50 protein-coding genes, 1 tRNA gene and 1 other RNA gene (1 of these 52 running past the window's edge) are annotated in these 57,161 nt (G+C 71.9%); 12 read left to right on the plus strand and 40 right to left on the minus strand.

Annotated elements, in window-relative coordinates; all coding sequences use genetic code 11:
* Positions 1-125: 125 nt before the first annotated feature.
* The gene (locus ACZ7LV_RS30915) at positions 126-536 is read left to right on the plus strand and encodes an SsgA family sporulation/cell division regulator (protein WP_471944152.1); all 411 of its coding nucleotides are present in this window, start codon (positions 126-128) and stop codon (positions 534-536) included.
* Between the two features lie 13 nt (positions 537-549).
* Here ACZ7LV_RS30915 and ACZ7LV_RS30920 read toward each other — a convergent pair whose 3' ends face one another.
* Positions 550-1,956 carry an FAD-binding oxidoreductase gene (locus ACZ7LV_RS30920; protein ID WP_471944154.1) on the minus strand — a complete coding sequence of 469 codons (1,407 nt, stop codon included), beginning with the start codon at positions 1,954-1,956 and terminating at the stop codon, positions 550-552.
* 92 nt (positions 1,957-2,048) lie between these two features.
* Here ACZ7LV_RS30920 and ACZ7LV_RS30925 point away from each other — a divergent pair, with 92 nt between their 5' ends.
* The gene (locus tag ACZ7LV_RS30925; protein ID WP_471944156.1) at positions 2,049-3,512 is read left to right on the plus strand and encodes a tetratricopeptide repeat protein; all 1,464 of its coding nucleotides are present in this window, start codon (positions 2,049-2,051) and stop codon (positions 3,510-3,512) included.
* 10 nt (positions 3,513-3,522) lie between these two features.
* Here the strand turns inward: ACZ7LV_RS30925 and hppD are convergent, their stop codons facing one another.
* On the minus strand, positions 3,523-4,668 hold the full coding sequence (gene hppD / locus ACZ7LV_RS30930; RefSeq protein ID WP_471944157.1) for a 4-hydroxyphenylpyruvate dioxygenase: 1,146 nt from the start codon (positions 4,666-4,668) through the stop codon (positions 3,523-3,525).
* A 124-nt stretch (positions 4,669-4,792) separates the two neighbouring features.
* Between hppD and ACZ7LV_RS30935 the strand changes: the two genes are divergently transcribed.
* Genes ACZ7LV_RS30935 through ACZ7LV_RS30955 form a run of 5 tightly spaced genes read left to right on the plus strand, consistent with a single transcriptional unit; the run spans position 4,793 to position 9,013 of the window.
* Complete coding sequence (locus tag ACZ7LV_RS30935) at positions 4,793-5,263, plus strand: Lrp/AsnC family transcriptional regulator (RefSeq protein WP_401681036.1); 471 nt, start codon at positions 4,793-4,795, stop codon at positions 5,261-5,263.
* 58 nt (positions 5,264-5,321) lie between these two features.
* Positions 5,322-5,969, plus strand: a complete 648-nt coding sequence (locus tag ACZ7LV_RS30940; RefSeq protein WP_401681039.1) for an ABC transporter permease — start codon at positions 5,322-5,324, stop codon at positions 5,967-5,969.
* Entirely contained in the window at positions 5,962-7,200 is a 1,239-nt protein-coding gene (locus ACZ7LV_RS30945; RefSeq protein ID WP_401681042.1) for a betaine/proline/choline family ABC transporter ATP-binding protein, read from the plus strand. The genes ACZ7LV_RS30940 and ACZ7LV_RS30945 overlap by 8 nt, the downstream gene beginning before the upstream one ends.
* Complete coding sequence (locus ACZ7LV_RS30950; RefSeq protein ID WP_471944160.1) at positions 7,197-8,057, plus strand: ABC transporter permease; 861 nt, start codon at positions 7,197-7,199, stop codon at positions 8,055-8,057. Before ACZ7LV_RS30945 ends, ACZ7LV_RS30950 begins: the two co-directional genes overlap by 4 nt.
* Positions 8,054-9,013, plus strand: coding sequence for a glycine betaine ABC transporter substrate-binding protein (locus tag ACZ7LV_RS30955; protein WP_471944162.1), 960 nt, complete (start codon positions 8,054-8,056; stop codon positions 9,011-9,013). The genes ACZ7LV_RS30950 and ACZ7LV_RS30955 overlap by 4 nt, the downstream gene beginning before the upstream one ends.
* Before the next feature lie 23 nt (positions 9,014-9,036).
* Here the strand turns inward: ACZ7LV_RS30955 and ACZ7LV_RS30960 are convergent, their stop codons facing one another.
* The 6 genes from ACZ7LV_RS30960 to ACZ7LV_RS30985 form a co-directional block, all read right to left on the minus strand.
* Entirely contained in the window at positions 9,037-9,828 is a 792-nt protein-coding gene (locus ACZ7LV_RS30960; RefSeq protein WP_471944164.1) for a S16 family serine protease, read from the minus strand.
* Positions 9,829-9,886: 58 nt separating this feature from the next.
* A complete protein-coding gene (locus tag ACZ7LV_RS30965; protein WP_471944166.1) occupies positions 9,887-10,528 on the minus strand; it encodes an IclR family transcriptional regulator in 642 nt (213 codons plus the stop codon).
* 417 nt (positions 10,529-10,945) lie between these two features.
* The gene (locus ACZ7LV_RS30970; protein ID WP_471944279.1) at positions 10,946-12,736 is read right to left on the minus strand and encodes a DEAD/DEAH box helicase; all 1,791 of its coding nucleotides are present in this window, start codon (positions 12,734-12,736) and stop codon (positions 10,946-10,948) included.
* A gap of 177 nt (positions 12,737-12,913) precedes the next feature.
* On the minus strand, positions 12,914-13,288 hold the full coding sequence (locus ACZ7LV_RS30975; protein ID WP_471944168.1) for a type II toxin-antitoxin system death-on-curing family toxin: 375 nt from the start codon (positions 13,286-13,288) through the stop codon (positions 12,914-12,916).
* Positions 13,285-13,509, minus strand: coding sequence for a hypothetical protein (locus tag ACZ7LV_RS30980; RefSeq protein WP_471944170.1), 225 nt, complete (start codon positions 13,507-13,509; stop codon positions 13,285-13,287). The genes ACZ7LV_RS30975 and ACZ7LV_RS30980 overlap by 4 nt, the downstream gene beginning before the upstream one ends.
* Before the next feature lie 22 nt (positions 13,510-13,531).
* Positions 13,532-14,983, minus strand: a complete 1,452-nt coding sequence (locus tag ACZ7LV_RS30985; protein WP_471944172.1) for an MFS transporter — start codon at positions 14,981-14,983, stop codon at positions 13,532-13,534.
* Between the two features lie 179 nt (positions 14,984-15,162).
* Between ACZ7LV_RS30985 and ACZ7LV_RS30990 the strand changes: the two genes are divergently transcribed.
* Positions 15,163-15,234: transfer RNA gene (locus ACZ7LV_RS30990), tRNA-Cys, on the plus strand.
* Positions 15,235-15,363: 129 nt separating this feature from the next.
* On the opposite strand, the gene ACZ7LV_RS30995 is transcribed toward ACZ7LV_RS30990, so the two are convergent.
* The 12 genes from ACZ7LV_RS30995 to ACZ7LV_RS31050 all read right to left on the minus strand — a co-directional run bounded on the left by ACZ7LV_RS30995 (position 15,364) and on the right by ACZ7LV_RS31050 (position 29,637).
* Positions 15,364-15,858, minus strand: coding sequence for a cupin domain-containing protein (locus ACZ7LV_RS30995; RefSeq protein WP_471944174.1), 495 nt, complete (start codon positions 15,856-15,858; stop codon positions 15,364-15,366).
* A gap of 48 nt (positions 15,859-15,906) precedes the next feature.
* Positions 15,907-16,311 (minus strand): RidA family protein, encoded by a 405-nt coding sequence (locus ACZ7LV_RS31000; protein ID WP_471944175.1) that lies wholly within the window; start codon positions 16,309-16,311, stop codon positions 15,907-15,909.
* A 232-nt stretch (positions 16,312-16,543) separates the two neighbouring features.
* Positions 16,544-17,722, minus strand: coding sequence for an SUKH-4 family immunity protein (locus tag ACZ7LV_RS31005; RefSeq protein WP_471944177.1), 1,179 nt, complete (start codon positions 17,720-17,722; stop codon positions 16,544-16,546).
* An 868-nt stretch (positions 17,723-18,590) separates the two neighbouring features.
* Positions 18,591-20,900, minus strand: coding sequence for a xanthine dehydrogenase family protein molybdopterin-binding subunit (locus tag ACZ7LV_RS31010; RefSeq protein WP_471944179.1), 2,310 nt, complete (start codon positions 20,898-20,900; stop codon positions 18,591-18,593).
* Positions 20,897-22,585: a 2Fe-2S iron-sulfur cluster-binding protein gene (locus ACZ7LV_RS31015; protein WP_471944181.1), complete on the minus strand. Its 1,689-nt coding sequence runs from the start codon at positions 22,583-22,585 to the stop codon at positions 20,897-20,899. The genes ACZ7LV_RS31010 and ACZ7LV_RS31015 overlap by 4 nt, the downstream gene beginning before the upstream one ends.
* Positions 22,582-23,475: an FAD binding domain-containing protein gene (locus tag ACZ7LV_RS31020; protein ID WP_401681077.1), complete on the minus strand. Its 894-nt coding sequence runs from the start codon at positions 23,473-23,475 to the stop codon at positions 22,582-22,584. The genes ACZ7LV_RS31015 and ACZ7LV_RS31020 overlap by 4 nt, the downstream gene beginning before the upstream one ends.
* A 273-nt stretch (positions 23,476-23,748) precedes the next feature.
* Positions 23,749-25,371: a beta-N-acetylhexosaminidase gene (locus tag ACZ7LV_RS31025; RefSeq protein WP_471944183.1), complete on the minus strand. Its 1,623-nt coding sequence runs from the start codon at positions 25,369-25,371 to the stop codon at positions 23,749-23,751.
* A 1-nt stretch (position 25,372) separates the two neighbouring features.
* Positions 25,373-26,218: a carbohydrate ABC transporter permease gene (locus tag ACZ7LV_RS31030; RefSeq protein ID WP_471944185.1), complete on the minus strand. Its 846-nt coding sequence runs from the start codon at positions 26,216-26,218 to the stop codon at positions 25,373-25,375.
* Positions 26,215-27,198 (minus strand): carbohydrate ABC transporter permease, encoded by a 984-nt coding sequence (locus tag ACZ7LV_RS31035; protein WP_471944187.1) that lies wholly within the window; start codon positions 27,196-27,198, stop codon positions 26,215-26,217. The genes ACZ7LV_RS31030 and ACZ7LV_RS31035 overlap by 4 nt, the downstream gene beginning before the upstream one ends.
* Positions 27,195-28,487 carry an extracellular solute-binding protein gene (locus ACZ7LV_RS31040; RefSeq protein ID WP_471944189.1) on the minus strand — a complete coding sequence of 431 codons (1,293 nt, stop codon included), beginning with the start codon at positions 28,485-28,487 and terminating at the stop codon, positions 27,195-27,197. The genes ACZ7LV_RS31035 and ACZ7LV_RS31040 overlap by 4 nt, the downstream gene beginning before the upstream one ends.
* Positions 28,488-28,719: 232 nt before the next feature.
* Positions 28,720-29,013 (minus strand): DUF3039 domain-containing protein, encoded by a 294-nt coding sequence (locus ACZ7LV_RS31045; protein WP_365454059.1) that lies wholly within the window; start codon positions 29,011-29,013, stop codon positions 28,720-28,722.
* 51 nt (positions 29,014-29,064) lie between these two features.
* Complete coding sequence (locus ACZ7LV_RS31050; protein WP_471944191.1) at positions 29,065-29,637, minus strand: YqgE/AlgH family protein; 573 nt, start codon at positions 29,635-29,637, stop codon at positions 29,065-29,067.
* A 263-nt stretch (positions 29,638-29,900) separates the two neighbouring features.
* On the opposite strand from ACZ7LV_RS31050, the gene murA reads away from it, so the two are divergent.
* A complete protein-coding gene (gene murA / locus ACZ7LV_RS31055) occupies positions 29,901-31,241 on the plus strand; it encodes a UDP-N-acetylglucosamine 1-carboxyvinyltransferase (RefSeq protein ID WP_471944193.1) in 1,341 nt (446 codons plus the stop codon).
* A gap of 97 nt (positions 31,242-31,338) precedes the next feature.
* On the opposite strand, the gene ACZ7LV_RS31060 is transcribed toward murA, so the two are convergent.
* The 10 genes from ACZ7LV_RS31060 to ACZ7LV_RS31105 form a co-directional block, all read right to left on the minus strand.
* Positions 31,339-31,620 carry an HU family DNA-binding protein gene (locus ACZ7LV_RS31060; protein ID WP_365454050.1) on the minus strand — a complete coding sequence of 94 codons (282 nt, stop codon included), beginning with the start codon at positions 31,618-31,620 and terminating at the stop codon, positions 31,339-31,341.
* 391 nt (positions 31,621-32,011) lie between these two features.
* Positions 32,012-33,445: an NAD-dependent malic enzyme gene (locus ACZ7LV_RS31065; RefSeq protein WP_471944195.1), complete on the minus strand. Its 1,434-nt coding sequence runs from the start codon at positions 33,443-33,445 to the stop codon at positions 32,012-32,014.
* 377 nt (positions 33,446-33,822) lie between these two features.
* Entirely contained in the window at positions 33,823-36,120 is a 2,298-nt protein-coding gene (locus ACZ7LV_RS31070) for a HelD family protein (protein WP_471944197.1), read from the minus strand.
* Between the two features lie 141 nt (positions 36,121-36,261).
* A complete protein-coding gene (locus ACZ7LV_RS31075) occupies positions 36,262-37,029 on the minus strand; it encodes an anti-sigma factor family protein (protein WP_471944199.1) in 768 nt (255 codons plus the stop codon).
* Between the two features lie 50 nt (positions 37,030-37,079).
* On the minus strand, positions 37,080-37,664 hold the full coding sequence (locus tag ACZ7LV_RS31080) for a sigma-70 family RNA polymerase sigma factor (RefSeq protein ID WP_196462372.1): 585 nt from the start codon (positions 37,662-37,664) through the stop codon (positions 37,080-37,082).
* Between the two features lie 269 nt (positions 37,665-37,933).
* Positions 37,934-38,527, minus strand: a complete 594-nt coding sequence (locus tag ACZ7LV_RS31085) for a CGNR zinc finger domain-containing protein (protein ID WP_471944201.1) — start codon at positions 38,525-38,527, stop codon at positions 37,934-37,936.
* A gap of 526 nt (positions 38,528-39,053) precedes the next feature.
* Positions 39,054-40,226 (minus strand): uroporphyrinogen-III synthase, encoded by a 1,173-nt coding sequence (locus tag ACZ7LV_RS31090; protein WP_471944203.1) that lies wholly within the window; start codon positions 40,224-40,226, stop codon positions 39,054-39,056.
* 119 nt (positions 40,227-40,345) lie between these two features.
* Positions 40,346-41,731 carry a nitrate/nitrite transporter gene (locus tag ACZ7LV_RS31095; RefSeq protein WP_471944205.1) on the minus strand — a complete coding sequence of 462 codons (1,386 nt, stop codon included), beginning with the start codon at positions 41,729-41,731 and terminating at the stop codon, positions 40,346-40,348.
* Positions 41,732-41,885: 154 nt separating this feature from the next.
* Positions 41,886-42,602 (minus strand): hypothetical protein, encoded by a 717-nt coding sequence (locus tag ACZ7LV_RS31100; RefSeq protein ID WP_471944207.1) that lies wholly within the window; start codon positions 42,600-42,602, stop codon positions 41,886-41,888.
* A gap of 86 nt (positions 42,603-42,688) precedes the next feature.
* Positions 42,689-43,654, minus strand: a complete 966-nt coding sequence (locus ACZ7LV_RS31105; RefSeq protein ID WP_471944209.1) for a LysR family transcriptional regulator — start codon at positions 43,652-43,654, stop codon at positions 42,689-42,691.
* 83 nt (positions 43,655-43,737) lie between these two features.
* On the opposite strand from ACZ7LV_RS31105, the gene ACZ7LV_RS31110 reads away from it, so the two are divergent.
* Positions 43,738-44,997 (plus strand): MFS transporter, encoded by a 1,260-nt coding sequence (locus tag ACZ7LV_RS31110; protein WP_471944211.1) that lies wholly within the window; start codon positions 43,738-43,740, stop codon positions 44,995-44,997.
* Here the strand turns inward: ACZ7LV_RS31110 and ACZ7LV_RS31115 are convergent.
* The 6 genes from ACZ7LV_RS31115 to ftsE form a co-directional block, all read right to left on the minus strand.
* Positions 44,964-45,947: an extracellular catalytic domain type 1 short-chain-length polyhydroxyalkanoate depolymerase gene (locus tag ACZ7LV_RS31115; RefSeq protein WP_471944213.1), complete on the minus strand. Its 984-nt coding sequence runs from the start codon at positions 45,945-45,947 to the stop codon at positions 44,964-44,966. The two genes, ACZ7LV_RS31110 and ACZ7LV_RS31115, sit on opposite strands and share 34 nt — an antisense overlap.
* A gap of 107 nt (positions 45,948-46,054) precedes the next feature.
* Positions 46,055-46,423: a transfer-messenger RNA gene (gene ssrA, locus ACZ7LV_RS31120) on the minus strand.
* 144 nt (positions 46,424-46,567) lie between these two features.
* Entirely contained in the window at positions 46,568-47,047 is a 480-nt protein-coding gene (gene smpB / locus ACZ7LV_RS31125) for an SsrA-binding protein SmpB (protein ID WP_471944215.1), read from the minus strand.
* Positions 47,048-47,109: 62 nt separating this feature from the next.
* Positions 47,110-48,270 (minus strand): S41 family peptidase, encoded by a 1,161-nt coding sequence (locus ACZ7LV_RS31130; protein WP_471944217.1) that lies wholly within the window; start codon positions 48,268-48,270, stop codon positions 47,110-47,112.
* A gap of 67 nt (positions 48,271-48,337) precedes the next feature.
* Positions 48,338-49,255, minus strand: a complete 918-nt coding sequence (gene ftsX / locus ACZ7LV_RS31135) for a permease-like cell division protein FtsX (protein WP_401681131.1) — start codon at positions 49,253-49,255, stop codon at positions 48,338-48,340.
* A gap of 40 nt (positions 49,256-49,295) precedes the next feature.
* Entirely contained in the window at positions 49,296-49,985 is a 690-nt protein-coding gene (ftsE, locus tag ACZ7LV_RS31140; protein ID WP_365454009.1) for a cell division ATP-binding protein FtsE, read from the minus strand.
* Between the two features lie 228 nt (positions 49,986-50,213).
* Here ftsE and ACZ7LV_RS31145 point away from each other — a divergent pair, with 228 nt between their 5' ends.
* The gene (locus ACZ7LV_RS31145) at positions 50,214-50,405 is read left to right on the plus strand and encodes a hypothetical protein (protein ID WP_401681134.1); all 192 of its coding nucleotides are present in this window, start codon (positions 50,214-50,216) and stop codon (positions 50,403-50,405) included.
* A 73-nt stretch (positions 50,406-50,478) separates the two neighbouring features.
* Here the strand turns inward: ACZ7LV_RS31145 and ACZ7LV_RS31150 are convergent, their stop codons facing one another.
* The 4 genes from ACZ7LV_RS31150 to ACZ7LV_RS31165 all read right to left on the minus strand — a co-directional run bounded on the left by ACZ7LV_RS31150 (position 50,479) and on the right by ACZ7LV_RS31165 (position 55,683).
* Positions 50,479-51,099 carry an LPXTG cell wall anchor domain-containing protein gene (locus ACZ7LV_RS31150; protein ID WP_471944219.1) on the minus strand — a complete coding sequence of 207 codons (621 nt, stop codon included), beginning with the start codon at positions 51,097-51,099 and terminating at the stop codon, positions 50,479-50,481.
* A gap of 299 nt (positions 51,100-51,398) precedes the next feature.
* Entirely contained in the window at positions 51,399-52,505 is a 1,107-nt protein-coding gene (gene prfB, locus ACZ7LV_RS31155) for a peptide chain release factor 2 (RefSeq protein WP_401681140.1), read from the minus strand.
* A 139-nt stretch (positions 52,506-52,644) separates the two neighbouring features.
* Entirely contained in the window at positions 52,645-53,877 is a 1,233-nt protein-coding gene (locus ACZ7LV_RS31160; protein ID WP_471944221.1) for a serine/threonine-protein kinase, read from the minus strand.
* A 108-nt stretch (positions 53,878-53,985) separates the two neighbouring features.
* On the minus strand, positions 53,986-55,683 hold the full coding sequence (locus ACZ7LV_RS31165) for a serine/threonine-protein kinase (RefSeq protein ID WP_471944223.1): 1,698 nt from the start codon (positions 55,681-55,683) through the stop codon (positions 53,986-53,988).
* Between the two features lie 354 nt (positions 55,684-56,037).
* On the opposite strand from ACZ7LV_RS31165, the gene ACZ7LV_RS31170 reads away from it, so the two are divergent.
* Positions 56,038-57,161 carry the 5' portion of an FHA domain-containing protein gene (locus ACZ7LV_RS31170; protein WP_471944281.1) on the plus strand. It continues 2,494 nt past the right edge of the window, so only the first 1,124 of its 3,618 coding nucleotides appear in the window; the start codon lies at positions 56,038-56,040; its stop codon lies off the right edge, out of view.

A 57,161-nucleotide genomic window follows, 5' to 3' on the forward strand; every position in this document is an offset into this window, starting at 1 on the left:
GGGCCCGGGCGTCCCCTCGTCACCCCGCGAAAGAACTCCGCGGGACCCGCGTAATGCTCGCGCCCCTGCCCGCTCTTGTCGGGTACGGGCCCGCCCGGGGCCCCGACCGAGGGGAGAGGGACACCATGCACACCGTGGTGGAGCGCGAACTGGAGCTGAGGCTCATCCTGTCGCCGGAGCGCGACATCCCGGTGCCGGCCCGCCTGGCCTACCGCACCGACGACCCGTACGCCGTGCACGTCAGCTTCCACATCCACTCCGAACACCCCGTCAACTGGACGTTCGCCCGGGACCTGCTGGTGGAGGGGGTGTTCCGGCCGTGCGGGCACGGGGACGTGCGGGTGTGGCCGTCGAAGACGGGCGGGCGCTGCGCCGTACTGATGGCGCTGACCTCACCCGACGGGGACGCCCTGCTGGAGGCGCCGGCGGCACAGGTGTCGGCCTGGCTGGAGCGCACCCTGCGCGTGGTGCCGCCGGGAAGCGAGGGCGAGCAGCTGGGCATCGACGACGGTCTGGCCCAGCTGCTGGCCCAGTGAGGCCGGTACGGCCTCAGAACAGCTTGCCGGGATTGAGGATGCCCAGCGGGTCGAACACCTGCTTGACCGCCCGTTGCATCTCCACCCCGACGGGGCCGATCTCGCGCGCCAGCCACTCCTTCTTCAGCACGCCCACGCCGTGTTCGCCGGTGATCGTGCCGCCGAGCTCCAGGCCGAGGGCCATGATCTCGTCGAAGGACTCACGCGCGCGGGCGCACTCGTCGGGGTCCTGGGCGTCGAAGCACACGGTGGGGTGCGTGTTGCCGTCGCCCGCGTGGGCGACCACCCCGATGGTGAGCCGGTACTTCTCGGCGATGCGCTCGACGCCTTCGATCAGGTCGCCGAGCCGGGAGCGGGGCACGCACACGTCGTCGATCATCGTGGTGCCCCGGACCGCCTCCAGCGCGGTGAGCGACAGCCGCCGCGCCTGCAGGAGCAGTTCGGACTCGGCCAGGTCGTCCGCCGGGACGACCTGGGTGGCGCCGGCGGCCTCGCACAGCGCCCCGAGCGCCGCGAGGTCGGCGGCCGGGTCCGGGGTGTCGAAGGCCGCGAGCAGCAGCGCCTCGGTGGTCTCCGGCAGCCCCATGGCGGCCATGTCGTTGACGGCCGTGACCGTCGTACGGTCCATCAGTTCGAGGAGCGAGGGCACGTGCCCGCCGGCCATGATCGCGCACACGGCGTCGCAGGCGGCCGCCGCCGAGGCGAACTCGGCGGCCAGCACCAACTGGGGCGGCGGCTTGGGCCGCAGGCCGAGGACGGCCCGCACGACGATGCCGAGCGAGCCCTCGGAGCCCACGAACAGACGGGTGAGGTCGTAACCGGCGACGCCCTTGGCGGTACGGCGGCCGGTGGACAGCAGACGGCCGTCGGCGAGGACGACGTCCAGGCCGAGGACGTACTCGGCGGTCACCCCGTACTTCACGCAGCACAGGCCGCCCGAGGCGGTGCCGATGTTCCCGCCGATGGTGCACATCTCCCAGCTGGAGGGGTCCGGCGGGTAATAGAGGCCGTGTTCGCCGACGGCGCGGGAGAGGGCGGCGTTGACGACGCCGGGCTCGACCACGGCGATGCGGTCGACCGGGCTGATCTCCAGGATCCGGTCCATCTTCGTGAGCGACAGCACGACGCAGCCCTCGGTGGCGTTGGCCCCGCCGGACAGGCCGGTGCGGGCGCCCTGCGGGACCACGGGGACACGCAGCTCGGAGGCGACGCGCATGACGTGCTGGACCTGCTCGACGGTGCGGGGCAGCACGACCACGGCCGGGGTGCCGGCCGGGCAGAAGCTCGCCATGTCGTTGGCGTAGGAGACGGTGATGTCGGGGTCGGTCAGGACGGCCTCGGCCGGCAGGCCCGCGAGCAGCCGGTCCGTGAGGTTGCCCTGCGCTTCGTCGGGAGGGGCTTGGATACGGCTCATGATCACAGCGTGTCACCCGGGGCCATCGGTGTGAACCCCGCCAGCGGCACCGTCTGCGTGCCGGGACCCGGTCGTCGTACTGGCGCACAGTGTGCGCCATGAAGACCGGTGTGAAGACCGCCGTCAGGACCGGCACGGAGACCGGGAAGGGTGATCCCCTTCGCGGGGGACGGGGTACCGGCCGACGGCGTACCCGGCTGGTCGTGGGCGTGCTGCTCGGCCTGCTCGTGGGCGCCCTCGCCGTGGGCGGGCTGCTGTGGCTGGAGCGCCCGCAGCCGCGGCCCGTCCCGCCCCCCGAGCCGGGCCCGGCCGAACTGGCGCTGGCCGCGGTCGGTGCCGGGGTGCCGCCCGCGCTGCGCGATCTGGCCGTGTTGATCGGCGAACGCGAGCGGTACCTGCGGGCGCATCCCCGCGACGCGCGCGCGTGGGCGGTGCTCGGCACGGCGTACGTGGAGCAGGGGCGGCGGACCGCCGACACCGCCTCCTACCCGGCCGCCGAGAAGGCGCTGCGCACCTCGCTGAAGGTACGGCCGGGCAACGCCGTGGCGCTGGAGGGCATGACGGCGCTGGCGAACGCGCGCCGGGACTTCCGGGCCGCCCGGACCTGGGGCGAGGCCGCGCTGAAGGCGGACGGCCGGCGCTGGACGGCGCTCCCCCCGCTGATCGAGGCGTACACCGGCGTCGGCGACTACAAGGCCGCCCGCAGCACCCTCGAACGGCTCCAGAAACTGAACTCCGGCCGGGCCGTCATGGCCACGTCGGCCGCCGTCTACTGGGACCGGGGCTGGCGGGAGGACGCGGTGGCGACCCTGTCCGACGCGGCGGCGGGCGCCCAGGCGCCGGCCGAGCGGGGGGCCTGGCTGGAGCGGGCCGGGCAGCTCGCCTGGGAGCGCGGGGAGCGGGAGGTCGCCCTGCGGCACTTCGAGGAGGCGGTGCGCGTCGACCCCGACCGGCGGACCGCGAAGGCGGGGCAGGCGCGCGCGCTGGCGGCGCTGGGGCGGACGACGGAGGCGCTGAGCGCCTACCGGCTGGCGCTCGCCGAGCGGCCCTCGCCGCAGTACGCGCTGGAGCTGGGCGAGCTGTACGAGTCGATGGGACTGGAGCAGGCCGCCCGCCCGCAGTACGACCTGCTGCAGGACCAGGTCCGCGCCGCCGCCGCCGGCGGGGTGGACGAGGATCTGGTGCTGGGCCGTTTCGAGGCGGACCACGGCGATCCCGAGGAGGCCGTGCAGATCCTGCGGGCCGAGTGGCGCAGGCAGCCCGGGATCGCCGTGGCCGACGCCCTCGGATGGGCGCTGCACCGCACCGGGGAGAACGAGGAGGCGCTGGAGTACGCCCTGCGGGCGACCGACAAGGAGCACGGGGGCGGCGTGCGCAGCGCGCTGTACGCCTACCACCGGGGGATGATCGAGAACAGTCTCGGCCTCGCCGGGCCCGCGCGGCGGCACCTGGAGGAGGCGCTGCGGATCAACCCGTACTTCTCACCGCTGTTCGCGCCGCTGGCGCGGGAGAAGCTGAAGGCGCTGGGCGAGCCGCCGGAGGTGCCGGTTCCGGCGGCCTGACCCGCGTCCGTCAGAGGTTGCCGCGCTTTTCCTGCTCGCGCTCGATGGCCTCGAACAGGGCCTTGAAGTTGCCCTTGCCGAAGCCCATCGAGCCGTGCCGCTCGATGATCTCGAAGAAGACGGTCGGACGGTCCTGGACCGGCTTGGTGAAGATCTGCAGCAGATAGCCGTCCTCGTCGCGGTCGGCGAGGATCTTCAGCTCGCGCAGGGTGTCGATCGGCACCCGGGTCTCACCGACCCACTCCCCCAGCGTGTCGTAGTACGAGTCGGGGGTGTCCAGGAACCGCACGCCGGCCGCGCGCATCGTGCGCACCGTCTGCACGATGTCGTTGGTGTTCAGCGCGATGTGCTGGACGCCGGCGCCGCCGTAGAACTCCAGGTACTCGTCGATCTGGGACTTCTTCTTGGCGAGGGCGGGCTCGTTGATCGGGAACTTCACCTTGAGCGTGCCGTCGGCCACCACCTTGGACATCAGCGCGCTGTACTCGGTCGCGATGTCGTCGCCCACGAACTCCTTCATGTTCGTGAAGCCCATGACCTTGTTGTAGAAGCCGACCCACTCGTTCATCCGGCCGAGCTCGACGTTGCCCACGCAGTGGTCGATCGCCTGGAACGTGCGCTGGGCGGGCGGCTCGACCATCGGCTCGGCGGCGACGTAGCCGGGCAGGTACGGGCCGTCGTAGCCGGTCCGCTCGACCAGGGTGTGCCGGGTCTCGCCGTACGTGGCGATCGCGGCGAGGACCACCGTGCCGTGCTCGTCCTTGAGCTCGTACGGCTCGGCGACCGGGCGGGCGCCCTGCTCCACGGCGTAGGCGAACGCGGCCCGCGCGTCCGGCACCTCGATCGCGAGGTCGACGACACCGTCGCCGTGCGCCGCCACGTGCTCGGTGAGGAAGTGGCCCCAGGTGGTGGCGGGCTTGATCACCGAGGTGAACACGAACCGGGCGGAGCCGTTCTCCAGCACGTACGAGGCGGTCTCGCGGCTGCCGTTCTCCGGTCCGGAGTAGGCGACCAGCTTCATGCCGAACGCGGTGGAGTAGTAGTGCGCGGCCTGCTTGGCGTTGCCCACGGCGAACACGACCGCGTCCATTCCCTTGACCGGGAAGGGGTCGGCCTGCCGTGCGGTGTCCGGGGTGTGGTCTGTGGTCTGCGTCATGGCCGCAGCGTCTCCCCGACAACGCAAGGTGCGCAATAGTTTGCGTCTTCACTGGGCAAAGTGAACAGTGGATTCCCCGATTCGGCGGACGCTCTGTACAGGATGACCACTCAGGGAGGCAGCGATGACGATCGACGGGCTGGACGGGCGGATCATCGTGCTGCTCGCGCGGGAGCCGCGGATCGGCGTGCTGGAGATGTCCCGCCGGCTCGGGGTGGCGCGGGGCACCGTGCAGGCCCGGCTGGACCGGCTTCAGTCGAATGGCGTCATCCGCGGGTTCGGCCCGCAGGTGGACCCGGCGGCCCTCGGCTATCCGGTCACCGCCTTCGCCACGCTCCAGATCCGGCAGGGGCAAGGGCCCGACGTCCGGGCGCACTTGGCGACCGTGCCGGAGGTGCTGGAGCTGCACACGACGACGGGCAGCGGGGACATGCTGTGCCGGCTGGTGGCCCGCTCCAACGCCGATCTTCAGCGTGTGATCGACCGGGTCGTCGGTTTTGATGGCATCGTGCGGGCCGCCACGGCGATCGTGATGGAGAACCCCGTTCCGCTGCGGATCATCCCGCTCGTGGAGCAGGCGGCGCTTCATGAGTGAACCAACGATCACCGGGAAGGCGACGGTCGGACGTGACCTAGCAGCGGGGTGATGGTGTGTGAACTTCTGGGAGTATCTCGGCAACCGCCATCAACAGATCCTCACCGACGCCTACCAGCACGCCAGCGTCGTCTTCCAGTGCATGGTCGTGGCGACCGCGATCGGCGTGCTGATCGGCGTGGCCACCTACCGCTCCGAGTGGGCCGGCAACCTGGCGACCCTCGCCACCTCGACCATCCTCACCATTCCGTCGCTGGCCATGATCGGTCTGCTGATCCCCCTGGTGGGGCTCGGTGTGCCGCCCACCGTGATCGCCCTGACCCTGTACGGACTGCTGCCGATCGTCCGCAACGCCATCGTGGGCCTGCGGGGCGTCGATCCCACCCTGGTCGACGCGGCCACCGGCATCGGGATGTCCCGGGCGAAGCGGCTGATGCGGATCGAGCTGCCGCTGGCCTGGCCGCCGATCCTGACCGGCATCCGGGTCTCCACCCAGATGCTGATGGGCATCGCGGCCATCGCCGCCTACGCCTCGGGCCCCGGTCTGGGCAATCTGATCTTCCGCGGTCTCGCCTCCCTGGGCAGCAAGAACGCGCTGAACCAGGTGCTCGCGGGCACCGTCGGCATCATCATCCTGGCCCTGCTGTTCGACGCCGCGTACGTGCTGATCGGGCGGCTGACCATTTCTAAGGGGATCCGTGCCTGAGTCCGAGTCCCATGGGGCGACCATCGAGCTGGAGAACCTCAGCAAGCGGTACGCCGGCAATCCCCAACCCGCCGTCGACAACGTCAGCATGGAGATCAAGGCGGGCGAGACCGTCATCTTCGTCGGCCCGTCCGGGTGCGGCAAGTCGACCACCCTCAAGATGATCAACAGGTTGATCGAGCCGTCGGGCGGGCGCATCCGGATCGACGGTGAGGACGTGACCCACATCGATCCGGTCAAGCTGCGCCGCAAGGTCGGCTACGCGATCCAGTCCTCCGGCCTCTTCCCGCACATGACGGTCGCCCAGAACATCGCCCTGGTGCCGCGGATGATCGGCTGGTCCAAGACGCGCATCCGTGACCGGGTCGAGGAGATGCTCGATCTCGTCGGTCTCGACCCCGCCGAGTTCCACGGCCGCTATCCGCGTCAGCTCTCCGGCGGGCAGCAGCAGCGCGTGGGCGTGGCGCGGGCGCTGGCCGCCGATCCGCCGGTGCTGCTGATGGACGAGCCGTTCGGCGCGGTGGACCCGATCACGCGGGACCACCTCCAGGACGAGCTGATCCGCCTCCAGCGCGAGCTGCACAAGACGATCGTGTTCGTCACCCACGACTTCGACGAGGCGATCAAGCTCGGTGACCGGATCGCGGTGCTGCGCGAGCGGTCGCACATCGCGCAGTTCGACACCCCGGAGGCGATCCTCACCAACCCGGCGGACGACTTCGTCTCCGGCTTCGTGGGTGCCGGCGCGGCGCTGAAGCGGCTGAACCTCACCCGGGTCCGGGACGTGGAGATCACCGACTACCCGACGGTGACCGTGGACGACCCGCTCCAGAGCATCTTCAACCGGCTCCGCTCCAGCGGCACGAACGAGATCCTGCTGCTCGACAAGCGGGGCCGCCCCTACAAGTGGCTCCGCCGGGGCGACCTGATGCGGGCCAAGGGCTCCCTCGCCCGCGCCGGGACCCTGGTCCACGACACGGTGACCCGGGACGCGACCCTGCGGGACGCGTTGGAGGCCGTTCTCACGGACAACACCGGCCGGGTCGCGGTGACCGGGCGGCGCGGCGAGTACACCGGCGTGGTCGACATGGAGACGCTGATGAACTCGGTGCACGAACTGTTGGAGGCCGACCGGCTCGACGCCCTGGAGCACCAGCACGACCTGGAGGGGACGCGGGCCGGGCAGACGCACGCGGAACAGGAAGGTCACGGAGGGGAGCCCAAGGCGTGACCACCTCTTCGGAACAGAACCGTCCGCCCGGCGAGCACGACGTCCGCGGGCATGTCTACCGGGACGAGGGCGAGGTGCCCGCCGACCAGGAGCCGCCTCCGCCGCCGGCCCGGACGGCGCCGCGCATCACCTGGCAGAAGCTGACGTTCCTGCCGGCCTTCGTGGTGGCCCTGCTGCTGGCGACCTGGCTGTGGTTCCGGCAGGCCGACCTGGACACCATCTCCGAGAACGCGCTGTCCGGGGGGCAGGTGTCCGAGGCGCTGTGGCAGCACATCCAGCTGACCGCGATCTCCACCTTCTTCGTGCTGATCATCGCGATCCCGCTGGGCATCCTGCTGACCCGCAGGACCTTCCAGAAGGTCACCCCGGTGGCCATGACGTTCGCCAACATGGGCCAGGCGACCCCGGCGATCGGTCTGCTCGCCCTGTTGGTGATCTGGCTGGGTATCGGCCGCCGGGCGGCCCTGATCGGCATCATCGTCTACGCCATCCTGCCGGTGCTGTCGAACACCATCGCCGGCCTCAAGGCGAACGACCCGATGCTGCTGGAGGCGGCCCGGGGCATCGGCATGTCGCCGACGGGGGTGCTGAGCCGCGTCGAGCTGCCCCTCGCGGTCCCGCTGATCCTGGCGGGCGTCCGTACGGCGCTGGTGCTGAACGTCGGTACGGCGACGCTGGCCACCTTCGGCGGCGGAGGGGGTCTGGGTACGCTGATCACGACCGGTATCACCAGTCAGCGGATGCCCGTGCTGATCCTGGGATCCATCCTCACCGTCTCGCTGGCCCTGCTGGTGGACTGGCTGGCCTCACTCGCCGAAGTGACGCTGCGGCCCCGCGGACTGGAGGTGGGCCGATGAGGCGCTTGCTGTATCTCGCCACGGCGCTGGTGCTGGCCTCCGGCTGCGGGCTGACCAGCGGCTCCCCCATGGTCGACGACGTGCGGCCCGGGTCGATCGGGCAGGGCGAGCCGCTGAAGGGCGCCGATCTGACGGTCACCTCGAAGGAGTTCACCGAGCAGCTGATCCTGGGCGCGATCATGGGGATCGCCTTCGAGGCGGCGGGCGCGGAGGTCCTCGACCGGACCGGCATCCAGGGGTCCGTGGGGTCGCGCGAGGCGGTCAAGAGCGGCGAGGCGGACGCCGGGTACGAGTACACGGGCACGGCCTGGATCACGTACCTGGGCAACAGCAAGCCGATCACCGATCCCCGGCAGCAGTGGGAGGCGGTGCGCGAGGCGGACCGTAAGAACGGGGTGACCTGGCTGGAGCCGTCGGCCCTGAACAACACCTACGCCCTGGCGATGAACCAGGCCAACGCCAAGAAGTACGGCACACGGACCCTCTCGGAGGTGGCCGCGCTCTCCAAGTCCGACCCCCCGGCCGTGACGCTGTGCGTGGAGGGCGAGTTCGCCAACCGCGCGGACGGCCTGCCGGGCATGGAGAAGGCGTACGGCATGGACATCCCGCCGTCCCGGGTCACGCAGATGGACACCGGGATCATCTACACCCAGACGGCGAAGGGCGGCTGCACCTACGGGGAGGTCTTCACCACCGACGGCCGCATCAAGTCCATGAACCTGGTGGTGATGGAGGACGACAAGAAGTTCTTCCCCAACTACAACGCCGCCCCCGTGATCAACACGAAGACCCTGGAGAAGTGGCCGGCGATCGCGGGGATCCTCGACCCGATCACGAAGAAACTGAACAACTCGGTGGCCCAGACCCTCAACGCGAAGGTCGACGTCGACGGCGAGGACCCCCACCAGGTGGCCCTGGACTGGCTGGTACAGGAGGGCTTCGTACAAGAGGGCTGACCGTCGGCGAAGCGGGGCGCCGGTCAGCAGCTCGGGAGTCGGCCCGTGTCCTTTTGCAGGGTGGTCAGGGACTGGACGGCGTCCTTCAGGGTCTTGACCGGGATCAGGCGCAGGCCCTTGGGGAGTTCCGACTTGGCGTCGGCGCACTCGGCGCTCGGGACGAGGAAGACGGTCGCGCCGTCGCGGTGGGCGGCCTGGGTCTTCAGGGCGACGCCGCCGACCGCGCCCACGGAGCCGTCGGCCTCGATGGTGCCCGTGCCGGCGATGTTGCGGCCGCCGGTGAGGCCGCCGCCGTTGCCGTCGCCCTCCAGCTTGTCGATGATGCCGAGGGAGAAGAGCAGGCCGGCGCTGGGGCCGCCGACGTCGGCGAGTTCCAGGTCGACCTCGATGTCCTTGTCCTGGAGGCCCAGGTAGGTGAGCGCGGCCTCGCTCGCCGCGTTCTGGGACTCCCGCATCTGGGCCTCGTTGTGCTGCTCGATCTCCTTGACGTCGTCGCCGCTCGGGTAGACCGCGTCACGAGGCATGACGGCCTTGTCGGTGCTCCACCAGCTGCCCAGCACGTCACCGAGCCACACGCGGGTGTCCGGGCTGGTCGCCTCGATGGTCGTCATCCGCAGCTGCCCGTCGGTCTCGCGGGTCGGCGCCCCGGAGATCGTGATCACCGGCGTGCCCTGGTCCTCCCCGAGCACGTTCGCCGTCATTCCCGGCTGCGCCACCACGAAGGGCAGCGGCGCCGTCGCGGCGGCGGCGATCAGACCGGCGACGGGCAGCGCGCAGACGGCGAGGGCCTTGGAACGCGTGAGACGAGAGAGCACGAGGTCAATCTAACGCGCGGGGCTGTTCGAGGGGGCGGCCGGTAGCCGGGGGCCGGCGTCAGCGCAGGGCCTCCGCCACCTCTCTCGCCGCGTCCACCACTCTCACGCCGACGCGTTCCGGGACCGCGTCCGCGAGCATGACCACGCCCACGCTGCCCTCGACCCCGGTCACGCCGACCAGGGGAGCGGCGGCTCCGCAGGCGCCTGCCTCCAGTTCGCCCTGGGTGAGGGTGTAGCCGGGGTCGTTGTGCGGGCGTTGGCGGGCGGCCAGGATCGCCTTGCCGGCGGCGCCCCGGTCCAGGGGGTGGCGAAAGCCCGCCCGGTAGGCCACGTGATAGTCCGTCCAGGTCGGCTCGACCACCGCGACCGCCAGCGCCTCCGCCCCGTCCACCAGTGTCAGATGCGCCGTCGCCCCGATGTCCTCGGCCAGCGACCGCAACGCCGGCAGCGCGGCCTCCCGTACCAGCGGATGCACCTGCCGTCCGAGCCCCAGCACACCCAGTCCGACCCGGGCGCGCCCGCCGAGGTCGCGCCGTACCAGCGCGTGCTGCTCCAGCGTGGCGAGGAGGCGGTAGACGACGGTGCGGTTCACGCCCAGCTTGGTGGACAGTTCGGTGACGGTCAGCCCGTGATCCGTGTCGGCCAGCAACTTGAGGACGCGCAGTCCCCGGTCGAGCGTCTGAGAGGTCTCCGCGGTCACGACGCCCACTCCTTCAGTGGTGAGGTCGGCAGCGCTCTCGCGGCGGATGCGTCACCGAGTCCCGTCAGCGACGCGCTACAGAGGCTGCCGATCGGCCAACGGCCCGGCCGGTGGTCCGGGCCCAGTCGCTTCACGGCTGCGCTCCGCGGCGGCGCTGCCACGGGGCGTGTGCGTAGCGGGACATTAGCGAGCCGGTTCGCTCAGCGGAAGTCTCCGTCCAGAATCCGGTCAGGGACCGGTACGGGGTACTCGGGTTTGCCCTGATACGTACGGCGCGCGGCGCCCGGGACGGAGCGCGCGGGAGCGTCGCGAGCAACCACTCGCCGATCGGTCCGCGGCCGAACACGGAGCTGCCTCCCGGCCGGAGACGGCGCTGTCGTCACCGCACCCGGTTCCCGGCCGGATGCGGCACCGCCGTCACCGCATCCGCGTGGCCCACTCCTGCACCTTGGCGATCCGCTGCCGCAGCTGACCCGCCGTCGCCTCCGCGCTCGCCGGCCCGCCGCACACCCGGCGCAGCTCGGTGTGGACGACGCCGTGCGGCTTGCCGCTCTGGTGGACGTAGGCGCCCACCATGGTGTTGAGCTGCCGCCGCAGCTCCATCAGCTCCTTGTGGCTGACCACCGGCCGCCGCTCGGCGGGCATTTCGAGCAGGTCGGCCTCGGCGTCCGGCTTCTTGCGGCTGTGCGCGATCTGCCGTGCCTGCCGCTTCTGGAGCAGGAGTTGCACCTGATCGGGTTCGAGCAGCCCCGGAATACCGAGGTAGTCCTGTTCCTCCTCGCTCCCCGGGTGGGCCTGCATCCCGAACTCGGCGCCGTTGTACATGACCCGGTCGAAGACGGCGTCGGATTCGAGGGCCTCGAAGGGGAGCATGTCCTGCTCGCCGGTGTCCTCGTCCTTCTGCTGCTCCGCCTCCTGGAGGAGCTTGTCCTCCTCGGCGTACGGGTCCTCCTCGCCCTCCTTCTTCGGCTTGTCGAGCACGTGGTCGCGCTCGCGCTCCATCTCGTTCGCGAAGGAGAGCAGGTCCGGCACGGTCGGCAGGAACACGGAGGCGGTCTCGCCGCGCCGCCGCGACCGTACGAAACGGCCGACGGCCTGCGCGAAGAAGAGCGGCGTCGAGATGGTCGTCGCGTACACCCCCACCGCCAGCCGCGGTACGTCGACGCCCTCGGACACCATCCGCACCGCGACCATCCACCGGTCGTCGTTGTGGCTGAACTCGTCGATCCGGTCGGACGCGCCGGCGTCGTCGGACAGCACGAGGGTGGCCTTGTCGCCGGTGATGTCCCTGATGAGCTTGGCGTACGCCCGTGCCGAGTCCTGGTCGGAGGCGATCACCAGGGCGCCGGCGTCCGGGATCGCCTTCCTCACCTCGGTCAGCCGCTGGTCGGCGGCGCGCAGCACGGACGGCATCCACTCGCCCCGCGGGTCGAGCGCGGTGCGCCAGGCCTGGCTGATCGCGTCCTTCGTCATCGGCTCGCCGAGCCGTGCCTCGATCTCGTCGCCGGCCTTGGTCCGCCAGCGCATGTTGCCGCTGTAGGAAAGGAAGATGACGGGCCGCACGACGTTGTCCGCGAGGGCGGAGCCGTATCCGTAGGTGTAGTCGGCGGCGGACCGCCGGATCCCGTCGGCCCCTTCCTCGTACGCCACGAAGGGGATGGGGTTGGTGTCGGACCGGAACGGCGTACCCGTCAGGGCCAGCCGCCGGGTCGCGGGCTCGAAGGCCTCCAGGCAGGCCTCGCCCCAGGACTTGGAGTCACCGGCGTGGTGGATCTCGTCGAGGATCACGAGGGTCTTGCGCTGCTCGACGCGGTTGCGGTGCAGCATGGGGCGCACGCCCACACCCGCGTACGTCACCGCGACCCCGTGGTACTCCTTGCTGAGCGGCCCCGCGCTGTACTCGGGATCCAGCCTGATCCCTATCCGCGCGGCGGCCTCCGCCCACTGCTTCTTCAGATGCTCGGTGGGCGCGACCACGGTCACCTGCTGCACGACGTGGTGGTGCAGCAGCCAGGACGCCAGCGTCAGCGCGAAGGTCGTCTTGCCGGCGCCGGGGGTGGCGACCGCCAGGAAGTCACGCGGCTGCTCCTGGAGGTACTTCTCCATCGCGCCCTGCTGCCAGGCACGCAGCTTGCTGGCCGTACCCCAGGGGGCGCGGCCGGGGAAGGCGGGTGAGAGGTGATGGGAGGACGAGGAGGAAGCAGACATGGGCGTGGGCCCGGAGGGCCCTCCGTTGAAGGTGGTGGCGGGCGACTGGCGGGCGGTAGTCACGGTCTCCGTGGGGGTAGAGCGGCCGGGCTGGGTACGACAACCGGGCCACCCTACCGGCGCCCCCCACCCGTCGAGCAGGGAACTCCCCCGCCTCCCCCACGGGTGGGACCGACGTCACAACCCCCTCAACCGCCCCGCGATGCGCCCCACGTCCCCCTCCACTCCCGACGCCACGTCGACGACCAGGTCGTACGCCACGTCCTGGTCGCACGCCGCGAGATCCACCCCGTTGACCGCCAGGAACGTCGCCGCCGCCAGCCAGGCCGTGCGCTTGTTCCCGTCGACGAGGGGATGGTTGGTCGCGAGCGCGTGCAGCAGCGCGGCGGCCTGCTCGTACAGGTCGTCGTAGGCCGCCGTGCCGAACATCCGGGCCCGCGGCCGGTGCACGGCCGAGGCCAGCAGCCCGGGGTCCCGGGCCTCGGGCGCCCGCCCGCCGAAGGCGATCTCGGCGAGTCCTGTCACGTCCGCGACGGTGAGGTGGCGCGTCATTGCCCGAGCCTGCGCAGCAGATCGGCATGGGCGACGGCGAGCCGCTCCGCCGAGGCGCGCACCCTCGCGCCCTCGTCCCGCAGATACGCGCGTACGGCGTCCCGCGCGACGTCCTCCGGCCGGCGTCCGCTCGCGTCCGCGAGGTCCTCGACGGCCTGCCGGAGGTCGGCGGTCAGGGGGAGTGAGCTCGTGCATGCCGTGAGGCTACGGCGCCAGATCACCACGGGGCGATCGCTTTACGGCTCACCGCTCACGCAGCCGGGTCGTGACCCAGGCTCCCAGCAACGCCACCGCCGCCATCGGCAGGAACACCGCCGCGAACGCCGCCGGGTGGGAGGCCGTGCCCGTCGTCGCCGCGTGGGTGACCGCGCCGCCGCCGAGGGCGGCGAAGGCCGCGCCGCCCGCGGCCAGGAGGAGGATGTTGGAGAGGCCGTCGGAGATCTGGAGGGCGGCGGAGTTGCTGCCGGCCTGGTCGGGGGCGGACAGCTGGAGGAGCAGCACGCTGGTGGAGGAGATCACCAGACCCATCCCGAGACAGCCGAAGGCCCAGGCGACGGCGACGATCCACACGGGGACGGAAGCCAGCAGGACGCTCGGGGCGGTGGTGATGGCGGCCGCGACCAGCAGCATGCCCAGCGTCATCAGGCGGTCGCGGTACGGCTCCAGGCGGGGCCGCGCCTGGAGCCACGAGCCCAGCGCCCAGGTCGCCCCGCCCGCCGCCAGCGAGAAACCGGCCAGCGTCGGGCTGAGACCCCGCTGGGTGACCAGCATCAGGGGCACGAAGGACTCCGCGGCGATGAACGCCCCCGCCGCGACGCCGCGCAGCAGCACGACCGAGGGCAGTCCGCGCGCCGCGCGGTAGGTGCCGGGCGGCAGCAGCCCCAGCACCGCCGGGACCAGCAGCGCGACGCCCGCCAGCCCGGGCAGCACGGAGAGGGGGCGCAGGTCCTGGGCCGCGTATTGGAGCAGCCCCGCGCCGAAGGAGATGCCGAGCGCGAGGCGGATCCGGCGGCGGTCGAAGGAACCCGGCTGGCGCCCGGCCCCGTCCTTCACCCCGCCCGCGGCGCGCAGCCGTATCTGCGGCAGGGCGAGCGCCAGCGGGAGCAGCACCAGCACGGGTATCCCGAGGAACACCCAGCGCCAGCCGAGCTGTTCGGTCACCGCGCCCGCCGCCAGCGGCCCGACCACCGACGGCACCACCCAGCTCGCCGCGAACGCCGCCATGATCGCCGGCCGCAGCCGCTCCGGGTAGGCCCGCCCGACCACCACGTACAGCGCCACGATCACCATCCCGCCGCCGAGCCCCTGCACCGCCCGGCCGAGGATGAACAGCCACATCGCCCCCGCCGTCCCGGACAGCAGCAGCCCCGCGGCGAAGGCGCCGATCCCGGTGGTCAGGGCGCCCAGCGGGCCCCGCCGGTCCGACCACTGCCCCGCGAGCACCATCGCGAACAGGCTCGTCGTGAAGTACCCCGAGAAGGCGAACGCGTACAGCGAGACGCCGTCCAGCTCCCGCGCCGCCACCGGCATCGCCGTGCCCACGGCCGTCGCCTCGAAGGCGATCAGCAGCACGACCGAGACGATGCCCACGCTCAGCGCCCGGTACGACCGGCCGAGCACACCCTCGCTGTCGGGTCGCGGCGTGACGAGCGGGGCGTCTGCGACCTCGGTGTCGCGGGGGTTCAGGGCAGCCATGTACGTCAGCGTAAGGGGCACAACTGGATGTGGCCCCTGTCGGGAGTCGGTGATGACCTCGGTCCTTGGTCGTAGACCCGGCCGTTCGTGAACGGCGTATGGCAGTCCCGTTGCGGCCCCCGGCCTTTCCTTGAGGCCGCACCGCCCCGCCCCTACGGTCGAAGCACGTCACCGCACACGGCCGTGTGCCCGAGTGGTTCAGGGGCTCGCCTGCAAAGCGAGTTACGTGGGTTCGAATCCCGCCACGGCCTCCGACGCCTGATCAGGCAAGGCGAGTCGGGCCGACCATTCCGGCCCGACTCGAGCACCACGACTCGAGCACCACCCCACCGCGCCCCCACGCCCGTCAGCCCGCGGCAGCGGAGACGGCCGGCTGGTGTTCAGCGGCGTGCGGCCCATGCCTGGCTGTTCAGGAAGTGGTTGTCGTAGAGGTCCTGGACCTCCAGCAGACTTTCCCGGCCGACCTCGCCCAGGCGGACGCGCTGGATGTGACGGAAGTACTCGAAGCGCTCGACGCCCGGGGTGATCACGATGAGGATGTCGGCGCCGGCACCGGGGGTGGCGGCGAAGGCGTGCGGCTCGCCCGGCGGCACGATGAGGAGATCGCCGCGTTCCGCGGTGACGATGTCGGCGCCGGAGAGGATCTCGGCTGCACCGTCCAGCAGGAAGAACATCTCCGCGGAGTGCCGGTGCAGATGCGGTGACGCGCCGTCGGTGCCCGCCGTCAGGGTGACCCGCACGGTGGACAGCGCCCCACCAGAAGCGCTGCTGTCGGCCAGCAGCGTGAAAACGCCGTCGGGATCGTCATCGATCCTCTCGGCCTCCGCCGCACGGACGATCACGGACGAGTCGAACTTCGGAACGAAAAGTGACATTTCCGCACCTCCCTGTGATCGCCACAAGCAAGCTTGGGACGCCCTCCGTCAGGGCGTCACGTCAAGGCGGGCGACCGCGCCGATCTCGACGAGCTGGTCGGGCAGCGCGAGGTCGGCCACGCCCATGACGGTGCTGGTGGGCCGGTGGTCTCCGCAGTACGCGGCGTGCAGTCTGGCGAGGGTGTCGAAGTTCTCCCGCAGGTCCATGGCCAGGACGGTGGTCTCGACGATCTGGTCGCGGGTGGCGCCGAAGTGCTCCAGCACCCGGTCGAGGTTTTCGAAAGTCGTCCTCACCTGGAGCTCGAAGTCCCCCACCCCGACGAAGGCCCCGGTGCTGTCGTGCGACACCTGCCCGGAGACATAGAGCGTGTCGCCGACTTGAACGGCCTGGCTGTACCCGTACTGGGCTTCCCACGGCATACCGAAGCCGAGCGCCCTGGATCGAACAGTCACGGTTCTCTCCCGAATAGTCGACCCACTCAATTCCGGTCTCACACGCCTTGCTTCGCGGCGAAAACGGACGTCGGCCGGATCAGTGCCCTGCCGTACGACGTGCGCCTCGCGCAGAGCAGCGCCCCCGACCAGGGTCTCTCCTGCCCCCGACCTCCGCATCCGGGGCCGCCGCGTCAGGACCGGCGAGGCCGACCGCTCCCACAAGTCCCGGACCACCGGAGGCTCAGGACGATCACAGGACGCCGCCGGCCTCGTCCTGGAACAGTTCCGTCCAGTAGTGCCAGCCGGAACGGTCGACCGAGCCCGTCGGGTCGATTCTGCGCAGGACGCCGATCATCGTCGCCGCCAGCTGGTCGTAGGCGTCCGTCGTCAGCTCGTGGTCCGTCGCCGCGTCGATCGCCTTCTCACGGTGCAACAGCCACAGGGTGAAGGCCAGCGTCGAGATGTCCGTGTTGAGCGGGTACAGCCTCGCCTCGGGCTCGCTCCAGTTCAGGACCTCGCCCGTGGCGCCGTCGACGACCAGGCTGTTGTCCTCGATGAGGTGGCCGAGGCGTATCAGGTGGTCCGCGCGGGCCGGGAGGCGATCGGTGGGGAAGTCGCCCGGGCGCTCGTCGGTGTAGTACTCGACGAGGGTCGGCAGCGGGACGTCCGTGTCCAGGCGGAAGAGGAAGCCGTCCTCGGGCAGGCCCGTCTCGCGCAGGAAGCGGCGGGTGGGCTCGTGGGTGAGGGGCGCGGGGAAGTCGACCTCCTCGAAGCGGGCGATCCGGCCGGGGCCGAACTCCTGGTCCATCAGGCGCGGCGGCAGGTCCAGGGTGAGTCCGGACTCCGTGCCCGGGCCCGCCATCAGGGCGAGCGGGCGGATCAGCGCCGCCATCCGCCAGTACGGCGGCATCTCGCCCTCCGGGCTGGCGCCCTCCTCGAACACCGCGAGCAGCTGCCGTGTCGCCTCCGCCACGGCCTTGGGTCCGGAGCGGCCGGCGTACGAGGCGAACTGGCCGCGCACCTCGGCCAGTTCCTCCGTCGCCGCGGCGAACCGCACCAGCGTGCGCAGCGAGGGCGCCAGCGGGCGGCTGTCCATCAGGTCGGGGCGGTCGTGGAAGAAGTACGCCGTCGAGACCTCGCCGGTCGCGCCGTCGAGCAGCACCGACTCCGACTCCATGCCGCCGGGCGCCAGGAGCCCGCCTATCACCAGCTGCTCGCGCAGCCGGGCCATCAGACGGTCGGGGTCGCCCGTCGAGTCGGCGACCGTCCGCAGCCCGTCCCTGCGCAGGGCGTCGAACGTCAACAGGGCGCTGTCCGCGGGCAGTCCGGGGCCTGTCAGCCAGCGGCGCGTCGGCGCATGGGTGACGTGCGGGTCGAGTTGGTCCTCGGTCAGGGTGATCACCGCGGCGGCGGCTTCGATCGTGCTCATGGTTCCCCCGTGCGTGGTTGTCCACGGGGTACGCCCGCCGTCCGTGCCCCGAGCGGCCGTCCCCACTGCCCAGAACACTACGCGCCACCACTGACAATCGCCCCCGACCTGCACAAACGCCGAGCGCACGGCACCTGGCGAACGACGCCCGCGAGGACGCCCCCTCACCCCCGGGAGCTGCGGAGGGAGCCGCCGCGGGGGCGAGGCCCGCCGGAAGGCAGCGCCTCAGCGATCGGCCCCGGGCATCCCGGACGTCGTCCGCGCCCCAGACCTCCTCGGCACGCTCGACGACCTCAACGCCCTGGACGTCCCCGGCCTGCCCGGCGTGCCATGCGCGCCCGGCAGTTTCCGCCCCCGGACGTCCCTGGCGTGCCCGGCGTGCCCGGCAGGCTCCGCCCCCGGACGTCACCCGCGCCCCGACAACAGCCAGGCCCCGGACCTCCCCGGCGCACCCGCCGACCTCCGAGCCCCAGACGTCCCCGGCGTGCCCGACGTCCCCGGCATGCCCCGCGTCCCCGCGTCCCCGGCATGCCCCACGTCCCCGGCGTGCCCGGCGTGCCCGGCAGGCTCCGCCCCCGGACGTCACCCGCGCCCCGACAACAGCCAGGCCCCGGACCTCCCCGGCGCACCCGCCGACCTCCGAGCCCCAAACGTCCCCGGCGTGCCCGACGTCCCCGGCAGGCCCCACGTCCCCCGCGTCCCCGGCATGCCCCGCGTCCCCTGCGCGCCCGGCAGTCTCCGCCCCCGGACGTCACCCGCGCCCCGACAGCAGCGAGGCCCCGGACCTCCCCGGCGCACCCCACACAGCCTCGGAGCCCCGGACGTCATCCCCGCCCCGACACCCGCCGAGCCCCGGACATCCGCGCGCTCACTGACCGGTGACGACCGCCGCCTGGGGTCGGATCGGCAGTCGGTTGACCGGGCGCCCCGTCGCCGCCCGTACCGCCGACGCGATCGCCGACGGTGACGCCACCACCGGCGCCGCGCTGACGGCCTTCGCGCCGAACGGCGCGACCACGTCCCGCTCCTCGACCAGCTTCACGATCCGGATGTCGGGCGCGTCCAGCGCCGTCGGCAAGGCGTACCCGGTGAGGTCGGGGTGCCGTATCACGCCACGCGGCGTGCGCAGGTTCTCCGTGAGGGCGATGCCCACCCCCTGGGTGACGCCGGCCTCGATCCGCGCCGTCAGCTGCGCGGGGTTCAGCACCCGGCCGACGTCCTGCGCGACCGCCAGCTCCACCACCCGTACCGAGCCGATCTCGATGTCGACGTCCACCACCGCGCGGATCGCGCAGAAGGCGAGCCCCACGAAGGCGTCGCCCTGCCCGGACGCGTCCAGCGGCTCCGTGGGGTGCGGGCGGCACTGCGCGGTCGCCCACAGCTCCTTGCCGTCCAGCGCCTCGGTGACGGTCGTCGACAGCACGCCGTCGTACGACGTGATCTTGCCGTCGGTGATCTGGAGCAGCTCGGTGGACATGCCGAACTTGTGCGCCAGCGGCTGCAGCAGCTGGGTGCGGACCATCTTCGCCGCGCGCTCCACCGCACCGCCCGACACCCAGGTGTGCCGGCCGCGGCAGCCGGGTCCGGCGGGCGGCTGGTCGGTGTCGACCGGGGCCACGTGCACCTCGTCGATGCCGAGCGTCTCCTGGACGATCTGCCGGGCGAGCGTGGCGAACCCCTGCCCGGTCTCGACGGCCGCGCACAGCACGGTCGCCACACCGTCCTGCACCTTCACGGTCGCCGTGGAGACCTCGTCGGCGCCCTCCGCGCCGAGCATGTGGACCATGCCCAGCCCGTAGCCCACGCCCCGGCGCACCGCGCCCGGTTCGCCCGCGCCCTCGGGGCCGCCGGGCAGCAGCCACTCGTCGGCGGGCGAGTCCTTGGGAAGCGCGGGGAGCGGGAAGTCGCGCACCGCCTGGAGGAGTTCGGCGACCGGCGCGGGGCAGGTGACCGTCTGGCCGGTGGGCAGGACGTCCCCCGTGGACAGGACGTTGCGCAGGCGCAGTTCGGCCGGATCGATGCCGAGCTTCTTCGCCAGCTTGTCCATCTGCGCCTCGTAGGCGGCGCAGACCTGCATCGCGCCCTCGCCCCGCACATGGCCGGAGGGCGGGTTGTTGGTGCGGACCGCCCAGCCCTCTATGAAGGCGTTCGGGACGACGTAGGGGCCGCAGGCGAAGGCGACCGCCGCGGCCAGCGCCTCCGCCGAGGTGTCGGCGTACGCGCCGGCGTCGAGCAGGATCTGCGCCTCGACCTTCACCAGCTTGCCCTCGGCGTCGGCGTGGTGGCGGTAGCGCAGCAGCGTGGGGTGGCGGTGCGTGTGGCCCAGGAAGGACTCCTCGCGCGTCGCCGTCAGTTTCACGGGGCAGCCGGTCCTGAGTGCCAGCAGGCCGAGCGGCAGCTGGAAGCCCGGGTCCTCGCGGTCCGCGGTGGCGCCGGGCACGCCGGTGACGACGACCTTGACGCGCTCGGGCTCCAGCCCGTAGCAGGCGGCCGCCCGGTCGCGGTCGGCGTGCGGGTCGGTGGAGGCGAGGTACAGCTCCACGCCGCCGTCGGGACGCGGCACCGCGAGGCCCGCCTCGGCCCCGATGGGGGCGGGGTCCTGGCGGCCGATGCGGTAGAGGCCCTCGACGACGATCTCGCCCTGCGCCTCGGGGTCGCCGTGCAGCAGCGGGATGTGCCGGATCAGGTTGCCGTCCGGGTGCAACGGCTCGGCCTCGAAGGCCTGCTCGGGGTCGGTCACCGGGTCGAGCACCTCGTACTCGACGATGACGGCGGCGGCGGCCATGCGCGCGGTGTCCGGGTGGTCGGCGGCGACGGCGGCGATGGGCTCGCCGTGGTGGCGCACGACCTCGGAGGCGAACACCGGACGGTCCGCCTTGCCGCGTCCGTGCGACATCTCGCCGGGCACGTCCTCGTGGGTGACGACGGCCCGTACACCGGGCATCTCGCGCGCGTGGGTCGTGTCGATGGACACGATGCGCGCGTGCGGGTGCGGTGAGCGCAGTACGGCCGCCCAGAGCAGGCCCTCGGCCCACAGGTCGGCCGCGTACGGGAAGGTGCCCTCGGTCTTCGCGCGCGAGTCCGCGGCGGCCAGGGAGGCGCCCAGGCCGTGCGGGAGCGGCTCCGCGGGCGGTACGGCCTCCGCGGTGGTGGTCGCGGTGGCGGCTTCGTTGCTCACGCCTGGCCTCCGTCCTGGCCCGGTCCGTAGGACTGGTCACGCGGTCCGGGCGGTCCCCCGGGGGACTCGAAGGCCGACCGGTTGACACCGCCGGCGCCGGGGCCCGCCTGATGAGGGATGCGCGGCTCGTCGGCGTCGGGTGCGGACGCGTCGCCCGCGGAGTGCGCGTCGCGCTCGGCGACCACGTCCTTGACGGCTTCGAGCACGGCCCGGTAGCCCGAGCAGCGGCAGAGGTTGCCGCACAGTGCCTGGCGGGTCTCCAGCTCGGTCGGCGCCGGGTTGCCCTCCAGCAGGTCGTGCACGGTCATCGCCATGCCGGGCACGCAGAAACCGCACTGCACGGCACCGCACTTGGCGAGCGCCCGCTGCACGTCCGACGGCTGCCCGTCGACCGCGAGGCCCTCCACGGTGCGCACCTCGCTGCCGGCCGCGGTGACGGCGGGCACCAGACAGGAGGCGACGAGCCGCCCGTCCACCTGGACGTTGCAGGCCCCGCACTCGCCCTGCGAGCAGCCGTCCTTGGCGCCCGCGAGCCCGAGCCGCTCGCGCAGCACGTAGAGCAGTGACTCGCCGATCCACGCGTCGGTGACGGGACGGTCGGCGCCGTTGACGCGCAGCACGTAGGAGGCGAGGGGGTGGTCCTCGTGCGAGGCGGCGCCGGACGGCTCGGCCGAGAGGCCCGGATCGCCTTCGAGGCCCGCGTGTTCGGGCCCGGCGTCCGCGTCACCGGCCGACGCGGCGGCGGGCGCGGTGCGCGAGGAACCCGCGGCGCGCTCGGCAGCGCTCTCATCAGAGCCCTCGGAGGGGCCCTCAGCGGCCTCGGCACCCCCCGGCGCACCCGGCATGCCCCGCGGCCTCTCGGCGGCCCTCTCAGCCGCCTCCACGCCCTCCCGGGCCCCCGGCGCCTCAGGAGCGCCGTCGTGGCCCTCGTCGTGCGGGGAAACGCCGTCCGCCGGGTGCTCCGCGGGGGCGTCGGCGTACAGCCCGCCGGCGTGCTGCGCGCCGGGGTGCCCGGGTCCGGCCTCGTGCGGCTGACCGGTGCCGTGCCGCTGCGCGCCGTCGGGTGCCTGCGCACCCTCGTGCCCCCAGGACTGCCCGCCGGTCTCGCCGGCCCATGGCGCGGACGCGCCGCCGGGCAGCGTGGCGGGCGGCGTGCCGCCCCACTGCTCCACGAGGGCGGACGTGGTGAACTCGCCCGACTCGTCCGGAAGGTCACCGTTCGCGACGGGGATCGACCACTGTCCGGTCACGTCGTGGCCGGGTGCGGGGGCGGCCTGCGCGTGACCCGCGTGCGGATGCCCGGCCTGCGGGTGCCCGGGCTCCGCGGGGGCGGTCTCCTCGTAGCTCCACTGCCCGGTCGCCGCGGGGTCGTAGCCGAACCGGTCCTGCGCGGCGCCCTGGGACATCGCGTTCGGTTCGGGCCACTGCGCGCCCTCGGAGGGCACCCCCCAGGCGCCGGTGGCCGCGGGGTCGGTGCCGCCGGCCGGCGTGACCGTTATCGGCGGCGGCACATAGCCGTGGCCGGGCGCGGCGAGCGGGCTGTCGGCGGCGGCCAGGAGCGCGTCGATGCCGCCCTCGGGGAGCTTCACGAAGGCGGTGGCGCCGTCGTCGTAGTCACCCTGGGGCAGCGGGTCCCAGCGTCCTCCGCCCTGGGGCGTGCCCTCTCCGTGCTGGTCGTCGGTCACGACAGCGCCCTCCCCAGTGCTCGTCGGGCCAGCGCGGCGACGGTGCGCCGCAGGTGCAGTACGGCAGGCGGAAGCTGCGGCACCGAACCGTCCTCGGCCGGTGGCGCGTCGGGGATGCAGGCCGCGGCGACGTACTCGCCGAAGGCGGAGAGCGCCTCGGGGACGATCGCGCGGTTGTTGTCCCAGTCGATGAGCTGCGCGACCCACTGCTCGGCCTCCAGGGGCCGCAGCGGCATCGGCGCTATGGCGCCCACGGCGCACCGCACCCCGCGCCGGGCGGGGTCGAGGACCAGCGCCACGGAGGCGACCGCCCGCCCGGGGCCGGTCCGTCCGGTCGCCTTCAGGAAGACCTGCGGGGCGTGCAGCAGGGGCACGCGCACGTACCCGATGAGTTCACCGGCGCGGAGCATCTCCACCCCGGCCAGCAGGTGCGACACCGGGATCTCCCGGCGGGCTCCTCCCGGACCCGCGATGACCAGCGTCGCCTCCAGGGCGGCCAGCACGGGCAGCGCGTCGCCCGTCGGGGCGGCGGTGGCGATGTTGCCGCCCAGCGTGCCGGCGTTGCGGATGTGCGGCGGGCCCGCGGCGCGCGCGGCGGCGGCGAGGGCCGGGATGAGGGCGGCGAAGTCGGGGCGGCCCATCCGCGCGTGGGTGAGGCCGGCGCCGAGCAGGGCGTGGCCGTCCTGGTACTGCCAGCCGCGGATCTCGCTGATGCGGCCGAGGCCGACCAGCGCGGCGGGCCTGAGCTGACCGGAGTTGACCGAGGTCATCAGGTCGGTGCCGCCCGCCACGGGCACGGCGGCAGGCATGGCGGTGAGGGCCGCCACGGCCTCGTCCAGTGTCGCGGGCAGCGTGACGGCCTGCCCCGCCTGCGGTGCGTGCGTGGTCAAACCGGCTGCCCCTTCCCGCTGCCCCACCTGGTCCCGCCTGTGTGGCCGTACGGTACGTGCCGACAGGGCGGACGTGGCAACTCTGGCACATCTTCGCAGGACCCGAAGACGGGGGTCCGCTAGGAGACGTTCGCCCACCTCATCGGGGAGATGGACCGATTTGTACGCACATCGACGCGCATCACCGCTCGGCAGGAAAATGCCACTCTTCGGTGACCCTTGTCCGCTTTTTTTCCCGGCTGTTCGAGGCCTGCCCGCTTTCCGCGCCGGGACCTACCTGCTCGGCGGCGCCCCCTCGATCGGGCGGCCGAGGACCCCGGGCCGTTGCTGCCAGGGCCGGGGGCCGGTGGGCGGCCGGTAGGCGACGCCCAGGGCGTCAAGTCGCCGGTAGTGGGAGGTCATGCGGTGTTCGAAGCCGGCGAAGTCCCGTTCCGCCGGGGCGGGCAGGGCGCTCCAGGCGACCTCGGCGAAGGCGGCGAGCCTCGGGAAGGCCTGGTAGTCCACGCGGGCCTCGTCCTCCATCACCTCGGTCCACAGGTTGGCCTGGGCGCCGAGCACGTGTCCGGCCTCGGCCTCGGTGAGTTGTGGCGGTACGGGTTCGAAACGGTAGACGTCCTCCACGGTGCGCACATAGCCGATGGGCACGGGCTCGTCGGGGCCGTCGGCCTGCCGGTGGTCCAGGTAGACCTGCTGCTCGGGGCACATCACGACGTCATGACCGGCCCGGGCGGCGGCGATTCCGCCCGCGTAGCCGCGCCACGAGGACACCGCCGCCCCGGCCGCGAGACCGCCCTCCAGGATCTCGTCCCAGCCGATGAGCCGACGCCCGCGCGCGGCGAGCCAGGTGTCGAAGTGGCCGATGAACCAGGACTGGAGCTCGTCCTCGTCCTTCAGCCCGAGTTCCCGGATGCGCGCCTGCGCGGTGGGCGACTGCCGCCACTGGTCCTTGAGGCATTCGTCTCCCCCGACGTGAATGAACTCCGACGGGAACAGCTCCAGGACTTCCTCGAACACCCCCTCGTAGAACCGCAGGGTGTTCTCGGTGGGGGCGAGCACGTTCGGATTGATCCCCCAGGTGTCCCAGACGGAGAGCGCCGAGGTGTCGACGACGTCGGTGTTGCCGAGTTCCGGATACGCGGCGATGGCGGCCTGCGAGTGCCCCGGTACGTCGATTTCCGGGACGACGGTGATATGCCGCTCGGCGGCGTAGGCGACGATCTCCCTGATGTCGTCCTGGGTGTAGTGGCCACCGTGCGGCTTCTCCTCCCACAACGGCGAGGCGCGGTGGCCGAATTTGGTGCGGGCCCGCCAGGAGCCGACCTCGGTCAGCCGGGGGTGGCGCAGGATCTCCGGACGCCAGCCCTGGTCGTCCGTCAGATGGAAGTGGAAGACATTGAGTTTGTGGGCGGCCATCAGGTCCAGGTAGCGCAGTACGCCGTCCTTCGGCATGAAGTGCCGGGCCACGTCGAGCATGAGACCGCGCCAGCGGAATCGGGGGGCGTCCTCGATGATCTGGCTCGGGACGGCGACGGTGAGGTCCGGCCGGACGGGTGCCCGCCGGAAGGCTTCCGGGCCGAGCAGTTGACGCAGTGTCTGCGCCCCCCAGAAGACCCCCGCCGGGTCACCGCCGCGAATCTCCACGCCGTGGGGGGCGGTGACGCTCAGCCGGTAGGCCTCCGGTCCCAGCGAGTCGTCGAGCAGCAGCCGTACGCCCCCTCGGGCGTCCCGCGGGCCGGGGCGCAGCGGCAGCCCCAGGGCCGCGCCGAGCGTGGCCCGCAGCCAGCGTTCCGTCGTCTCCGTCCCCGCGGCCGCCCACAGGGTGGTGTCCCGGTCCAGCTGGACCCCGCTGCGGTGGGAGCCCTCGACGGCGCGGGGCGCCGGAATCAGTTCACTCATGTCAGTCCTTAACCGCTCCGCCCAGCCCGGACACGAGCCGGCGCTGCACCAGTACGAAGAACACCAGCACCGGAATCGTCATCACCGTGGACGCCGCCATCACGCCGCCCCAGTCCGGTTCCTCCGGTTTGTAGAAGACCAGCAACGCCATCGGCAGCGTGGACTGCGAAGTGTCGCTGATGATGAAGGACTTGGCGAACAGGAAGTCGTTCCAGGCCGAGATGAAGGAGAACACGCTCGTGGCCACCAGTCCCGGGAAGACCAGCGGGAAAAGGATCTGCCACAGGAATCGCGACCGGCTCGCCCCGTCGATGTACGCCGCCTCCTCCAGCGCCTCGGGCACCGCTTTCACGAATCCCCGCAGCATCCAGATCGCGAAGGGCAGGGAGAAGGCGATGTGCGGCAGGATCAGCGAGCCCAGCGTGTTCAGCTGACCGAAGTCCCGCATGAGGAAGAACAGAGGGATCGTCAGTGCCTCCACGGGCACCATCTGGGCCACCAGGAACATGATCAGCAGGGTGGTCCGGAAGCGGAACCGGAATCGTGTCACGGCCGTCGCGGCGAGAAACGCGATCAGCGCCGAGACGATCACGACCGTGCACGCGACGACGAGACTGTTGACGAAGTACCGGCCGAATTCCTGCTGCCCGAAGACCCGCCGGAAAGAATCGAGGGACGGGGTCAGGGTCCACGGCCGAGGGGTCGCCGACTCGATCTCCCCGGCCGGTTTGAAGGCGCTCAGCACCATCCAGTAGAGGGGGAAGGCGACCACCGCCGCGATCAGCAGCGCGGCCGCCTCGGCAGCCGTCCGCCACGGCCTGCGCACCATGCCGCTCAGAAGATTCACAGCTCCTCCCCCTGCCTGCGCAGCAGCCGCAGGTACACGAGCGTCACCGCGAGCAGGATCAGCAGCATCACGACGCCGATCGCCGAGCCGAGGCTGTACTGCGAGGACGCGAACGCCTGCTGGTAGGCGTAGACGTTCAGCACGAGGTTCTGTCCCGCGATGCCGCCGCCGCCCGTCATCACGTAGATCTGCGTGAAGACCTTGAAGTCCCAGATGATCGACTGGATGGTGACGATCACCAGGATCGGGCGGAGCATCGGGGCCAGCACGGAGCGCCAGGTCCGCCACTGCGAGGCGCCGTCCAGGGCGGCGGCCTCCAGCACCTCCGTGGGGACGGCGCGGATGCCCGCGTACACGGTGACCATCACGAACGGGAAGGAGCACCAGACCACTTCGAGCAGGACGAGGAAGAAGGCGCTGAACCGGCCGTACGTCCATGAGTGGTCGCCGAGCCCGAGGATCCGGTTGACCGGGCCGAAGTCCGGGTCGAACAGCAGCAGCCAGACCGTGGAACCGGTGACCGCCGGCGTCGCCCACGCCCCGAGCGCGGCCAGCATCAGCGCGAGCCGCGGCACCGCCCGTACGCGCGTCAGCAGTACGGCGAGCGCGCAGCCCACGGCGAGCGTGGCGAGGACGCAGGCGGCCGCGAAGACCACGGTGGCCAGCAGCACCTGCCAGAACTGCTCGTCGCCGAAGAGCCGCGTGTAGTTCCGAAGGCCCTGGAAGGACGTCGGCTCCCCGCCACTGACCTGCGCCTGGGTGTACTCCAGGAAGGAGATCAGCCCCAGCTGGTAGACGGGGTAGACGAGCAGGCCGCCGATGACGACGAGGGCCGGGGCGAGGTACAGCCAGGGCGCCCGCCCCTGCCGGGAGGGTCGTGGGGATCTGCGTGACGGCCCCCCGCCGGCCCGCGGCCGCCCCCGAGCCGAGACCGCCTCACTGTCGGGCGCCACCGGCGTCAGCGGCGTCACCGGCGTCATCCGGCGGAGCCGAACGCGGCGTCCATCTTGTTCGCCGCGTCCTCCGCGGCGGCCCCGACGTCCTTCTTGCCGCTGACGATCTCCTGGAACATCGTCGGCAGCACGAGCGAGGAGTCGATCTGCGCCCAGGCGGGCGAGGCCGGCACGAACTTGGTCTCCGCGGCCAGCGTCCGCACGAACGGCTTCACGAAGGGCTCGCGCTCGGCCACCTGGCCCCGCACGTCCGTGAAGGTCGGCAGGAAGCCCATGGCGTCGAAGAGTTCACCCTGCGTCCGCTTGGAGGCGAGCCGCTGCATCAGGTCGACGGCGAGCGTGCGGTGCGAGGTGCTCTTCAGGACGCCGATGTTGTTGCCGCCCGCGAACGCGGGCGCGATCGACCCGGACGCCACCCCCGGCAGCGGCACCACCGCGTACTTGCCCTTCACGGACCCGGCTTCCACGGCCTGGTGGCTGAAGTCCCCGCCGATCGCCATGGCCGCCTTGCCGGAGGCGAACGCGGTGATGGTGTCGTTGCCCGTCATGCCCGCGCACTTGGCGGCGGGGCAGTTGTCGTCGCCGAAGAGCGAGGTGTACGCCTCGATGCCCTTGCGCGCCTGCGCGCTGTCGATGGCGGAGGCGTACGAGCCGCCCTTGCCGGTGGCCAGTTCGCCGCCGTTGGCCCAGATGAAGGGCATCGCGCCGTACGTGTAGGCGCCGCCCACCGCGAGGCCGTACAGGTCGGGCCGGGCGGCGCGGACCCGCTGCGCCGTCTCGATCAGCTCGGCCTGCGACTTCGGCACCTCGATGCCGAGTTCGTCGAAGACGTCGGTCCGGTAGTACAGGGCGCGGACGCCCACGAAGTAGGGGGTGCCGTAGATCTTCCCGTCCACCGTCACCGACTGCTTGGCGGTGGGGTCGGTGTCCTTGGCCTCGCTCCAGGCGGTGAAGTCCTCGGTGACGTCCGCCAGGCCGCCGTCCTTGACGTAGCCGGCGGTGTCGGTGTTGCCGTACTCGATCACGTCGGGGGCGCTGTCGGGGTCGTTGAAGGCGGCCTTGATGCGCTGCGCGCGGGTCTCGACCGGGATGTACTCGACGGTGACCTCGGTGCCCTCGTGTGCCTCCTCGAAGCCGTCGAACACGGCCTGGACGACCTGTTCCTTCGGCTTGTTGTTGACCTCCTGGAACAGCCACACGCGCAGCGTGCCGGACTGTTCGTCCTTGCCGGAGCCGGAGTCGTCCGACGTCTGCGGGGCGCAGGCGGCGGTGACCAGGACGGCCGCGACGGCGGCCAGGCGGACGGACAGCTTCATGAAGTGCCTCCGAGAGATGTCGCAGCATGCCGTTGCAACATGTGCAACGACGGTTTCGCTCTGCACAACAACATGCCGGAGGTTATGAACTACATGAACATGTCCACAAGAGGTCTCCACCACTTCGTGACATGAACGCGCGAAGTGGCGGCGGGGCAGCACGAAGAGGCCCCCGGGTCACGCCGCAGCGTGACCCGGGGGCCTCCCGGACATCCCTCGAAGGGTCGGACGACTACTTGTCGCCGCCCTTTCCGCCCTTGCCCTTGTCGTCTCCGCCGGCGCCCATGGACTCGTAGATCTCCTTGCACATGGGGCACACGGGGTACTTCTTCGGGTCACGGCCCGGCACCCACACCTTGCCGCACAGCGCCACGACGGGCGTACCGTCGAGTGCGCTCGCCATGATCTTGTCCTTCTGGACGTAGTGGGCGAAGCGCTCGTGGTCACCGTCGCCGTGGGAAGTCTGCGGCGTGGGCTCTACGAGTGTCCCCGTACCAGTCCCGCGCTCGGGCTCGAGAGTGCTCATAGGGCCAAGGGTACTGAAGCCGTCAGGCAACGGTTGCGCGACCGGCGTCCGTCAGTTGAGCGAGGGGTCGTCGGGGTACGTGGCCACCATGGCCAGCTCATTGCGCTGCCGGCGCAGCACCTCGCGCCAGAGTCTTTCGGGGAACGGCGAGTAGACGTCGCCGGGCTCGGACTCCACGACGTACCAGGCGCCCTCGGACAGTTCGTCCTCCAGCTGGCCCGGCCCCCAGCCGGCGTACCCGGCGAAGATCCGCAGCGAGCCGAGGGCGGAGGCCAGCAGCTCGGGCGGGGCCTCCAGGTCGACCAGGCCGATCGCACCGTGCACGCGCCGCCAGCCGAGCGGGACGGCGTCGCCGGACGCGCCGCCGGGGATGACCGCCACGCCGAGCGCGGAGTCCAGCGAGACCGGGCCGCCCTGGAAGACCACGCCGGGTTCACCGGTCAGCTCCGCCCAGCCCTCCAGGATGTCGCCGACGCCCACCGGCGTCGGCCGGTTGAGCACCACACCGAGCGAGCCCTCCTCGTCGTGGTCGAGGAGCAGCACGACCGCACGGTCGAAGTTCGGGTCCGCCAGGGCGGGGGTGGCCACGAGCAGCCGCCCTGTGAGCGAGGACACCTCGGTCATGCCAGACATGATCCCGCAACTTCCCTCGACGTGGGGAGTCAATCCGGCGACGGGAGTGAACGCAGCTCAGGGCGGACGGAGGCGCCCGGGGCGCACGACGGCCTCCGCGACGGCCTCCGTGACCCCTTGTGCCCGGTACGGCACGGTTCGTGTTGTGACAGAGCTATGACAGGCCTGAGTGGTCCTCGGGCTTACGGCAGGGGGGTCGACGGCGATTACTCTGTCTCTCCGGCCCTTGCCCAACTCATCGGAACGCGAGATACATGACCGTCTACGACGATGTCCTGCTTGTCCACGGCGGCACCCCGCTGGAGGGCGAGATCCGTGTCCGCGGTGCGAAGAACCTCGTACCCAAGGCCATGGTCGCCGCATTGCTCGGCAGCTCTCCGAGCCGGCTGCGCAACGTCCCGGACATCCGTGACGTCCGTGTGGTCCGTGGTCTGCTCCAGCTGCACGGCGTGTCGGTACGCCCGGGCGAGGAGCCGGGCGAACTGGTGCTCGACCCGACGCGGGTGGAGAGCGCCAACGTCGCCGACATCGATGCCCACGCGGGGTCGAGCCGCATCCCGATCCTCTTCTGCGGCCCCCTGCTGCACCGCCTCGGCCACGCGTTCATCCCCGGCCTCGGCGGCTGCGACATCGGCGGCCGGCCCATCGACTTCCACTTCGACGTGCTGCGGCAGTTCGGCGCGACGATCGAGAAGCGGGCGGACGGCCAGTACCTGGAGGCCCCGCAGCGGCTGCGCGGTACGAAGATCGCGCTGCCCTACCCGTCCGTGGGCGCGACCGAGCAGGTGCTGCTGACCGCCGTCCTCGCGGAGGGCGTCACGGAGCTCTCGAACGCGGCCGTGGAGCCGGAGATCGAGGACCTGATCTGCGTACTGCAGAAGATGGGCGCCATCATCGCGATGGACACCGACCGGACCATCCGCATCACCGGGGTGGACCAGCTCGGCGGCTACACCCACCGCGCCCTCCCGGACCGGCTGGAGGCCGCCTCCTGGGCGTCCGCGGCCCTGGCCACCGAGGGCAACATCTACGTCCGCGGCGCGCAGCAGCGGTCCATGATGACGTTCCTCAACACCTACCGGAAGGTGGGCGGTGCCTTCGAGATCGACGACGAGGGCATCCGTTTCTGGCACCCCGGCGGGCAGTTGAAGTCCATCGCGCTGGAGACCGACGTCCACCCGGGCTTCCAGACGGACTGGCAGCAGCCGTTGGTCGTGGCCCTCACGCAGGCCACGGGCCTGTCCATCATCCACGAGACGGTCTACGAGTCCCGTCTCGGCTTCACCTCCGCGCTCAACCAGATGGGCGCCCACATCCAGCTCTACCGCGAGTGCCTCGGCGGCTCGAACTGCCGCTTCGGGCAGCGCAACTTCCTGCACTCGGCGGTCGTGAGCGGCCCCACCCGGCTGCAGGGCGCCGACCTGGTCATCCCCGACCTGCGGGGCGGCTTCTCGTACCTCATCGCCGCGCTGGCCGCCCAGGGCACGTCGCGGGTGCACGGCATCGAGCTGATCAACCGCGGCTACGAGAACTTCATGGAGAAGCTCGTGGAGCTCGGCGCCAAGGTGGAACTGCCGGGCAAGCCGCTCGGCTGACAGCGGGACGCGGCACGAACGCCGATGGGGCGGCCACCCGGATCCGGGTGGCCGCCCCATCGGCGTTGTGCTGCGACGCCCCGAGGGGCGCGCGGACCTACTTGCCCTTGGCGGCTTCCTTGAGCTTCGAGCCCGCGGAGACCTTCACGCTGTAACCGGCCGGGATCTGGATCGGGTCACCGGTCTGCGGGTTGCGCGCGGTGCGAGCGGCACGGTGGGTGCGCTCGAAGGTCAGGAAGCCGGGGATGGTGACCTTCTCGTCGCCCTTGGAGACGATCTCGCCGACGACGTCGGCGAACGCGGCCAGCACGGCGTCGGCGTCCTTGCGGGTCACCTCGGCGCGGTCGGCCAGCGCGGCCACCAGCTCACTGCGGTTCATGTTGTTACTCCCGTGTTCTTCTTGCCATTGAGGCGTGCCACGCGGCGGAGCCGCATATCGGGCACAGCGAAGCCGATGCTGCCAGGGTCCTCGGACGGTCCCCGGACCCGGGTCCGTCGTCAGACGCTCGCGCCCAGGGACGCATCCTGCCCCCACCAGCGGCGGGAATGCCAATCCGGCACCCGCAGGAGTCGTGAGAACACCCTTGGGAGTCACACGAAGAGCGCCACTGACCAGGAACCGGTCCGGCGGACCCTGCCTCCGGACAGGCCCTAGCCGCCCACCCTAGAGGGCGGCCAGGGACGCGAGGTTCCGCGACGCGCCGGTCGGCGGGGCGGTCGTGGTGATCGTCACAGCCCGGTGGTGGGGGCCGGAGGGACGAGTTTCGGGGTCAGATCCCGGACGAGTCGGAAGGGGCCGCCCCGACCGCCTTCGCGGCCTCCCGCACCGCGCCCGCGACGGCGCCGGCGACCTTGTCGTTGAACACGCTCGGGATGATGTAGTTCGGGTTGAGCTCGTCCTCGGTGACGACGTCCGCCAGCGCCTTCGCGGCCGCGATCATCATCTCCGTGTTGACGGTGCGGGACTGCGCGTCCAGCAGGCCGCGGAAGACGCCCGGGAAGACCAGCACGTTGTTGATCTGGTTGGGGAAGTCGGAGCGGCCGGTGGCCACAACTGCCGCGGTCTGACGGGCGATTGCCGGGTCGACCTCGGGGTCGGGGTTCGCGAGCGCGAACACGATCGCGTCGTCGGCCATGGCGGCCACGTCGTCGCCGTCGAGGACGTTCGGGGCCGAGACGCCGATGAAGACGTCCGCGCCGCGCACGGCCTCCTTCAGGGTGCCCGTGATGCCCTCGGGATTGGTGTTGTCGGCGATCCAGCGCAGCGGGGAGTCGGTGGCGGCCTCGACCAGGTCCTTGCGGTCGGCGTGCACGACACCGTGGATGTCGGCGACGACGGCGTGCTTGACGCCGGCGGCGATGAGCAGCTTCAGGATCGCCGTGCCGGCCGCGCCCGCGCCGGACATGACGACACGGATGTTCTCGATCGCCTTGCCCGTCACCCGCAGCGCGTTGGTCAGCGCGGCGAGCACCACGATGGCCGTGCCGTGCTGGTCGTCGTGGAAGACGGGGATGTCGAGGGCCTCACGCAGCCGGGCCTCGATCTCGAAGCAGCGGGGGGCGGAGATGTCCTCCAGGTTGATGCCGGCGAAGCCCGGGGCGATCGCCTTGACGATCTCGACGATCGCGTCGGTGTCCTGGGTGTCCAGGCAGAGCGGCCAGGCATCGATGCCGGCGAACCGCTTGAAGAGGGCCGCCTTGCCCTCCATGACGGGCAGCGCGGCCTTCGGGCCGATGTTGCCGAGCCCCAGCACGGCGCTGCCGTCCGTCACCACCGCGACGGAGTTGCGCTTGATCGTGAGGCGGCGGGCGTCCTCGGGGTTCTCGGCGATGGCCATGCAGACGCGGGCCACACCCGGCGTGTAGACCATGGAGAGGTCGTCACGGTTGCGGATGGGGTGCTTGGACTGCATCTCGATCTTGCCGCCGAGGTGCATGAGGAACGTACGGTCGGAGACCTTGCCCAGCGTGACGCCCTCGATGCCGCGCAGCTGCTGCACGATCTGGTCGGCGTGCGCGGTGGAGGAGGCCGCGATCGTGACGTCGATGCGGAGTTTCTCGTGTCCGGACGCGGTGACGTCGAGGCCGGTCACCGAGCCTCCGGAGGACTCCACGGCGGTGGTGAGCTGCGAGACGGCCGTTCCGCTCGCGGGCACCTCCAACCGGATGGTCATCGAGTAGGAGACGCTGGGCGCCGTTGCCATGGCCGACTTCCTCTGCTTTCACCGTGTCGCGATTTCCCGTCCGATCGTCGCACCTACCGTCGAGTACGTGGTAGCCGCCCTGGATTGCGCTCATTTAGTTCACAGGCGAACAGCCCTGGGAACACAGCGGGTAGAGCGACATCGGAAAACTTCTTCCACCATACGAGAGACGATCAGACATGCAAAGAGGCCCACGTCACATGAGACGTGGGCCTCTTCCACCGTTCGATGACACCGACCCGCCATGCTCGCCTCGCGGCAAGTGGTCGCTCGTAGCGACGAAGGTTGGGCCCGGGGGCTTGGATCGGGCCGGTGTCACTGCCCAGGCTAACAAACGGATCCCGTACGGCCATTCCCGTCCCGCCGGTTCATCCGGTTCAGTCCCTCAGCAGGTCCGGCACCCCGGCCGCATCGGGCTCGTCCCGCTCCCCCGAGACGATCGTGAGCTGCTGCGTCGCCCGGGTGAGTGCGACGTAGAGCACACGCAGTCCGGCGGGCGACTCGTCGGCGATCTCCGCGGGCGAGACGACGACGGTGGCGTCGTACTCCAGGCCCTTGGCCTCCAGGCTGCCGAGCGCGACCACCCGGTCGCCGAGCCCGGCCAGCCAGCGGCGGGCCTCCTCGCGCCGGTTCATGGCGACGACGACACCGATCGTGCCGTCGACGAGGTCGAGCAGCCGGGCCGCCTCCTCGCGCACGCTCTGGCCGAGGGACGCGCCGACCACTGCGAAGCGCGGCTCCACCCCGGTGGAGCGCACCGCCCTCGGGGACTGAGAGCCCGGCATGGCCAGGGCCAGCACCTTGGCGGCCAGCTCGGCGATCTCGGCCGGGTTGCGGTAGTTCACCGTCAGCTCGAAGCGGCGGCGGGGGCGGGAGCCCAGGGCCTCGTCGCGGGCCGACGCCGCCTCGTCCGGGTCGGACCAGGAGGACTGGGCCGGGTCGCCGACGACCGTCCAGGTGGCGTGCCGGCCCCGGCGGCCGACCATGCGCCACTGCATCGGCGTGAGGTCCTGGGCCTCGTCGACGATGACGTGGGCGTACTCGGTGCGCTCCTGCGCCAGCCGCTCGGCCCGCTCCCACTGCGTCTCCTCCCGCACCGGCATCAGCTCCTCCAGGCCGGTGAGCTGGTCCAGCGGGTCGAGTTCGCGCCGCTTCCTGGGACGGGCGGGGGCGCCGAGGATCGCCTGCAGCTCGTCGAGCAGGGCGACGTCGTGCACGGAGAAGCCGTCGCGTCTGAGCGAGCGGGCGACCTTGCGCACCTCCCCGGGGTTCAGGATCCTGCGGGACCAGCGGCCGAGGCGCCGCTCATCGGCCATGGCGGTGAGGACCGCGCGCGGGGTCAGCTCCGGCCACCAGGCGTCGAGGAAGGCGAGGAAGTCGTCCTCCGAGGTGATGCTTTCGTCGAACGAGGACCGCAGCTCGGCGGCCAGCTCCGGATCCGCGTGCCGGCCTGCCGCGCCGGACCGCTCCCACAGGGCGTCCAGCAGCAGCTTGCGGGCGCGCGGGCGCAGCAGGTTGACGGGGGCCGTGCCGCCCAGCGCGGCGCTCCGGATCCGCTCCAGCTCGGGGGCCTCCAGTTCGAGCCGGCGGCCGAAGGCCACGACCCGCAGGCGCTGTGGCGAATCGTTCAGCTCCAGCGTTCCGCGGGCGGCCTTGCGCAGCACCTTGAGCATGCGGTGCGAGCCCTTGGCGCGGGCCACCGACGGGGAGTCGTACAGCACGGCCTCGGCGCCGTCGACCAGGGAGCCGATCGCCCGGATCGCGACCTGCCCCTCCTCGCCGAGGGAGGGCAGCACGCCCTCGGTGTACGCCACCAGCAGCGGCGTCGGCGAGACGATGAGGATGCCGCCCGCGTACCGGCGACGGTCCTGGTAGAGCAGGTACGCCGCCCGGTGCAGGGCGACGGCGGTCTTGCCGGTGCCGGGGCCGCCCTCGACGTAGGTCACGGAGGCGGCGGGGGCCCGGATGACCAGGTCCTGCTCCGCCTGGATCGAGGCGACGATGTCCCGCATGGTGTGGCCGCGGGCCTGGCCGAGGGCGGCCATCAGCGCGCCGTCGCCGATGACGGGCAGCTCGTGGCCGTCGAGGGAGGCCTTCAGCTCGGGACGCATCAGATCGTCCTCGACGCCGAGGACACGGCGGCCCTTGGAGCGGATGACCCGGCGGCGCACCACCCGGCCGGGGTCGACGGGCGTGGAGCGGTAGAAGGGGGCGGCCGCGGGCGCCCGCCAGTCGATGACCAGCGGGGCGTAGTCCTCGTCCAGGACACCGATGCGGCCGATGTGCAGGGTCTCGGCGATCTCGGCCGTGTTGTCCGGCCGCACCGCGCCCTCGGCCGGCTCCACGGCGGTGTACGCGCCGTCCGGGCCCTTCTTGCCGTCCTTGCCGGGCAGCAGGTCGATACGGCCGAAGAGGAAGTCCTCGAACTCGTTGTTCAGCCGGCTCAGGTGGACGCCTGCCCGGAAGACCTGCGCGTCGCGCTCGGCGAGCGCGCCGGGGGTGCCGACGTGGCCGCGCTGGGCGGCGTCGTGCATGAGGAACTCCGCCTCGTGGATCTTCTCCTCCAGGCGGCGGTACACCCGGTCCAGGTGCTCCTGCTCTGCGCCGATCTCTCGGTCGCGTACGGAGTCCTGGGCGGGGTCGAGCGCGGCTTCCTGTTGAGCCTGAGCGGCCACCGGGCCCCCTTCTGACGTGCTGGGCAGCCGTCCACCGTACGCGAAAGGGACCCCTGAAGGCTACGCGTGAGCCCCGGGTCCGTCACCTGACGGCCCCCGGGGCTCATGTCGTGACCGCTTCGCAGCAGTCGTCGTACCGCGCTACGCGCCGATCTCCACCAGCAGATCGCCGTCGAAGGTCATGACCTCGAAGTGGTCGATCTCGTTCGGGGCGAAGGCGGCGCCGCCCTGGATGTAGAGCGGGTTCTTGGCCTGGTCCGTGGTGGCGTTCGGCAGGCCGTACCCCCAGTCCGGGACGGACCAGTTGCTGAGCGTCTCCCGCTCGCCGTTCTTGCCCACGGCGATCAGCGAGCACTTCTCGGGGCCCTTGACGTTCTTGAGCTCCAGGACCGCGTCGGTGCCGTGCGGCTTCTCCTGCATCGCCACCGTGCCGCTGACCTGCGTCTTGGGGTCGGTCGCCGTGACCCGGTCGGGCATGCCCTTGAAGGCCTGCTGGGCCGGGCTGACCGCCTGCACGGTGCGGTTGGCACCGCCGGTGTCCTCGCCGCCGGTCGCCGCGACGGAGACCAGCGGGCCACCGACGATCAGCGCGGCCGAGGCCGCGATCATGTACATGCTGCGGCGGCGTTTCTGGGCGCGGCGTTCGGCGACCTCGTCGACCAGCTTCTCGGCCAGCCGCGGGCTCGGCCGGGCGGACAGCGACTCGCCGATCGAGGGTGTGCCGGTGCCGGGGAGGTCGGCGAGCGCGGCCAGCATCGGTTCCATCCCGGCGAGTTCGTCGAGCTGCTGGGCGCACCACTCGCAGCCGGCGAGATGGACCTCGAAAGCGGTTGCCTCGTGGTCGTCGAGGATTCCGAGGGCGTAGGCGCCGACGGTCTCGTGTTCGTTCGGGCCCGTTGATCCCTGCATGGGGCCAGACATACCCGGGCCCCCCGTTCCGTATCCCCCGTATGTGTTCATCACGCCGTCACCCCCCGCTCCTCCAGCGCCAGCTTCATCGACCGCAGGGCGTAGAACACCCGGGAGCGCACGGTGCCACTCGGTATGCCCAGGGTCTCCGCCGCCTCATTGACGGTACGCCCCTTGAAATACGTCTCGACGAGCACCTCCCGGTGGGCAGGGGTCAGGTCGTCGAGCGCGTCCGACAGCGTCATCAGCCACAGCGCCTTGTCGATCTCGTCCTCCGCGGGGATGACCTCCAGCGGCGACGGGTCGACCTCCTGCGGCCGGGCCTGCCGGCTGCGGTGGCCGTCGATGACGATGCGGCGCGCGACCGTCACCAGCCAGGGGCGTACCGAACCGGTGGCCCGATTGAGCTGACCGGCGTTCTTCCAGGCACGGATGAGCGTTTCCTGTACGACGTCCTCGGCGCGCTGCCGATCTCCGGCGACCAGCCTGAGGACGTACGCGAGCAGAGGTCCGGCGTGCTCCTGGTACAGGGCACGCATCAGCTCCTCATCAGGTTCCGAGGGCTGTGAGGACATGCGATGTCGGGCCCTCGATCCACGTTCATTGGCCACGGCCGCATCCTTGCGCACGCCCACCTCCGGTGTCCGGGGGTTCCCCCAGTCGGTCGCTCGCCACGGGGTACGGACAGGGGGCCTCGGGTGTTCAAAGCGAGGGGACGGTTTTCTTCGGGGTGACGTGACGTGAGAGGACATGGGGGCACATTCCCCCCGCCCCTCCTTTACATTTCCGCCACATCGGCAAGGCGGTGCTCCGGGAAACGGGGACCGACGTCTGAAACGGCGTGTTGTCGAAATCACTTCGACGGGCGCGAACGCCATGTGCGCACAAGCCGCATAACGGGCCGTCAGGCTCGGGACACCGCCGTGCGCCGGCGGTGCCGGGCGACCCGCTCGCGGTTGCCGCACACCTCACTGGAGCACCAGCGTCTGCGCCGGCCCCGGGAGGAGTCGAGGTAGACGAGGGGGCAGTTGTCTCCCGCGCACTGCCGCAGTCCCGCCCGCGCGACGGGGTCGGTGAGCAACTCCACGGCGTCGCGGGCGATCGCGCCGAGCAGCGCGGCGCACTCCGGCGGGCCGTCCAGCTCCCGTACGAGCGTGCCGTCCTGACCACGCCGGGCGCGGGGCGCCGGGGGCGCGGTGCGGGCGACGGCGTTGACCTGGGCGAGCGGGAGGTCCTGCGGGCGGGGCTCGGGGGACAGGGTGGCGCGCACCAACTGGTCGATGTGGCCGCGCAGTTCATGGAAGGCGCCGAGCCAGGTGGCGTCGGCACGGGCCGCCACGGTGCCCGGGGGGACGAGGCCGGATCCGGTGATCCAGGCGTGCAGGGCGGCCGCGGAGCAGAGGCGTTCCACGGGGTGGGCGGTCGCCAGGAGGTCGAGGCAGATCCGGCCGGCGCCGAACCGCAACTCGTAGGGGGCCGTGGCCATACCCAGTGCCATGTGCGCGTCACCGCCTCAGCGTTCCGCCGTACGTTGCTGCGTGCCGGGGTTCGTCTGCGGCGCCGGTGTGCCCGGTCGCGCCACAGACCTCACAATGTGCCTGCCCCGAACGACGATCGGTACCCCTCGCCGCACAACGCGCCCCTCAGAGTCGCGGGGAACGACGCGACGGGCCCCCACGGCGCACGGGGTCACGGCCACTCCCCAGCCACCGGCTCGTTGACGCGCCCCACAGGGGCGCGAGGAACTGCGCGACCAGCCACAACGGCGCCGCAGTCGAACGCCACAGGGGCGCGGGGAACTGCGCGACCAGCCACAACGGCGCACGGGGTCACGGCCACTCCACAGCCGCCGGCTCGTCGACGCGCCCCACAGGGGCGCGAGGAACTGCGCGACCAGCCACAACGGCGCCGCAGCCGAACCCCTCAGGGGCGCGAGGAACTGCGCGACCGACCACGACGGCGCCGCGGCCGGGTGACGGCACGCGCCGGCCGATCGTCGGCCACAGAACAGCCGCCGCATCGTGTCAGGTGTCGGCGTACTTCGTGTCGGTCGGTGGATCCAGGGCCAGTCGGTAGCCGCGTTTGACCACGGTCTGGATCAGCTTCGGCGCGCCGAGGGCCGTCCGCAGGCGGGCCACCGCCGTCTCGACGGCGTGCTCGTCCCGGCCGGATCCGGGCAGCGCCCGCAACAGCTCGGACCGGGCGACCACCCAGCCGGGGCGGCGGGACAGGGCGCGCAGCAGCGACATACCTGCCGGCGGCACGGGCTTGAGGTCGCCGTCCACCAGGACCGCGTGGCCCCGGATCTCCACCCGGTGCCCGGCCACGGGCAACGACCGCGCCCTGGCGGGCAGTTCCTTGCACAGGAGCTGGACGAGCGGGCCGAGCCGGAAGCGTTCGGGCTGGACGGTGTCGATGCCGCGGGCCTGCAGGGGCAGCGCGGTGACCGGGCCGACGCAGGCGGGCAGCACGTCGTGGTGGAGGGCGGTGAGCAGTTCCGCCAGCAGTCCCCGCTCCTCGGCGCGGGACAGCAGGGACGCCGCGGCGGGCGCGCTGGTGAAGGTCAGCGCGTCGACGCCGCGCCCCACCGTCGCGTCGAGCAGCCGGTCGACGGGCGCGAGATCCTCCGGCGGCATCCACCGGTAGACGGGCACGCCGACCACCTCGGCGCCGCCCGCCCGCAGCGACTCCACGAACCCGGGCAACGGCTCGCCGTGCAGCTGCACCGCGACGCGCCGTCCGTCGACGCCCTCCTCCAGCAGCCGGTCGAGGACCTCGGCCAGCGACTCGGAGGACGGCGACCAGTGCTCGGTCAGCCCGGCCGCCCGGATCGCGCCCTTCACCTTGGGCCCGCGGGCGAGCAGTTCCACCCCGCGCAGCCGGTCGAGCAGCGTCTCCCCGAGCCCCCACCCGTCGGCGGCCTCGATCCAGCCCCGGAAGCCGATGGCGGTCGTCGCCACGACCACGTCCGGCACCCTGTCCAGGAGTTCCTCGGTGGCGGCCAGCAGTTCGCTGTCGTCGGCGAGCGGCACGATCCGCAGGGCCGGCGCGTGCAGCACGGCGGCCCCGCGCCGCTGGAGCAGCGCCCCCAGCTCGTCCGCCCGGCGCGCGGCCGTCACGCCCACGGTGAACCCGGCGAGGGGCCCGTGCTCCGCGCCTCGCTCCGGCTGTCCCGTTCCCTGCTGTGGCTCGTGCATCACTCGGTCTCGTCCCGCACTCGACTCGTTCCCACCCGCATGTCGCCGCCCTTGGATGTGAACGAGCCTGTCAACGGTGCGTGACAGGCTCGGTTCGGCGTGATGTCGGCGGTGTTACGTCACACCTCGGCGTAGCTGAGCTGCGGCTTCGTCTCCGTGGCGGCCCGGGTGACGGGAGCCGGCGGGGCCGGACGGCGAAGGTATACGGCCCAGGTGACCAGGAAGCAGAGGCCGTAGAAGACCAGGAAGGCGACGAAGGCGCCGGTGCCGGAGCCCACGGTGAGGAAGGACTGCCGGAAGGCCAGGTTGATCCCGAGCCCGCCGAGCGCACCCACCGCCCCGATGAGCCCCATGGACGCCCCGGACAGCCGCCGTCCGTAGGCCGCGGCCTCCTCCCCTTCGAGCCCCATGGCGAGGGCCTTGTTCCGGAAGATGCCGGGGATCATCTTGTACGTCGACCCGTTGCCGAGCCCGCTCAGGACGAAGAGCACGATGAACGCGGCCGTGAACAGCGGCAGCGACTCCCGCATGCTCGCCACGACGACCACGGCGGTGGCGGCGGCCATGCCGACGTAGTTCCACAGCGTGATCCTGGCGCCGCCGTACCGGTCGGCGAGCGCGCCGCCCACCGGCCGGATCAGCGAGCCGAGCAGCGGGCCGACGAAGGTCACGTACGCGGCCTGCAGCGGCGTACGGCCGAACTGGGTCTGGAGCACCAGTCCGAAGGCGAAGCTGTAGCCGATGAACGAGCCGAAGGTGCCGATGTAGAGGAAGGACATGATCCAGGTGTGTCCGGCCCGCACGGCCTCCTTGGCGGCGCCGGAGTCGTTGCGCAGCGAGGCGATGTTGTCCATGGACAGCGCGGCGAGCACGGCGGCGACCACGATCAGCGGGATGTAGATCCCGAGCAGCAGCCGCGGCCCTCCGCTCGCGCCGATCACGGCCAGCCCGGCGAGCTGCACCACCGGCACACCGATGTTGCCCCCGCCGGCGTTCAGGCCGAGCGCCCAGCCCTTCTTCCGCAGCGGGAAGAAGGCGTTGATGTTGGTCATCGAGGAGGCGAAGTTGCCGCCGCCGACGCCGGCGAGCATCGCGCAGAGCAGGAAGGTGGTGTACGAGGTCCCCGGCTCCATGACGAGGAAGGCGGCGACGGTGGGCACGAGGAGGAGACCGGCCGAGACGATCGTCCAGTTCCGGCCGCCGAAGACGGCGACGGCGAAGGTGTAGGGGACCCGGACGACGGCGCCGACCAGCGTGGCCATCGAGACCAGGACGAACTTGTCCGCCGGGGTCAGGCCGTACTCCGGGCCCATGAACAGCACCATCACCGACCACAGGGTCCAGACGGAGAACCCGATGTGCTCGCAGAGCACGGAGAAGAGCAGGTTCCGGCGGGCGATCCGTTCGCCGGTCTCCCGCCAGAAGGTCTCGTCCTCGGGATCCCAGTCCTCGATCCAGCGGCCTGCTCCGCCGCGAGGTGCGGGGGCTGTACTCGGGGGTGTCATGACGCCTCCACGGTGCTCCGGGGCTCGGTGGTGCCGCGCTGAGTGGCTGAGTCCCGAAGGTAGGGAGGACGCGTTTCCGGTCTGTGGCGGTGGGTGACCGGAAGAAAACTTTGCTCTCACCCCGGGCGGGGGTGGGATGAGAGGTCGTGGCGGATCAGCCCTGCGGGGGCTGCCCCTGAGGGTCCTGCCGGGGGTGGGCCGGCGGCTGCTGGGGGGCGTGGGTGCCGCCGTCCGGCATCGCGCCGTAGGGCCCGTTCGCGTACGGGTGGCCCGGCATCGGCGTGCCCGGCGGCAGGTACCGCAGTCGGCCGGTGTCGTCGGTGAACGGGGTGAAGCCGGCGGCCTCGAGGCGGGCGGCGTACCTGGTGTTGCGGCGACGGCCCACGGCGAGGCCGCCGGCGAGGAGCACCATGCAGGAGGCCCACATGATCCCGGCGATCGTGAAGGCGCTGTCGCCGCCGAGGTTCGCCCCGACGACCAGGCTGCCGACGGTGACCGCGAGCGCCGCGTACGCCAGCCGCTGCCGCTCGGAGTGCCGGCCGGTGAGGTCGAAGTTGATGCGGGCCTTGAGCAGTTCGAGGGCGTCGGGGACGGCGGGCGGCAGCGAGATGCCGTCGGCGGCGTTCGGGTACTGCGCCCGGTTCTGCGCGGCACGCGCGCGGGCGACGGGGCTGGGGTCGGGCATGAGCAGCATCACCAGCGCGCCGTTGCGCGACCCGGCCTGGCGGACGTCGACGTACTCGTACCCGAACTGCTGGGCGACGAAGGCGAGTCGGGCGAGTCTCTGCACGGACGCCAGAGGACTGCTGAGCTCCACCGGCCCGCCGCCCGCCATCAGCCGCAGCACGTTCTGCACCTGTCGCCTACTCACCGAAAGTCCCCCGATCACCCGGTTCACCTGCGCGACGCGGCTGGCAGTCTGCCACAGCGGCGCGCGCCCTTCGAGCGGCCGGCGCCTCAGTCCGCGCCGGTGGGCCGGTCCACCGCCGGCAGCCACGCCCCGTCCGGCACCCGCAGCCACCCCTCCTCCCGGCCTGCCTCGTCCGCCGCCCGCCACAGCGCCTCCAGCGCCGGATGCGCCAGCCCCGTGCGCCACACCAGGGACACCGGCGACAAGGGGACGGGATCCACCAGGGGCCGTCGCACCGTCCCCGGCATGGCCGGGAAGTCCACCACGGCGAGCACCGGGCACCGCGTCCTCGCCATCACCCGCTGGAACTCCTCGTCCCCCACCGCCGGCGGCAGCGGCGCCGCGACCTCGATCCCCCGCCCCTCGAACAGCCGCCGCGCCAGGTCCGTCCACTCGGGCGTCCGCGGATTGCCGGCCCCGGCGTACACGCTCTCCCCCGCCAGCGCCGCGAGCGGGATGCGGGGCAGCGCCGCCAGCCGGTGGTCCTCCGGCAGCACCACCGCCATCGGCTCGTACCGCACGATCCGGTGCTCCAACTGCCTGCGCAGCGCCGGGTCCAGTCCCGCGAACCGTCCGAACGACACGTCGATCCGCCCCGCGAGCAGCTCCCCCGCGGCTCCGGTCAGCCCGCTCTCGTAGCGGGCCAGCAGCTCGTGCTCCGGCGCGAGTTCGCGGGCCCGGTGCAGCACCCGGCGCGGGGTGCCGAGACCGGGCGAGTTCAGGTCGACGAGCAGGGGTCGGGCCTGCCCGAAGGCCGTGAACAACGCCTCCTGGGCCGCGAGCACCCGGCGGGCGTGGGGCACCAGCCGCTCCCCGTCCGCCGTCAGCGTCACCTGCCGGGTCGTCCGGACGAACAGCTCGGCGCCGAGCTCCCGCTCCAGCCGCCGCACATCGCGGCTCAGCGCCTGCTGCGCGACGTACAGCCGGGCCGCGGCGCGGGTGAAGTGCAGTTCCTCGGCGACCGTGACGAAGGCGCGCAGGAGGCGGGGGTCGAGATGGGCGGATGCGGACATGGCGGGAACTTACAACAGGAGCGCGTGAATCGGGGCGGAGAAAGTGTTGGACGCCTTGATCGTCCCCGGGCGACGGTGGCCCCATGCCGCAACCGACGCCGGCCCGCGAACCGGGCCCCTACCGCCGCCTGTTCGCCCACCCCGGCACCCGCGCCTTCACGCTGGGCAACCTCGTCGCCCGGCTGCCGATGGGGATGTTCACCGTGAGCGCGGTCGTGATGATCGCCTCGTCCCGCGGCTCGTACGCCCTCGCCGGCGCCGTCACCGCGACCGGCCTCACCGCCACCGCGCTGGTCGGCCCCTGGGTCGCCCGCCTCGTCGACCGCCACGGCCAGGCCCGCGTCGCCGTCCTCGCCACCCTCACGGCGGCCCTGGGCAGCCTGGCCCTGCTGCTGTGTCTGCACCACGACGCGCCGGACTGGACCCTCTTCGCCGCCTACGCCGCCACCGCCACCACTCCCAACATCGGCGGCATGTCCCGTGCCCGGTGGGCGCACCTCCTGCGGGGCGACCCGGAGGCCCTGCACACCGCCAACTCCTTCGAGCAGGCCGCCGACGAGCTGTGCTTCATGCTGGGCCCGGTGCTCGCGGCCGTTCTCTGCGGGACGTTCTTCCCCGAGGCGGGCACGCTGACCGCGGGCGTCCTGCTGGTCGCCGGCATGCTCCTGTTCACCGCCCAGCGCGCCACGGAGCCGCCGGTGGCACCGCGCACCAAGGCCCCTTCGCCGCTGCGCTCCCCCGGGATGCCCGCGCTGCTCGCGGCCTTCCTGGCCACGGGCGCGGTGTTCGGCGCGACGGAGGTCGTGACGCTCGCGTTCGCGGACGAACAGGGCCGGCGCACGGCGGGGGGCGTCCTGCTCGGCCTCCAGGCGGCGGGCTCCGGCGCGGCCGGACTGCTCTTCGGCACGCTGCGGCTCAAGGGCGCGGCCGACCGCCGTCTGTCCTGGTGCACGGCGGCGATGGCGGCCCTGCTGACCCTCCCCCTGCTGGCGGCCACGGTCACCTCCTCCCTTCTCGTCCTCGCCCCCGCGCTGCTCGTCGCCGGGATGGCGACCGCCCCGACGATGGTCACCGGTATGGCCCTCGTCCAGCAGCGCACCCCCGTCGACCGCCTCAACGAGGGCATGACCCTCGCCGTGACCGCGCTGCTCGGGGGTGTCGCGGGCGGCAGCGCACTCGGCGGCTGGACGGTGGAGCGCATGTCGGCGGCCACCGGTTTCGGCATACCGGTGGCCGCCGCCGCCCTCGCCCTCGTCATCACCCTCCTGTCCCGCGCGGCGCGCGGCTCAGGACGGGCGCGCGGGGTGTCTCAGCCCAGTCCCCAGGCGAGCCCCAGCCGGTAGGCGGCGCACAGGTTCACGTCGAGCATGTACGCCCCCGCCGTCCCGCACTGCGCAGAGCCGCTGCCGGGGTCGACGGGCTGCCCGTGTCCCATCCCGGTGAGCCCGTACGTCTCGACGACCGCGCGGCCACCCGCGTCCCGGAAGACCTGGTGGGGGTACCCGGCGACGGAGTCGGACACGTCGGCCGCCTGGTCGGCGCCGTGCACGTCCGTCCACTGCTCGACCAGGTCGCTCATGTTGACGGGCCGGACCGTGTAGTCGGCGGTGCCGTGCAGCACGGTGAGCACCGGCCGCGGCCCGGTGTACCCGGGCCGCGCGGCCCGTACCCGGTCGCCCCACTGCTTCGGGGTCTGCGTGGCACCGACGTACATGCACACGTAGGGCGATCCGGCCGCCTGCGCGCATCCGTAGGGCAGCCCGGCGACGACGCCGCCCGCGGCGAACTTCTCCGGGTAGGCCGCCATCAGCACGGACGTCATGGCACCGCCCGCGGACAGCCCGGTGACGTACACCCGCCCCGGGTCGCCCGACACGTCGGCGAGTTGCCGGTCCAGCATCTGGGCGAGGGACGCGGCCTCGCCCTGGCCGCGCGCGATGTCGCCGGTCTCGAACCAGTTGAAGCAGGACGAGAGGTTGTTGGCGCTCGGCTGCTGCGGCAGCACGACGGAGAAGCCCCAGCGGTCGGCGAGCTGCATCCAGCCGCTGCCGGTGCCGTAGCCGGCGGCGTTCTGCGTGCAGCCGTGCAGGGCGACGACGACGGGGCGCCCGGAGGGCAGCCCGTCGGGCACGTAGCGGTACATCTTCAGCGCCCCGGGATTGCTCCCGAACGCGGTGACCTCCTGGAGCGAGGCGGCCACCGCCCGGCCGGGCGTGAGGACGGCGGCGATCAGGGCGACCAGCAGGGTCACCAGGACGGCGATACGAGGCTGTGCGGCTCTGGTCTGTGTCATGGGGAGGGACCGTAGAACCGTGAACCACCCCTCGATATGGAGCCGGACCCCATAAAAACGACGAGAGCCCGGTGGTCGAAGACCACCGGGCTCTCGTCGCATGGAGATTGTGGAGATGGCGGGAATCGAACCCGCGTCCAACGGTGTGGAATCAGGGCTTCTCCGTGTGCAGTCCGCTGCGCTTTTCTCGGCCCCGGAGATCACGCGGACAAGTCTCCGACGGGCTCAGTCACTGTTTGGTTTCCCTCTTCACCCCGTGACCGGGATCAAGGTTTAGTCCCCTAGCTGATGCCAGGATCCGGGTCGGGAACAGCCCCGGGCTGACACTTCGCGAGTCGCTACTTAGGCAGCGAGGGCGAAGGAATCGCGCTTGGTATTGGCGATTATTTTTTTCGGCCTGTGGTTTACGAGATCATGGCCGCTTCCTCGACACGCTTCCCCTGCTTCGACAGCCGCTGTCGAAACCGATCATCCCCATGTTGTTTTTTCAAACGCCGCACCCGCTGTGGGGTGCAGATGCCATCGTACGGGATCACCCTCGGCCGATGCCACCGTATTCCCGGCGGTCACGCCCCCGCCGTACCCGGTTCAACGCGGCCGGGCGCCGGGGCATTCCCCGCTCAGGCCCGCTGCCGGCGCCGCACCGCCGACATGGCGCGGTCGGTCTCACGGCGGTCCTGCTTCTCCCGCAGGGTCTGCCGCTTGTCGAACTCCTTCTTGCCCCGGGCGAGCGCGATCTCCACCTTGGCCCGGCCGTCCTTGAAGTACAGGGCGAGCGGCACGATGGTGTGACCCGTCTCTCCCGACTTGGACTCCAGCTTGTCGATCTCCTCGCGGTGCAGGAGCAGCTTGCGCTTGCGCCGGGCGCTGTGGTTGGTCCAGGTGCCCTGGCTGTACTCCGGCACGTGCACGTTGTGCAGCCACGCCTCGTGGTCGTCCAGCTGGACGAACCCGTCGACCAGCGAGGCCCGGCCCTGACGCAGTGACTTCACCTCGGTGCCCGTGAGGACCAGACCGGCCTCGTAGGTGTCCAGGATGTGGTAGTCGTACCGCGCCTTCTTGTTCTGCGCGATCAGCTTGCGCCCTTTTTCCTTAGCCATAGTGCCGCCCATTTTCGCACTACGAAGGGGGTGCGAGGGAAGCCGATTAACGAGGCGGGGTGCTACCGGCCGAGTCCGGCGAGGACGGTCTGCGCCCGTTGGAGCGCGCGTTCGCCCGCCTCCAGGTCGGGGGTGATGCCGCGGCCGTCGACGCCACGGCCCGACGGGGTGCGGTAGTGGCCGACGGTCAGCTCGGCGACGGAGCCGTCGGGCAGGCGGCTCGGCATCTGGACCGAACCCTTGCCGAAGGTGCGCGAGCCCACCACGACCGCACGGCCGCGGTCCTGGAGCGCGCCGGTGAGCAGCTCGGCCGCGCTCATCGTGCCGCCGTCGACGAGCGCGACCACGGGGCGGGTCGAGTCGCCCCCGGGCTCGGCATGCAGGGCGAGCTGCTCGCCGTCGACGTCGTAGGTGGCGACCAGGCCGCCGTCGAGGAAGGCGGAGGCGGCGGTGACGGCCTCGGTGACCAGGCCACCGCTGTTGGCGCGCAGGTCGAGGACGACTCCGGAGGCGGCCGGTGCCTGCCGTACGGCCTCGCGGACCACCTCGCCGGAGCCCTTGGTGAAGGCGGCGATCCTGATCACGGTGGCCCCGTCGGCGAGCGTGCGCACGGTCACGGAGTCGGTGGACAGCCGGGCCCGGCGCAGCGTCCGGGTCCACGCGCGGGTGCCGCGCTCCACCCCGAGGCGGACGGTCGTACCGGCGTCCGCGTCGGTGGCGTCGCCGCGCAGCAGGGAGACCACCTCGGTGACCGGACGCCCGTCGACCTTCCGCCCGTCGACGCTGCGCAGCCGGTCCCCGGCGCGGATACCGGCCTCGGCGGCGGGTGAGCCCGTGGCCACCTCCGTCACCTCGATACGTCCGCCCCGCTCACGGCGGGCGGACAGCCCGACGCCGGTGTACTCGCCGTCCAGGGCCTCCTGGAACTCCTCGTACTCGCCCCGGGAGTAGACGGCGTCCCAGCGGTTGCCGCTGCGGCTCACGGCGCGTTCGGCGGCCTCGATGGGGGACTTGCCCTCTGCCATGGCCTGGGCGGCGGCGCGCGCCACCTCCTGCTGGCTGCCGACGGGGGCGGAGGGCGTCGTACCGGACGGGGTGCCGTGCTCGTCCCCGGGCAGCGAGCCGGTCGCGGCGCCGGCGACGAGCACGCTGGCGAACACCAATGTCAGGGCGGCCCCGCGGCCGAAGCGGCGGGGCTGACAGAACAGGTCACGACCTGACATGCCGGTGAGTCTAGGACAACGCGAAGGGCCGTACGGTCGGTTGACCGTACGGCCCTCTTGGCATGTGTCACACCTTCAGGTACTTGCGCAACGCGAAGAAAGCCGCCAACGCGGGCATCAGAAGGCTTGCCGCGAGGATGAGCGGCAGCTTCGTGAGGACGGCGTCCCAGCCGATGAAGTTGATCAGGTTCAGCTTCTCGGACAGGGCCAGGCCGTTGTCGATGATGAAGTACCGCCCGAGCACCAGGAAGCCGCACGCCAGGGTGCCGCCGATCAGTCCCGCGACCGCGGCCTCCATGATGAACGGCGCCTGGATGTAGAAGCCGGAGGCGCCGACCAGCCGCATGATGCCGGTCTCACGCCGCCGGCTGAACGCCGAGACCCGCACGGTGTTGACGATCAGCATCAGCGCCACCACCAGCATCAGGGCCATCACCGCGCGAGCGGCCCAGTTCATGCCGTTCAGCAGCTCGAAGAGGTTGTCGAGGAGGCCCTTCTGGTCCTGCACCGACTGCACGCCGTCCCGTCCGTTGAAGGCGGTCGCGATGACCTGGTACTTCTCCGGGTCCTTCAGCTTGATGCGGAACGACTCCTGCATCTGGTCCGGCGTGAGGGAGCTGGCCAGCGGGGAGTCGCCGAACTGCTCCTTGTAGTGCTTGTACGCCTGGTCCTGCGACTCGGCCGTCACGTTGTCGACGACCGTCATCTTCTTGAGGTCGGTGAGGATCTGCTCCTTCTGCTCCTCGGTGACGGCGCCCTTGGCGCAGTTGGGGTCGGACTCGGCGTCGCTCTTGTTGCAGAGGAAGATCGAGACGTTGACCTTGTCGTACCAGTAGCCCTTCATGGTGTTCACCTGGTCGCTCATCAGCAGCGAACCGCCGAAGAGGGCCAGGGACAGGGCGACCGAGACGATGACCGCGAAGGTCATCGTCAGATTGCGGCGGAGACCTACACCGATCTCCGACAGAACGAACTGGGCGCGCATGGCGTCTGCTTCAAGCCTTTCCGTGGATCTCGCTGCTGTCTCAGTGCTGGTAGCCGTAGACGCCGCGGGCCTGGTCGCGGACGAGGCGGCCCTTCTCCAGCTCGATGACGCGCTTGCGCATCTGGTCCACGATGTTCTGGTCGTGCGTGGCCATCACCACGGTCGTGCCCGTCCGGTTGATCCGGTCGAGCAGCTTCATGATGCCGACGGAGGTCTGGGGGTCGAGGTTGCCGGTGGGCTCGTCGGCGATCAGCAGCTTGGGCCGGTTGACGAAGGCCCGCGCGATGGCGACGCGCTGCTGCTCACCACCGGACAGCTCGCCCGGCATCCGGTCCTCCTTGCCGCCGAGCCCGACCAGTTCGAGCACCTGCGGCACGGACTTGCGGATCTCGCCGCGCGACTTGCCGATGACCTCCTGCGCGAACGCGACGTTCTCGCCGACGGTCTTGTTCGGCAGCAGCCGGAAGTCCTGGAAGACCGTCCCCAACTGGCGCCGCATCTGCGGCACCTTCCAGTTGGAGAGGCGCGCGAGGTCCTTGCCCAGGACGTGCACCTGACCGTGGCTGCACCGCTCCTCGCGGAGGATCAGCCGCAGGAAGGTGGACTTTCCGGAGCCTGAGGACCCCACAAGGAAGATGAACTCACCCTTTTCCACCTCGAGGGAGACATCCCTGAGGGCGGGGCGGGTCTGCTTGGGGTAGACCTTGGACACGTTGTCGAATCGGATCACGGATGCACCACGGGTCGCCGGGGGTAGATGTGCGTGACCATACGCGACGCGGGTGCGCAAGCGCAGGCACAGGTGGCGGTTGTGCAATACTTGTGCACTTTTGTCCACCACAACGTTTCTGAGAGCGCCCGCGCCCTTTCCGGAGGAACCTGGCACAGTGGAGGGGAACGTTTACGTTCCCCCGGACGTTCTAAGCACGAACCGGTACCGGTGCAAGGAGGCGAGCACATGACGTACGACCGACTGGTGTGCGCGAACTGTGCCGCGCCCGTGAACGAGGGCCGCTGCCCCGTGTGCCGGGCCAACCGCGAGCGGCTGCAGCAGCAGAACCCCCTCGCGGCTCTCAACCCCATGACCCTGATCGCCCTGCTGGTGATGCTGATCGCGGCGGTCGCGCTGCTCGCGCACCAGACCGCGTAGGACACGGCGGGAGATACGCCGAAGGGCCCGGAGCGGTTGCTCCGGGCCCTTCGGCGATCACGCTCGGCGACCGTCAGGCAGCGGCCCCGCCGCGGCCGCTCACCAGGCGCGGCAGCACCCGGAAGCCGACGCCGCCGGCGATCATCGTCGCGGCGCCGATCAGCAGGAACGTGGTCTGCGCGGCACCCGTCTCGGCGAGCTCGTCGCCCCCGCCCTGGGCCGAGGTGTCGGCCGCGGGGAGCTCGGAGCCGGTGTCCGTCAGGGACGAGGAACCCTCGTCCTGCGGGGAGGTGCCACCGTCGGGGTCGGTGTTGTCGCCGCCGCCGTTGCCGGGGGCAGTGGTCTCGTCGTCCGAGGGGTCCTCGGTGGGCTCCTCGGGGTCGGTGGGCTCCTCCGGCTCGGTGGGCTCCTCGGTCGGGTCGGTCGGCTCACCCGTCGGAACGGTCGGCTCACCCGTCGGAACCGTCGGCTCACCGGTCGGGACGGTGGGCTCGCCCGTCGGGATCGTCGGCTCACCGGTCGGGATGGTCGGGTCCGGGTCCGGGCTCGGCGAGCGCTCGTCGCACAGGATGCCGACGAAGCAGTCCTCGGCCTCGGTGGCGGAAGCGGCACCCGCGGCGGTCAGCGAGGCACCGGCCGCGATCACGGCGCCGGCGGCGATCCGCGCGACACGGACGCGCGTCTTGTTGGTCATCTGGTTGCTACCCCCAGTAGCTCATCGTCAGTGAGGCGGCGCTCGGGGCCGTGATCGACGGGAGTAGCTGATGCGATGAAACCCCCCGGTTCACATGCGCCCCGGAGATACGCATGCCACGCTTCACCCTTCCGATTTTTCACAGCAACGTCAAGGCCGTTGCGTACGCGATGTCCAGGTACGTTCTCTTTGCCATGCGGTGAAGCGTGTGAGTGTGATGTAAAACCCAGACATCCAGGCATGGAAAAGGCAACTGCCGCCGAAAGGGCGGCAGTTGCCTTGTCGACAAAACGCTTCTCTTACTTCTCCTGCTGCTTGCGCCAGCGAATTCCGGCCTCCAGGAAGCCGTCGATCTCGCCGTTGAACACGGCCTCCGGGTTGCCGACTTCGTGCTCGGTGCGCAGGTCCTTGACCATCTGGTACGGGTGCAGGACGTACGAACGCATCTGGTTGCCCCAGGAGTTGCCGCCGTCGCCCTTGAGGGCGTCCATCTTGGCCTGCTCCTCCTGCCGGCGCCGCTCCAGCAGCTTGGCCTGGAGGACGTTCATGGCGGTGGCCTTGTTCTGGATCTGCGAGCGCTCGTTCTGGCAGGAGACCACGATGCCGGTGGGGAGGTGCGTGAGGCGCACCGCCGAGTCGGTGGTGTTGACGCCCTGGCCGCCGGGTCCGGAGGACCGGTAGACGTCCACGCGCAGCTCGGTCTCGTCGATCTCGATGTGGTCGGTCTGCTCGACCACGGGCAGCACCTCGACCCCGGCGAAGGAGGTCTGGCGGCGCCCCTGGTTGTCGAACGGCGAGATGCGCACCAGGCGGTGCGTGCCCTGCTCGACGGAGAGGGTGCCGTAGGCGTAGGGCACCTGCACCGCGAAGGTGGTGGACTTGATGCCCGCCTCCTCCGCGTAGGAGGTCTCGTAGATCTCGGTCTTGTAGCCGTGCTGCTCGGCCCAGCGCAGGTACATCCGCTGGAGACGCTCGGCGAAGTCGGCGGCGTCGACGCCACCGGCCTCGGCGCGGATGTTCACGAGCGCTTCCCGGGAGTCGTACTCACCGCTGAGAAGCGTCCGCACCTCCATCTCGTCGAGGGCCTTGCGGACGGCGGCGAGCTCGGACTCCGCCTCGGAGCGGGTGTCCGGGTCGTCCTCCTCCTCGGCCATCTCGAACAGCACCGCGAGATCGTCGATCCGCCCGCGCAGTGCCTCCGCCTTCCTGACCTCGGCCTGGAGGTGGGAGAGCTTGCTGGTGATCTTCTGCGCCTCGTCCGGGTTGTCCCAGAGGGACGGCGCGGCCGCCTGCTCCTCGAGCACGGCGATGTCTGCCCTCATCCTGTCGAGGTCCAGGACGGCCTCGATCGACTCCATGGTCGAGGAGAGGGACTTGAGCTCTTCGGATACATCGACGACTGCCACGCTCCCAGCGTAACGGCTGTGGCAACCGACCTCGGCCGCGCTGGGCCCCGGGCCGGTGTGGGCGGGGTGCGCCGCCTTGACCGACCGGGACGGACCGGGTCGCCGCCTGCCCGGGCCCGGCGGTGCGGGCCCGGGGTGGTCACGGTGACTCGGGGGCCGTGCTCCGCGTGTCCTGCGGGGACGCCGCCCCGTCGTCCGACGTGATCAGCCAGGCGCCGGTGCCCGCGGCGGCGGCCACGGCGACGGCGGCCGCCGCCAGGACCAGTCGGCGGCGCCTGGTGGTGGAGCGGTGGCGGGCCGAGCCGGGGCGGGGGGCGCCCGCGGCACGGGGGGCCCGCGCGGTGCCTCGCGCGCCACCGGCCAGCTCGTCCGGCGCCGGCACCCTCATCGACGTATGGGTGTCGCGGTTGGAGTCGGGCTTCGCGCCGGGGACCAGCGGGACCGCGCCGCGACGTTCCCGCACCGGCGTCCGGGGCTCTCCGGCCGGCGCCGGCTCGGCGGGCTCCTCCGGCTCGGTGTCCGGCTCGTCCACGTCGAGCGGCGGCATCCCGCGCAGTATCGGGAGCTGCTCGCGCAGACGGGCGGCCAGCTCGGACGCCCGCAGCCGCGACGCGGGCGCCTTCGCCAGGCACTGCACCAGCAGCTGCCACAGCTCCTCCGGGATGCCGGGCAGGGGGACGACCGTCTCCGTGACGTGTCGGCGCAGCACGGCGCCGGGGTGGCCGCCGCCGAAGGGGGTGAAGCCGGCGAGCAGCTCGTAGAGCACGGTCGCCAGCGCGTAGATGTCCACGGAGGCCCGGGGCGGGAGGCCCTCCACGATCTCCGGCGCCAGGTAGTCCGGCGTGCCGATGATCTTCGTGGCGCGGGTCCGGCGCGGGGAGTCGATCAGCTTGGCGACGCCGAAGTCCGTCAGCAGCGCACGGTGCGAGCCGCCCGGTCCGAGCGGGCCCTGCATGTCCAGCAGGACGTTCTCCGGTTTGACGTCCCGGTGCACCACCCCGGCCGCGTGCGCCGCCGCCAGCCCCTCCGCGACGTCCGCCGCGATGGCGACCGCCGCCTCGGGCGCCAGTCGCCGCTCCCGGTCCAGCCGGGTGCGCAGGTCCGTGCCGCGGACCAGGTCCATGACGAGCGCGAGATCGTTGCCGTCCACCACCAGATCGCGGACGGAGACGACGTTCGGGTGCTCCAGACCGAGCAGGGCCGTCCGCTCCTGGACGAATCGCCCCACGAGCTCCTGGTCGGAGGCGAGATCCTCACGCAGCAGCTTGATGGCGACGGGCCCCTCGGGTCCCTCGCCCAGCCACACCGTGCCGGCGCTGCCCCGCCCCAGGATCTGGTTGGCGGTGTACCGGCTACCGATCTTCCGTGCCAAGACTGCTCCTACAGACGCGTGTTGTCGCTAAAACTACGCGTCCGAGGAGCCAACCTTCACCGCGGAGGCGGAAATCACCCGCCAGGTGTCGACAAATCAACCGACTCGCTACGACGTGGAGGTGCCGGAGCCCCCGGAACCCCCGGAGCCGCCCAGATCCCCGATCCATCCGGTGACCGTGTTGAACCAGTCCGCGAGCTGGTCCCAGTAGCCCTTTCCGGTGCCGATCCACTCCTGGAGCGGGCTCAGCTCCCAGATCAGCCAGCCGGCCACGAACAGGATGACGATCGTGAACAGGCACCCCTTCAGACAGCCGAGGCCCGGGATCCGCATCGGGTTGGCGCTGCGCTGCCGCGGCTGCCGCGGCTCGCGCGCCGGCCGCTGGGGCTCGGGCGTGGGCGGCGGGGCGTACCGCTGGGGCTCCTGGCGGCGCTGCGGGGCGTACTGCTGCGGCTGCTGTTGCTGCTGCTGCGGGTAGCCGTAACCGGGCGGCGGTCCCTGCGGGGGGCGCTGCTGGCGCTGCGGGGGCCGCTGCTGCTGCTGCGGCTGCTGCTGCTGAGGACGGGCCACCTGCCGCTGGGGGCGGCGGCGCAGCGGGTCCTCGTTCGGGTCGAGGTACTGGACCTGCGTCTGCTCGTTGCGGTCACGCGCGGCACGCAGCTGGGTCTGCCACGGGTGCGGCTGCTCGGGCTGCTGTCCCTGCGGCAGCACCTGGGTCGGGTCGGCGCCGGCGGGACCGGTGTTCGGCAGCACGGCGGTGGGGTCGGCGGCGCCGGCCGGTCCCCCCGCGTGCGGCAGCACACTGGTCGCCGCGTTCGGGTCGTAGCCGGGCGCCCCGTGCGGCAGCACCTGCGTCGGGTCGGACGCGCCGGGCGTCCCGGGGACCGTCGCGGGGTCGGGGTCGGGGGCGAGGAGCACGGCGACGCTCTCGGCCGCGGCGATCTGCGCGGAGTTGGCGTGCACGCCGACACCCTCGGCGACGACCCGCAGGCCGCGCGCGAGGCCCTCGGCGCTCGGCCGCTCGGCGGGGTTCTTGCGCAGGCAGCGCTCTATGACCGTCCACAGCGGTTCGGGCACGGTGGAGGGACGGCGCGGCTCGGCACTCAGGTGCTGGTGCAGGACCTCGAGCGCGGAGCCGCCGGAGAACGGTGGGCGGCCGGTGACCAGCTCGTAGAGCAGGATGCCGGCGCCGTAGATGTCGACGGCGGAGGTCTGCGGGCGGCCTTCGGCGGACTCGGGCGCGACGTACGCGGGCGTGCCCACGAACTCGTGGGTGCGGGTCAGGCCGGGCGAGTCCGCGAGGCGCGCGATGCCGAAGTCGGTCAGCATCGGGTGCACCTGACCGCCGCCCTGCATGAGCAGCACGTTCGCCGGCTTGAGGTCGCGATGCACCACGCCGTCGGCGTGGCTGGCGGCCAGCGCGTCGGCGATCTGCGCCGTGAGCAGCGCGGCGGCGACGGGCGTGAAGGGCCCGTTCTCGCGCAGGTAGCGGTGCAGGTCGGGACCGTCGACGAGGTCCATGACCAGGGCCAGCAGATCGCCCTCGACGACCAGGTCGCGGACCCGGACGATGTTCGGATGGGTCAGGCGGAGCAGCACGGAGCGCTCACGCAGGAACCGCATCACGATGTCCGGGTCGCTCGCGAGCTCCTCCTTGAGGACCTTGATCGCGACGGTCTCACCGGGCTGCCCGGGCACGGCCGCCTCGGCCCCGGCCGTCTCCCGCTGGCGGGCTCGCCAGACGGTGCCTGTGGCGCCGCGTCCCAGCGGCTCCTCAAGGAGGTACTTGCTCCCTACCGGCCGCACGTCATGGCTCCCTGCTGCTTGCTTGCATGGTCGGCCCCACTGTAGTGCCGTGGTGGGCGGGGGCGGGCGGTCGTCGGCCGTGCTTCCCGCGTACTCGTTCCCGCCGACGTTCGAAGGAAAGACGCTCGCCTCTGTCCCGCGGTTGCCGGGAGACGGACGTGACTGATCTCAACTGATCGCCGGTGCCCTCCTGGGCAGGCACTTTTACGGGCAGAGCCGACCATTCAAGATCACTTGTTCCCGAGCGGCGGGCGCGTTGTCGGTGGCAGGTGCGAGGATGCGTGCAGTACTGGCCGACGTGCTCGTGTGGGGTGGGGGATCTCCGCGCCCGTGCAGAAGGGACCGCTGACGGCGATGCAGATCCGGCTGACCGTCGTAGACCCGCTGGGCCCGCACTCCCCCGAGTTCCCGGCCCCGCCGGAGCAGGGCGGACCCCCACCGCCGCGAGGCCGGGCCGCGAGCCGCGACGTGCTGGTCACGGCACCCGCCGGCACCGCCCTGTCCGCGGTGGCCTCGGGCCTGGCCGCGGCGGTCTCCGGCGACGTCCCGTCGGGACCCGTGGTGCTCTACGCCGGTGCCGAGCGGCTCGACCCGCAGCGCTGCACCCTCGGTGAACCACCGCTGCTCGACGGCGCCGTGCTGTCGGTGGGCGGCCCGGTCGCCCCGGAGCCCCACCCGGAGCTGGACGACGCCCCGGCGCGCCTCGACGTCATCGCCGGGCCGGACGCCGGCGGCGTCCACCTGCTGCACGGCGGCGAGATCCGCGTCGGCCGCTCCGCCGAGGCCGACGTCCCGCTCGACGACCCCGACGTCTCCCGCGTCCACTGCGCGGTGACCCTGGGCGCGGACGGCCGTGTCGCCGTCGCCGACCTCGAATCCACCAACGGCACGACGCTCGACGGCACGCGCGTGAGCACCCGCCCGGTGCGCTTCACGCCGGGAGCGCTGCTGCGGATCGGCGAGTCCACGCTGCGGCTGGCGCCGGCCGGAGGGCCGGGACGGCGGGTCGGGACGGCGCCCGACGGCGAGGGATGCGTGCGGGTCGGCGGGACGGCCGAAGCGGCGTCGCCGGCCGGGACCTCGGGGGCGCGCCCGGACGGACCCCTCGCAAGGACGGGGCACGGCTACGGGAGCGCCGGGAACTGGGGAAGGCCGGCGGACCCGGCGCCGGGCACCGCCCGCACGGACCAGGGGACCGGGCGACCGGGCGACCGGGCGGCGGGTACGCCGGACGCGGCCCGCGACGCCGCGCCCGCCGACGAGAACGCACGGCAGCAGGCGACCGCGGCCGCCCACGACCAGCACCCCGGCACCCCCGGACCCGAGTCCCACGCCAAGGAGCACCCGGCGACGGCGCCGCCTCTCGTACCCGAACAGGGCAAGGCCCCCCGCATCGAGAGCCGCGGCGCCGGGACGCGGGACCCCCATCCGGGCCCCGGCCCCGCCGCGCCCTCCGGCGACGCGACGCACGGCGGGCG

Source organism: Streptomyces sp. NPDC107562 (assembly GCF_055657325.1).

What these genes read in the sequence shown, in the direction of transcription:
- ACZ7LV_RS31005 (WP_471944177.1), bottom strand. Translation starts at nt 17,722, where the DNA reads ATGAGCACGATCGAAGCCGCCGCCGCGGTGATCACCCTGACCGAGGAC.
- ACZ7LV_RS31025 (WP_471944183.1), bottom strand. Translation starts at nt 25,371, where the DNA reads ATGAGTGAACTGATTCCGGCGCCCCGCGCCGTCGAGGGCTCCCACCGC.
- ACZ7LV_RS30995 (WP_471944174.1), bottom strand. Translation starts at nt 15,858, where the DNA reads ATGTCACTTTTCGTTCCGAAGTTCGACTCGTCCGTGATCGTCCGTGCG.
- ACZ7LV_RS30985 (WP_471944172.1), bottom strand. Translation starts at nt 14,983, where the DNA reads ATGGCTGCCCTGAACCCCCGCGACACCGAGGTCGCAGACGCCCCGCTC.
- ACZ7LV_RS30975 (WP_471944168.1), bottom strand. Translation starts at nt 13,288, where the DNA reads ATGACGCGCCACCTCACCGTCGCGGACGTGACAGGACTCGCCGAGATC.
- ACZ7LV_RS31065 (WP_471944195.1), bottom strand. Translation starts at nt 33,445, where the DNA reads ATGGCAACGGCGCCCAGCGTCTCCTACTCGATGACCATCCGGTTGGAG.
- ACZ7LV_RS31150 (WP_471944219.1), bottom strand. Translation starts at nt 51,099, where the DNA reads ATGACCAACAAGACGCGCGTCCGTGTCGCGCGGATCGCCGCCGGCGCC.
- ACZ7LV_RS30915 (WP_471944152.1), top strand. Translation starts at nt 126, where the DNA reads ATGCACACCGTGGTGGAGCGCGAACTGGAGCTGAGGCTCATCCTGTCG.
- ACZ7LV_RS31090 (WP_471944203.1), bottom strand. Translation starts at nt 40,226, where the DNA reads ATGCACGAGCCACAGCAGGGAACGGGACAGCCGGAGCGAGGCGCGGAG.
- ACZ7LV_RS31085 (WP_471944201.1), bottom strand. Translation starts at nt 38,527, where the DNA reads ATGGCACTGGGTATGGCCACGGCCCCCTACGAGTTGCGGTTCGGCGCC.
- ACZ7LV_RS31060 (WP_365454050.1), bottom strand. Translation starts at nt 31,620, where the DNA reads ATGAACCGCAGTGAGCTGGTGGCCGCGCTGGCCGACCGCGCCGAGGTG.
- ACZ7LV_RS31035 (WP_471944187.1), bottom strand. Translation starts at nt 27,198, where the DNA reads ATGACGCCGGTGACGCCGCTGACGCCGGTGGCGCCCGACAGTGAGGCG.
- ACZ7LV_RS31050 (WP_471944191.1), bottom strand. Translation starts at nt 29,637, where the DNA reads ATGACCGAGGTGTCCTCGCTCACAGGGCGGCTGCTCGTGGCCACCCCC.
- smpB (WP_471944215.1), bottom strand. Translation starts at nt 47,047, where the DNA reads ATGGCTAAGGAAAAAGGGCGCAAGCTGATCGCGCAGAACAAGAAGGCG.
- ACZ7LV_RS31145 (WP_401681134.1), top strand. Translation starts at nt 50,214, where the DNA reads ATGACGTACGACCGACTGGTGTGCGCGAACTGTGCCGCGCCCGTGAAC.
- murA (WP_471944193.1), top strand. Translation starts at nt 29,901, where the DNA reads ATGACCGTCTACGACGATGTCCTGCTTGTCCACGGCGGCACCCCGCTG.
- ACZ7LV_RS30935 (WP_401681036.1), top strand. Translation starts at nt 4,793, where the DNA reads ATGACGATCGACGGGCTGGACGGGCGGATCATCGTGCTGCTCGCGCGG.
- ACZ7LV_RS31105 (WP_471944209.1), bottom strand. Translation starts at nt 43,654, where the DNA reads ATGTCCGCATCCGCCCATCTCGACCCCCGCCTCCTGCGCGCCTTCGTC.
- ftsX (WP_401681131.1), bottom strand. Translation starts at nt 49,255, where the DNA reads ATGCGCGCCCAGTTCGTTCTGTCGGAGATCGGTGTAGGTCTCCGCCGC.
- ACZ7LV_RS31110 (WP_471944211.1), top strand. Translation starts at nt 43,738, where the DNA reads ATGCCGCAACCGACGCCGGCCCGCGAACCGGGCCCCTACCGCCGCCTG.
- ACZ7LV_RS31045 (WP_365454059.1), bottom strand. Translation starts at nt 29,013, where the DNA reads ATGAGCACTCTCGAGCCCGAGCGCGGGACTGGTACGGGGACACTCGTA.
- ACZ7LV_RS31095 (WP_471944205.1), bottom strand. Translation starts at nt 41,731, where the DNA reads ATGACACCCCCGAGTACAGCCCCCGCACCTCGCGGCGGAGCAGGCCGC.
- ACZ7LV_RS31130 (WP_471944217.1), bottom strand. Translation starts at nt 48,270, where the DNA reads ATGTCAGGTCGTGACCTGTTCTGTCAGCCCCGCCGCTTCGGCCGCGGG.
- ACZ7LV_RS30925 (WP_471944156.1), top strand. Translation starts at nt 2,049, where the DNA reads ATGAAGACCGGTGTGAAGACCGCCGTCAGGACCGGCACGGAGACCGGG.
- ACZ7LV_RS30970 (WP_471944279.1), bottom strand. Translation starts at nt 12,736, where the DNA reads ATGTCTGCTTCCTCCTCGTCCTCCCATCACCTCTCACCCGCCTTCCCC.
- ACZ7LV_RS30955 (WP_471944162.1), top strand. Translation starts at nt 8,054, where the DNA reads ATGAGGCGCTTGCTGTATCTCGCCACGGCGCTGGTGCTGGCCTCCGGC.
- ACZ7LV_RS31115 (WP_471944213.1), bottom strand. Translation starts at nt 45,947, where the DNA reads ATGACACAGACCAGAGCCGCACAGCCTCGTATCGCCGTCCTGGTGACC.
- ACZ7LV_RS31040 (WP_471944189.1), bottom strand. Translation starts at nt 28,487, where the DNA reads ATGAAGCTGTCCGTCCGCCTGGCCGCCGTCGCGGCCGTCCTGGTCACC.
- hppD (WP_471944157.1), bottom strand. Translation starts at nt 4,668, where the DNA reads ATGACGCAGACCACAGACCACACCCCGGACACCGCACGGCAGGCCGAC.
- ACZ7LV_RS31075 (WP_471944199.1), bottom strand. Translation starts at nt 37,029, where the DNA reads ATGCAGGGATCAACGGGCCCGAACGAACACGAGACCGTCGGCGCCTAC.